The following is a 57671-nucleotide window of genomic DNA, read 5'->3' as shown; positions in this document are numbered from 1 at the left end:
AATGACGATTTTCTGGCAGCAGGGCTATGAGAAGACCTCCATGCAGGACCTTGTAACCGGTATGGGAATTCACAAGCGAAGCATGTATGACACCTTTGGAGACAAGCATACCTTATATATAAAAGCGCTGGAGCGCTTTGCATCCCTTCAAAGCTCCCGGCTGGAGAGCCGGATCGAGGGCTTCACCTCTGCCAAGGCAGCCATCCGCCTATTATTCGAAGCCACAATTCACAGAAGTGAAGCGGAGCCGAAGGGCTGTATGCTGGTGAATACGGCAGTGGAGCTGTCCAATCATGATCCGGAAGCTGCTGAGCGGGCCAATGAGGCTTTTTTGAATACCGAGAGATTAATGGAACAGCTGATCCTGCATGGACAGGAGACCGGAGAACTCTCCTCCCGGCATGCGGCTCCCGCGCTTGCAGCTTATCTGCACAATGCCTTGGTTGGACTGCGGGTTATGGTCAAGGCAACGCAGGATACGGGCAAGCTCCAGACCATTATTGATACTACGCTGGCTGTGCTGGACTAAGCTGCCGTATTAGTATGAACGCGCCTGCCGGTAATTATCCAATATATATTCGTGCTGGCAGCAGGCGTGTAAGTGTGTTCAGGCTTCAATATGAACGCGGTATGCATTACAATAGATTTCTGGATAAGGTTACATCGGCAGGAGGGAGCAACAGGAATGGCTAAGCAGAAATACTACGTTGTATGGGAAGGCAAGCAGCCCGGAGTCTACAATACATGGGCGGAATGCCAGGCGCAGACGGATCATTATACCGGAGCGAAATATAAGTCTTATGAGAGCAAGTCGGCGGCTGAGACAGCCTTCAAGGCAGGCTGGAAGGGCAACTGGGGAACCGGTGCTGCAGCTTCAGGGGCGTCCGGCACAAGCAAATCAGGCAAGTCCTGGAGCCGGAGTGCCGGCGTGGAGACATCTGAGGAGATTGATTATGACAGTATCTCCGTGGATGTAGGCACCCGGGGGAATCCCGGACCGGTCGAATACAAAGGCGTAGATACCCAGACCGGGGATGTGATTTTCTCCTGCGGTCCGATCCGCAAAGGGACTAATAACCTTGGAGAGTTCCTGGCGATTGTGCATGCGCTGGCTCATCTTAAGCAGGAAGGCAGCAGCAAGACGGTCTATAGTGATTCTGTCAATGCAATGAAATGGGTCAAGCAGAAAAAGGTGGCCACGACCTTGCCCCGGGATGCCTCTACAGAGGAGATCTGGCAGCTGATTGACCGGGCGGAGAGCTGGCTGCGCAGCCATACTTATGACAACAAGGTGCTGAAATGGCAGACGAAGTCATGGGGCGAGATCAAGGCGGACTATGGCCGCAAATAAGTTCCTGTTATTCTGGTTAATAACAGGTAATGAAACAATACTAATAGCAGGGTAATTGGGAGGAGAACCGAATGTTTGGCAATGATTGGGATGAAGTGCTGCAGGAAGAGACGCAGAAGCCTTACTTTGAGGAATTGCGCTATGCCCTGGCACGCGAGTACAAGCAGTATACAGTCTATCCCCCGAAGGACAAGCTGTTCTCGGCGCTGAAGCTGACGCCTTACAGCAAGACCCGGGTAGTGATTCTCGGACAGGACCCCTATCACGGCGCAGGACAGGCCCATGGCCTTAGCTTCTCGGTAGAGCCGGGTGTAAGGATTCCGCCGTCGCTGCGCAATATCTACGCTGAGCTGCACAGTGATCTCGGTATAGAGGTGCCGGGCCACGGATCGCTGCTGCACTGGGCGGAAGAGGGCGTGCTGATGCTCAATGCCGTCCTGACAGTACGCGAGGGCCAGCCGAATTCGCATAAGGGGCTGGGCTGGGAGACCTTCACGGATGCTATTATGGAGAAGCTGAACGAGCGTACAGAACCGATGGTGTTCATCCTGTGGGGCAGTCATGCCCAGCTCAAGGGCGCGGTAGTTGACCGCAGCAGGCATAAGGTGATCCAGTCTCCGCATCCGAGCCCGTTCTCTGCACACCGCGGATTTCTCGGCAGCCGCCCGTTCTCTCAGGCCAACCAGTATCTGGAGCAGCATGGGCTTAAGGGCATAGACTGGTCCATACCGAAGGTATAAGTAGTTCAGGCACAGGGAAGGGCGTGGAGCCATGAAGCATTGGGTTGGCAGACCGGTCATTATGTACTGCGGCGAGCAGCCATATACGATCATGAAAGGCGTTCTGCGTAGATGGGATCTTGCAGCTTCGGTAGCCGTCATCGGGCATCAGGAGATTGCCGTCCCTTTCCGCGATATTGTGTACATCAAAGCTCTGGCTCCCAAAGAGAGGGCTTTGCCCCCGGTTCTCCATTCGGTCGGATATATCATGAGAGAACGTCTGCAGTTTGATAATGCCGTCTATTTCAAATCAGCGGTTACTGTCTGGAAAGGGGACCAGCTGGTGGCATTCAATGCGACGATCATCGCACATACCAAAGGCTCCGTGACGCTGCATGGCGGGCAGAACCTGCCTAAGGGCAACCACACTTTCGTGGTCCGCTCGCTGCGGGGCTAAACTCTGGATACATTCAAGCGTGTACATTGAAAAGCCCTCCGGCGCGGAGATCATCAGCGCCGGAGGGCTTTTTATTAAAAGATAAGAATTTATATGTTTTGGGGCCCGCAAAGTACCTGAGTTATCACCTACGCTAAAGCCCCACTTTGTGGGGTTGTTTTACTATACCTTATCGTCCTTGACGATCTCAATCTCAATCCCCGGCGGAGCACTTGGCTCGGGTACGGGTTGATCCACCCGTTCGGCGATAATGATCTCGTAAATGCGCAGGAAGATGATTTTGATAATCATATAGACCGGAAGCGCAATGAGGACGCCGATCAGTCCATAGAAGTCGCCCCCCACGAGTACAAGCAGCACTGTTGTGAGCGGGTGAACATCCAGCGACTTGCCATAGATAACCGGTGACAGCACGTTATCCTGAATCTGCTGCGCGATCAGAATGACGACCGCTGACCAGATAGCCATAGAAGGCGATTCTATGAACCCCACGATAACAACCGGAACCGCCGCCAGCAGCGAGCCCACATAGGGAATGAAATTCAGCGGGATGGAGATCACGGCGAGCAGCAGAGAATAAGGCAGGCCGATCAGCAAAAATCCGATGTATAGCAAGATGCCCAGCACCACATTAAGCAGGACACGTGTAACGATGAAGCCGCTGAGTGCAGAGTCAATATCCTTGAACATCTCCTGGCCTTCCTTGCGGTACTTTCTTGGAATCAGGCCCTGAAGAATCGGGGACAGCTTGTGCCCGTCCTTCAGCATGTAATAGAGAATGATCGGCAGGGTAGCGATAACCACGACAATACTGGAGATCACTGTGATCAGGTTGGACATCGAATTGGTCACCCAGTTAATGGCGCTGTTCACATACTCCGTCAGGCGTGTGGTCACATCCGTGTCACCCTTGAAGAAGCGGGAGAACGACGGATCATTCTGGAGCTTGTTGAACTGATTCTGAATACCCTCGACCAGATAAGGCGTATTGTCAATGAAGTTCTGGATTTGCTCGCGCAGTGTAGGCCAGACCAGCACCCAGAATAAGACGAACAGTCCGGTGAACACAAGATAAATCAGCAGGACGGACAGCCCGCGGTTAACATTTTTGGTCCCCAGATAGTTGACAATCGGCCGCAGAAGATAATACATAAAGCCCGACAGCATCATGGGTACGAGCAGCAGTTGAATGATAGATACCAGCGGTGTGAACAGAAAAATGACCTTCGAGCCCAGGTACAGAATCGTCAAAAAGGCGATAATGGCCAGGCAGGTCCGAAAATACTTGCTTTGAAGCACAGCAGCCCCCCCCTATCTCTTAAGTTATGTTTATGTATACGTATCTTTATAACCCAATTAGAAGAGATTGATTCAGGCCTGACCGGGAGCCGCCGCCACATGCGGGATTCAAGCCACAGGCAGAGTGGTAATATCGCAGTAGCAGAGTGGTAATATTGCAGCAGCATTAATAGGAGGGATGCCGCATGCCAACATTGGTATTGGGGATTTTTGGACACCGGAGTGATGCGGTGCTGGCGATCGAAGAATTGAAGAAGAATGGGATCAAGTCGAAGCATATCTCAGCAGTCACGAAGCAGAAGAACACGCTGGAGATTATCAGTAAGGATGCCGCGATTGGAGATGTGGAGACGGGGCAGGGGAATAATGGCTTGTACGGTACAGCCCGCGGGCTTGGGGTAGGCCTGGATATGGTCGCGGATTCTGCGGTCGCAGCAGGTCCGGCAGCCCGCAAGCTCGCGGGGGCGGATCTGGAGACAGACGGCCTAGCGGTCAGCCTGATCGGAATGGGGATTCCGCAAGATGACGCGGAGGCGTATGCGGAGCATGCTGATCTGGAGCATATTATTGTCATTGTCCTTCTGCCCGAAGAGGAGCTGAGGGAGAAGGTGCAGGTCATATTTGCGAAGCATGAGGTCATATCTTTGAAGTAAGTGATGGGTTCGGAAAATATAAGGGATCAACGCAGCCGGCGGGACTTTCGTCTGGCTGCTTTTTTTTTGCGGTTCTGTACGAACAGCACCGGGTCGATGCCGGCACCTACCTGTCCGCCTGTTTCCTTGGTCACCTGCTTAGCTTTTACCAGAGAGAAAAAAGCAAACAGTTCCCCGAGTACACCGAAGCCGGCGGCAATAATCGCATAATCCTCTGCACTGAGCTCCTCGGTTTCTACTGGGCCGTCACTGCCGCCCCCTCCGTGGCCGTTAATGCCGCTGCTACTGCCATTACCGCCGTTACCGCCCGCGCTGCCATATCCGTTGTTATTGTAATAGGCCATCTCCTGTTCACCCGCTTTTCCCCATATGTAATATAAATATGTCGCTCGCTGCCATTGTGAAATGGGCAATCGGGAGGTAATTTGCCGCACCGGATGATATAGTTACGAGGCTGAAATGAGCATAAATGAGCAGAGCATACGCCAATTCTTACAGCAATAGTGTATCCGGCTGGAAAGTTAGGGTTAAACTCATGATTTTATGGCGAAAAATAAGCAGAGAAAGCCTCTTTACAGTTCATGAAAACGCTGTTACAATCATAAATGAGCACAAATGATCAACATCAGTCACAAGTGATTTGAATCCAGTCATCGTATCATCTTATCTTTCAATTCAGTAGTTACTGTATATATAGGAATCCGGCAGCGGGTAGCTGCACATCCTAAGGAGTGAGCTGCATGTTTGAAGAAGAACGCAAACGGATGATTCTGCTGTTTGTCGAGAAGCATACAAGAGCTTCGGTTCAGGAGCTGGGCCAGGAGCTGTCCGTCTCTGAATCCACCATCCGCAGGGACCTCAAGGAGCTGGAGGAGGCGCGGCTGCTGAAGCGTACGCATGGCGGGGCGGTGTCCCTGCAGAGTGTGAACTTTGAAGCGGCGGTTCCTGACAAGGAAGACCGGTTCCTAGAAGAGAAGCTGCGGATTGCCGGGAAGGCTGTGGAGATGATTGAAGATGGTGATGCCATTCTCCTTGACGGAGGTACCACCACCCTGCAGATTGCCCGGGCGCTGAAATCGTTCCGCAATCTCAAGGTCATTACCAACTCAATCATGGCGCTGAACGAGCTGAAGGACTGCCGCCATATTGAGGTGTCTATTACAGGCGGGATGCTAAGGCCGGACACCATGGCTTTTGTCGGACCGATGACCGAACGCTCGCTGGATATGGTTCGGGTAGATAAGGCCTTCCTCGGCACCAACGGGCTGGATATCCGCGAAGGGATTACGACGCCGAATATGCTGGAAGCGGCCACCAAGCGCAAAATGATCGCGGTAGCGAAGCAGACGATCCTGCTGGCCGACCACAGCAAAATTGGGCAGATCTCCTTCTGTAAGGTCGCAGATCTGCAGGAGATGGACCACTGCATTTTGGATACGGGGATTCCGGATAGCTTCCGTAGGCAGCTTGAGAAGCTGGATGTGGATTATACACTGGTGTGATGGGATGGGAAGACAAACATTATAAATGAGGGATGAATGATGATCTATACGGTGACACTCAATCCTTCCGTCGATTATATCGTGGAGGTAGAAGAGCTAACACTAGGCGGACTCAACAGGATGAAGCGCGATATGAAGCTGCCTGGAGGGAAGGGAATTAACGTATCCCGTGTTCTGAAGCAGCTCGGTGTGGAGAATACGGCCACCGGATTTCTTGGCGGATTCACCGGCGGCTACATTGACACCTGGCTGGGCCAGGAAGGGATATCCGGCGACTTCGTTCATATTGCGGACGATACCCGGATCAATATTAAGCTTAAAGCAGGCCAGGAGACGGAGATTAACGGGGCCGGTCCTGTCATTACGGAGACCGAGACGGCTTCGCTGCTGCACAAGCTGGAAGCCCTGAAGCCGGGTGACATAGTGATTCTGTCAGGCAGCACGCCACCTTCGCTGGGCGGAGATTTCTACAGCAAACTGATTGCAGTAATCAAGCAGAAGGGTGCGGAGTTCGTTATTGATACGACCGGGCAGGCCTTGCAGGACGCCTTATCCCAGAGACCGCTGCTGGTCAAGCCGAATCACCATGAGCTGGCAGAGCTGTTCGGAGTTCAGATCAGCACCCGGGAGGAGATTATCACTTACGGACGCAAGCTGCTTACGGGCGGGGCCAAGCATGTACTGGTCTCCATGGCTGGCGAAGGCGCATTGTTCATTACAGGGCAAGAAGTCTACCATGCCAGCGCTCCTAAGGGCCAGGTTAGGAATTCAGTAGGTGCGGGAGATTCGATGATTGCCGGATTCGTGGGCACCTTGTCGCTGACAGGGAATGTGCTGGAAGCATTCCGTGCCGGTGTGGCATCAGGAAGTGCCACAGCGTTCTCCGATGATCTGGCAGACCGGGCATTAATTGAAGAGCTTCGTCCGCTTATTGCCATATCTCAGCTATGAATAACAGAGGTTAACAGGTTCAAGTACATTCGGGGAGTTGAGAATTGATGAAAATTACAGATTTGATGATACAGGAAACGATGATTATGGAGCTGCAGGCTACAACGAAGGAAGGAGCCATTGACGAGCTGATTGCCAGTCTCGCGGCCAGCGGACGCATCACGGATGCGAAGCTGTTCAAGGAGAAGATTCTGGAGCGTGAAGCCCAGTCCAGCACAGGCATCGGCGGAGGCATTGCTATGCCTCATGCCAAGACCAAGGCTGTCAAGGAGGCAACAGTAGTATTTGCGAAGAGCAGCGCCGGAATTGATTTTGCCTCCCTGGATGAAGCGCCGGCCCACCTATTCTTCATGATCGCGGCGCCGGACGGAGCTGGAAATATGCACCTGCGGACACTCGCTGCACTGTCCAGGTTACTCATTGAAAGCGAATTCATCGAACAAATCATGAGTGCCAAGACCCCTGCCGAGGTGTCCGCCTTATTCGATGCCAAGCAAGCGGAGGCTGAAGCCCAGGCAGAAGCGGAAGCCACAGCAGCGGCAGTGAAGGCTGCTTCTAAGGCAGCCGCACCGCAAGCTGAACCGGCACGAATCATTACCGGGAACCCGGATTCACAGAGCTTCGTTGTTGCTGTAACAGCGTGTCCTACAGGTATTGCCCATACCTACATGGCAGAGGATGCCCTCAAGAAGAAGGCTAAGGAGATGGGGGTCAATATCCGTGTCGAAACGAACGGCTCGGAGGGTGCGCAGAATGTGCTGACCGCAGACGAGATCGCCCGGGCCAGCGGGGTCATTGTTGCCGCCGACAAGAACGTGGAGATGGAGCGCTTCAGCGGCAAGCCTGTGCTTCAGCGTCCGGTTAGCGACGGTATCCGCAAGTCAGAGGAGCTGATCCGGATCGCAGTTGCAGGAGATGCACCTATCTACCGCGGCTCTGGACGCAATGAAGAAGGCTCAGCACCTGTGAAGTCCGGTTCTATTGGAAGCAAAATCTACAAAGACCTGATGAACGGCATCTCACATATGCTGCCGTTCGTAGTCGGCGGAGGCATTCTGCTGGCGATCTCCTTCCTGATTGAACAGGTGGCCAGTCCCGACAATGCGCTGGTCAAGCTGCTGCAGAGCATCGGCGGCGGTGACGGAGCCTTCCACTTCCTGATTCCGATCCTTGCCGGATTTATCGCGATGAGCATCGGTGACCGGCCTGCGCTGATGCCGGGTATGGTCGGCGGTCTGATGGCCCTTAACTCCAATTCTGGCTTCCTCGGCGGTCTGGCTGCCGGGTTCCTGGCTGGTTATGTAGTGGTAATGCTCCGCAAAGCCTTCTCTGGCCTGCCGCGCACACTGGACGGTCTGAAGCCGATTCTGCTCTATCCCGTATTCAGCTTGCTAATTACCGGCGCGGTTATGTTCTTCCTGTTCGATCCGTTATTCAGCTGGATTAACGGAGGACTGACCGATGCGCTTAACAATCTGGGTACCGGCAACAAGATTCTGCTGGGCTTGGTGCTTGGCGGGATGATGGCCATTGATATGGGCGGTCCATTCAACAAGGCAGCCTACACCTTTGCCATCGGCGTGTTTACGTCCAGCGGCAATACAAACGGAATGATGATGGCAGCAGTGATGGCCGGAGGGATGGTGCCTCCGCTGGCGATTGCCCTGGCAACCTCGTTCTTCAAAAATAAATTCACGGAGACCGAACGCAAATCCGGTGTAACCAACTATGTGCTGGGCTTGTCGTTCATCACCGAAGGGGCCATTCCGTTCGCTGCGGCTGATCCGCTGCGGGTGCTCACCTCCTGTATTCTGGGCTCTGCCGTAGCCGGCGGACTTACCCAGTTGTGGAACCTCAATGTTCCCGCACCGCATGGCGGTGTGTTCGTAGCCTTCCTCTCTAACAATGCGGCATTGTTCCTGCTGGCTGTGCTGATCGGCTCCGTGATTTCCGGGCTGACACTCGGACTGTGGAAGAAGCCGATAGAAGCGAAATAACGTATTTTGCCTATACCTGAAACCGCCTGGGAGTAGAGACCATTCTCTACCCCAGGCGGTTTCTTTACCGTTGAACTCTTGGAAAATGGCTGTTTTACGCTTGCCCCTCCATTTTAGTGTCTTATTTCGGTATAATTAAAAATATATATACAGAGAAGGCAAAGGAGAATGCGAAATGATTCTGCACAGAGGTGAGGTCTTATTCCGCCAGGGAGACGGCGGCCAGAACCTGTTCAAGGTGAAGAGCGGACTGTTCAAGGTCACGAGACTGCATGAGAACGGGAACATGGTACTGTTCAACCTGTTATATCCGGGTGAGACTGTTCCGCATCATTCCCTCATTTCGCCGAAGGAGGCGCATGGAACCGCAGTGGCGATGATGAAAAGTGAGGTCGAGCTGATTCCGGCTGCAGAATGGTACCGGGAGCTGAGGGAGAAGCCTGAGAAGGTGATGGAGATCGCCCTGTTGCTTCAGGAGAAGGTGCGGTTCATGCAGACAAGGCTCGATCATCTCACCGTTGGAACGCCGGGGGAGCGGATGGCCCTGCTGACCCGCTGGCTGACCGAATATTCTCATGGCGCACAGCTCACAGATCTGCTGACACAGGAAGAGATCGGACAATTGATCGGCGTCCGCCGCGAGACCGTCAACCGTCTGCTGCGGAATCCGGGCTGATTGCTTATTTTTAATGGAAACTGTTTAGAGTGGCCCCTCCGCGTGGTATAATCTATTCAGAACATATCAAACTAAAGAAAGGATCAGGATACCATGTGTCCCCGAAGGACGATTCCCCAAAGGACGATTTGGAAACGTTATGATCTGTCTTATACTTAGCTTCCCTGTAGAATGTGCGCGAACCGTTGTTCATTGACGAAGCCGCTTCTGCGAAGGGAAGGGAGTATTGTATGCGAAGGAGCAACACCTCCTCCGGTATAACCCCCCGTAGAGGCTGGCACGAACGTCTAGCCGCCATATACGATAAGGGGAGACCGAGTAATGAGGAAACAAGACAGTGGCATGAGTTTGCCGCTCCGGTTAGCTATTATTTTGACCGGAACACTATTGCTTGCATTTACGTATTATCACATTAATTATCAGAACCACTTGACCGAAGGCGGATTCGTAGGATTGTCGCTGCTCGGCAAGTATGTACTGGGGATTTCACCATCACTTAGCATCCTGATATTGGACATTCCGGTACTCATCATCGCAATCATTTTCAAAGGAAAATCATTCGTAGTGAACACCTTCATCTCCGTAGTGGCCTTCACGGTATTCTACGGGCTGATGGAACGCTATTCCGGCTGGGTTATTGACCTGCAGGATAACTTGCCGGTTGCGGCGCTGTTGTCCGGGGTATTGACAGGTCTGGGCGCAGGAATGGTCCTGCTGGGCGGCGGGGCGAGCGGCGGGGACGATATTTTGTCCGTGCTGATCAGTGAATGGAAAGGTATTAAGGTAGGAACCGTATTTATCCTGATGGATGTAATCGTTCTGGCTTTCTCCCTCTTCTATATGCCGTTAAGAGAAACCCTGTACACTGTGATGGCTGTAGTTGTAGCCGGTTATGTAATCACTTTTACAACCTCTCTGGGCAGACGGAAGCTGGTTCAGGCACCTAAGATTCCGTCCGCACTTGCCAAGACTCAGGAAGGCACAGTGAATGTGAATAATGCAATGTGAACTCCGTGAACCACGGGGATGATAAAAGGTCAGCGGACTACCGTCCGGCTGGTCTTTTTTTTGTGGTTTTTAGAAATGAGTTCTGTCTGTTACTGCTTCACCGCCGACAGCAGCAGGAACATCGGACGCCGCGTCTCCTCCTGCCAGGCCGGATTCTTCTCCAGCATCTCAGGGGTCGGCTGCAGCTCAGATAGCTGCTTCAGGACGAAGCCGGAATCGAGCAGCGTACCTAGGTAGGTGGCGGTGGTCCGGTGGTATTTTGCAACCTCGTGTTCGAGAAAATCAGCCAGCCTTAGCCCTTCCACATGGTAGTTGTCCACGGGCCAATGCAGCTTCTCCCCGTCCGGGCTGTAATGCCAATCCTGCGCGGCGAGCGCGGTGAAGATCGGATGCTCTACAGAGAAGACGAAGGCTCCCCCGGGCTTCAGGCAATGCCGGACCTGGCGGCAGAGACTGCCGAAATCTTCAATATAGTGGATCGCCAGCGAGCTGATCACGGTATCAAATTGCTCTGCCCCGAATGCGGCATCCTCAATGGCGAGCTGGAGATACTCAATCTTCGGGTCGTCTGTCATCGTACGGGCACGCTCCAGCATATTGGCGGAGAGATCTATGCCTACGACGGAAGCCGCCCCCTGCTCCCGGGCATACCGGCAGTGCCAGCCGAACCCGCACCCCAGATCAAGCACCCGCTGGCCCGCCAGATCAGGCAGCAGAGTACGGAAGACCTCCCATTCTCCGGCAGCCTCCAGTCCGCCCGTAGAGCGGGGCATCTGGCTGTAATTCGCAAAAAAAACCGCGTCGTCATACTTATTTTGCTTCATTCATTGAACCTCCCACATCCTTTTATTACAGAAAGTATAACGCAGATGGGACGGAGGTGCAGCCTACAGAATTCATTGTTGCCCTTGGGAACGGTAGCGGATAATCAGCAGGACGACCGTTGTTACGACCGCCAGCGACAGGGAATTGGTGATCAGAAAAGCAAGTCCGACCCCCTGCGCCGCCAGATTAACCGCATAAGCCTCCATAAGAAGGATGCCCAGCAGCATCAGCAGGTAAGCTTTCAGACTGAGATCTGCAACCGAACGGGTCCTGATGATCTGCACAATCTGCGGAATCCAGCCTACAGAGAGAATAAGACCGCCAACCAGCTGCATAGCTGTGAATAACATATGCTGCACCCCGCTATTCTTAATTTCTTAATAGTATGGTGTATGCTCAGGGGGAGAGGGAGGTTCAGGCAAAAACCCGCCGCCCCTCGGGAGGGACGGCGGGTTCACCCGGCAGGCAGCTGCCCGGGTCTAGGATTGCTTCAGCTGGATAAGCTGCTCCAGCAGCAGCTGCGTGTCGTCTACAGGAAAGGCTTCCTGCAGCACTTCATGAACGGTCTGCTTCGCCCGGTCAACCTTGTCCTGCCCAATGGCAGTCAGGGACGTATAGATGCTTCTGCGGTCTGCCTCGCAGGACTTGCGCTCCAGCGCTCCGCAGCCCTTGGCTTCGAAGCGGCTGACCAGCCGGGACACAGCACTCTGGCTAAGCCCGACCATCGATTCCAGCTGCTGGAGCTTCAGCTTTTGCTCAGGGGCTTCGGACAGAAACAGCAATACATAGAATTCCTTAAGCGATAGCTCATAGTTCTCGGTCAGCTTCGCTTCAAGGACTGCGGCCACCTTCATCTGTATCAGAGAGAGCGATAACCAGCTGTTAATCAGATCATTTGAAGGGGGGTTAGTCATGTCTTCATCCTCCCGGTGTATACCTCTAATGAATAGTAGTTGTTATACAGTATACCATCACCATAGGCAAGCTGCTGACGAATTGTCCTTAACGCGGGAATCCTAATGCGTACTGCTTAGGTATATCTGCGTCTTTGCGCAGAGTCACACCGGCTTCCAGCGTCCAGTAAGGATTACGGAGCATTCCCCGGCCCACCGCTACCAAGTCAGCTTCTTCATTGCTAATGACGGCGTTGGCAAGAACCGCTTCATCCAACCGGCCAACAGCAATCACAGGCACGTTCAGCTCCTGGCGGATGGTTCTTGCCAGCGGTAACTGATAGGCTGCATGGTTGCCCGGTCCATTCTCTGCGTCAACGGCTCCTTCACCACCTGAACTGATATGGAAAATATCGGCCCCGGCTTCCTTATAGGCTCTGCTGATCTCCAGACCCTCTTGGAGGCCGTAGCCGCCTTTCACATATTCTCTGGCGGAAATCCGCATGATCAGTGGCATATCCTCAGGCATCACGCTCTTGGCGGCAGCGATAACCTCCCGGCCGAACAAGGTCAGATCTTGTCCGTATTCATCAGTCCGCTGGTTGGTCAGCGGCGAGTGGAACTGGTGAATCAGATAGCCGTGGGCGCCGTGCAGCTCAATAGTGTCGAACCCGGCCTGGACCGCACGCTCTACGCCCCGTTTGAATTTCTGTACCATGTCTTTAACTTCTTCTGTTGTCAGGGCATGAGGAGTCTTGGACTTGCCGTCAAAAGGAATTGCGGAAGAAGAGACAGGAACCTTGGCATCCTCCGCCTTGCGTCCGGCATGGGCCACCTGAATTCCGATTTTGGCTCCATGGGCATGACTGGCTTCCACAATCCGCGCCAGCGCAGGAATCTGCTCATCAGACCAGACGCCCAGATCATAATCGGTAATCCGGCCGTCCGGGTCCACATCAGCCATCTCGACAATGATCAGTCCGGTGCCGCCGACAGCGCGGCTTACATAGTGGTTGTAATGCCAGTCGTTAGCGATGCCATCCTTATTGGTAACTGAATATTGGCACATGGGCGGCATTACCACCCGGTTCTTCAGTTTTAAGCTTTTATACTCATAGGGGGTGAACAGATCTTTCGTCATGAATTTCGCTCCTTCGTTCTACATGGGATGGATAAACAATAAATGCATGCGCATGCATATAAATATATGCTGTTGGTATCTGCCTGTCAAGTCAGCGTTATGATTAAAATTTTCCATACTGCAAGCGAGCTGTAAGTTTCAGAAATAGCTGTGCGAGTTTACAATTATTATATTGAAAACAATAAAGGGGGATCGCCATGGAGCTGCTGACCATTGTCAAAGCAATCATTCTGGGAATTGTGGAAGGGCTGACCGAATTCGCTCCGGTATCCTCGACAGGCCATATGATCATCGTAGATGATATGTGGCTTAAATCGCAGGAGTTCCTGGGGAAGTACACGGCCAACTCCTTCAAGGTAGTGATTCAATTAGGCTCCATTCTTGCGGTCGTCATTATTTTCCGTAACCGGTTCATTGACCTGCTGGGCCTCGGGAAGCTCAGCCGCAAGGACTTGGCCGTAGTGCCGGAAGGGCAGCGGCAGGCTCCGGCGGAAGGGCGGCTGAAGCTGACGCATATCCTTGTCGGACTGCTACCGGCCGGAATCTTCGGATTTCTGCTGGAGGATTACATCGATGAGCATCTGTTCTCTACCTTTACTGTGCTGATTGGACTTGTGGTTGGTGCGTTATTCATGATTTGTGCCGACCGTTTTGCGCCTGCGAATGCCCGGACTGAGAGTGTGGATCAAATTACATATAGGCAGGCGCTATCAGTCGGATTGATCCAATGTATCTCCCTGTGGCCGGGCTTCTCGCGGTCCGGCTCGACGATATCCGGCGGGGTTCTGCTGGGCATGAGCCACCGTGCGGCAGCCGATTTCACCTTCATCATGGCGGTGCCAATTATGGCCGGGGCGAGCCTGATTTCACTGCTGAAGAACTGGCAGTATTTTACGCTGGATGCCTTGCCGTTCTTCATTGCCGGGTTCATCAGCGCCTTCGTATTCGCACTGGTATCGATGCGTTTCTTCCTGAAGCTGATTAACCGGATCAAGCTGTTGCCCTTCGCAATCTACCGGATTGTGCTTGCCGGTGTGGTCTATCTGATCTGGTTCTGATTTCGCCGGGTCTCAGAGTCTAAGCTGCTCCTCCTTCATGGGGGTGCAGCTTTTTTTGGCGTTTTGCTATAGGGAATCTGTATAGCCGGATTGCGTGGAATCTGTTGCAGGGCGCGGAAGGCGTGCAGTAAGATGGCATCAGATTAAGGCTTGCAGACATGAGGGCAGACAATTATACAGAGGAGTGGACACCTATGAGTAAAGGAATCAAGACAAGCAGCCTCGGTTATCCGAGAATCGGCAAGAACCGTGAATGGAAGAAATTATTGGAGGCTTATTGGGCCGGGAAAATCGATGAGCAGAGCTTCCGCTCGCAGATGGAGGATATTCAGCTTCAGCATTTGCAGACCCAGCAGCAGGCCGGAATTGATCTGATTCCGGTGGGCGATTTCACCTTCTATGACCATGTGCTGGATACCGCCGCTATGTTCGGGATCGTACCGGCGCGTTACGGATATAAGGGCGGAGAGATTCCGCTTGATCTGTATTTTGCAATGGCGCGCGGCAATGCAGAGGCCCCGGCCTGCGAGATGACGAAATGGTTCAATACGAATTACCATTACATTGTGCCTGAGATCGGCAGCCTGACTCCGGTATTGACAGCGAATAAACCGCTGGTTGCCTACCGCTTCGCCAAGGAGCGGGCAGGCATTGAGGGCAAGCCCGTTATAGTCGGACTGTATACCTTCCTGAAGTTGTCCAAGGGCTTCCCGGCAGCAGACATCGCCGCCGTTGCCGCACGCTTCCTCCCGTTGTACGTACAACTGCTGCAGGAGCTGCAGGCAGAAGGAGTGGCCTGGGTACAGATCGATGAACCGGCGATTGTTACCGGCTTAACGGCTGAGGATACCGCACTGCTCCAGAACATTTACAGTGAGATTGCTGCTGCCGTACCAGGACTGAACCTGATGCTGCAGACGTACTTCGAAGCTGCGGAGCCGCTTGAAGCATTGCTGGCGCTGCCTGTGCAGGGTCTGGGTCTTGACTTCGTCCATGACGGCGGCAAGAATCTGGAGTCGGTTGCACGCCTCGGGTGGCCGCAGGATAAGACACTCGGAGCCGGTATCCTTGACGGACGCAACATCTGGCGCGCCGATACCGATGCCAAGCTGGAGCTGGTAGCGAAGCTGCTGACCTATGTGCCTCAGGAGCAGTTAATTCTCCAGCCAGCGTCAAGTCTGTTGCATGTGCCTGTAACGGTTGAGGGCGAGGTCAAGCTGAAGGCTGCGGTCAAGAATGCCTTGGCGTTTGCCAATGAGAAGCTGGCCGAGCTGGTTCTCATTGCGGCAGCCGCGAACGAGGGAAGAGAGCGTTATGCCGCCGAGCTGGAGCGCAGCCGTGAGGTGCTGGCTGTATTCCGTGCCCTGCCGGAGCGCGGGCGTGAGGATGTAGCCGAGCAGGTGCGTGCCCTTGCCCAGCTGCCGGACCGCCGCAGCCTTCCGTTCGCCGAGCGTGTGAAGGTTCAGCAGGAGAAGTGGCGTCTGCCGCTGCTGCCGACCACGACCATCGGCAGCTTCCCGCAGACGGCTGAAGTCCGCCAGGCCCGTCTGAAATGGCGCAAGGGAGTCTGGAACCAGGAGCGTTATGACTTGTTCATCAAGCGGCAGATCGCTGAAGCGATTACGCTTCAGGAGGAGCTAGGTCTGGATGTGCTGGTACACGGAGAGTTCGAGCGTACGGATATGGTGGAATTCTTCGGGGAGAAGCTGGCCGGCTATCTGTTCACCGCAGGCGGCTGGGTTCAGTCCTACGGATCACGCTGCGTGAAGCCGCCGGTAATCTATGCCGATGTTGCTTTTATCGAGCCGATGACCGTCAAGGAGAGCGTATATGCCCAGTCACTGACGAAGCTGCCTGTTAAGGGAATGCTGACCGGACCGGTTACGATCCTGAACTGGTCCTTTGTCCGCGATGACCTCAGCCGGGAGGCGGTGGCCGGACAAATCGCCCTCGCCCTGCGTCATGAAGTATCCGCACTCGAGGAGGCTGGTATCGAGATGATCCAGGTCGATGAGCCGGCGATCCGCGAGGGCCTGCCGCTGAAGGCGAGAGATCATGAGTATTACCTCAACTGGGCGGTGAAATCCTTCCGGACCGCCACGAACCATGTCAAGGACACCACGCAGGTGCATACGCATATGTGCTACAGTGAATTTAACGACATGATTGGTTCGATCTCGGCGATGGATGCGGATGTCATCTCCATTGAGACCTCGCGCAGCCATGGTGAGCTAATCGTCAGCTTCGAGGAGCAGGAATACGACAAGGGGATTGGACTGGGTGTGTATGATATTCACAGTCCGCGCGTGCCGGTGGTAGAGGAGATGACTTCAGCCATCGAACGTGCGCTGCGCGTGCTGGATGTCCAGCAGTTCTGGATTAATCCCGACTGCGGACTGAAGACACGGGGCTGGGAAGAGACCACAGGCGCACTGCGCAACATGGTGAAGGCCGCTGTCTTGGTGAGAGAGCAGCATGGCGCAGTGACCCGTTAACAGACGGCACTGTTCCGCCTAAGTTGCTTAGATTTGCACAACAAAACCACTGCAAGCGGGAGAGTATAATCTCCGGCTTGCAGTGGTTTGTTTTTTGCAGGAAACACTTGATAATAATTCTCATTCTTGATAGAATGAGAAAAGAAAGAAGGAACCTGTGGAGGGCTCCTTCATATTCTGTAAAGATTCATTATTTGCTTTCAAAGGTTTTGCAATCTGTTTCCTCAGATTGTGTAGGCTGCTTGGAGCTGTGGTAAGCAACGAAGATGGACTCAGCGTTGCATTTGTTCTCTTCAGCCCAGTAGGTGCAAGAATTAACTGCGCACAATACGTCTTTTGCCATGAGGGTTCACCTCCTCTTGTAGTAGTAGGCATCATAAATCGGCAAGAAATGAATTAAAGCTGCCCGGGCAAGGTGGAGCTTGTCCGAATAGCGCCATAACCTTATTCAATTCAATGTGAATAGGGTTTTTGGTGTTTTTTTGCCGTTTTATCATCGTAATTGTAACAAATAAAGAGGCAATACGCAAACAGGACCCCACTCGGCTATTCATGACTGAATGGTCTTATTTGTTATTTTCCGTAAATGACTGCAACCTTCCAGCTTTTGGAACGTCAAGAGGGATAAGCGCGGAACGGACCGATACAGATAACGGCCTTTCGCCGCGGAAGCTGAAGCACCGGAAGCAGTATACAATTACACTTTGTGGAGGAATGAGCATGCGAAAATGGGGTCTGCATTACTTATTGTATCTAGTGGTTGTAGCCGTGGTTCTGACGGGATGCGGCGCGTCGAGTAACAATTCAGATTCGGCAGCGAATTCAGAAAGCACGTTCAGTAATCAAGCAGCATCAGACGGTTCAGCGGAGAGCGCGCCTGCTGCGGTGGAGGTCAAGGAGGATAGTCTAGCTAACACGGCGATGGCTGTCAATGATCAGGCTGCAGTGAAGGGCGGCGGCGGAAATTCAGCAGTCCCTGGGGCGGGGGCTGAGCAAGGGGCAGATGCTTCTGCCGGATTCACCGGCACCGATGTGGTAGCAGGGCTGAACAAGAAGCTGATCTACAAGGCGAACCTCAATATGGAGGTAACCGACTACGGGGCAGCGCAGACTGAAGTGCGGAACATGGTTACTCTGGCCGGGGGCTACATTATTGAATTCTCAGAGAATATGTCTGAATATGAACAGGGTGGAACCTTTATCCTAAAAGTGCCTGCGGCGGGCTTCTCTCCGTTCCTGAACAATCTGGAGAAGATTAAACATGAGAAGCTCCAGAGAAGCATCCAGGGGCAGGATGTGTCGGAGGAATATGTGGACCTGGAGTCACGCCTGAAGGCGAAGCAGATGATGGAGGCGCAGTATATTGATTTTATGAAAAAAGCAACCAAACCGGCCGATCTCGTCCAGTTCGCCAACCAGCTTGGGGAAATTCAGGAGCAAATCGAACAGATCAAGGGCAGAATGCGGTATATCGATCAGAACGTATCGTTCTCTACAGTGGAGCTTCGCCTCTACCAGACGGAGAAGAGTCTTACCCTTACACAGACTAATTCCGAGGGGCCGCTGGGTGAACGGGCTTCGGAAGCGCTCAAGAGCAGCATGAAGGCGTTGTCTGTGATGTTCCAGTGGCTTGTTGTTGTACTGGCGGCTGCTCTCCCCGTCCTGCTGGTAGCTGGAGTGGTGGTTGCGCTGGTGCTCTGGTTACGGAAAAGCTTCAAACGGCGGCAACCTACGCACCTTGAACAGGCACGGCTGGGCGGCAACCGTCTGCCGGGCCGGGAATCGCAGCCTCAACCAGAAGTGGCACCTGTAGTACCGGCCGCACCGGAAGAGGAGAATTCAGATAAGCAGAACAAGTAGAGCGGGCTGTACGAATAAACACAGGATCATTTATGTAAAGAATAAAGCCTCCCTACCCGTGAATCCGGGCTGGAGGCTTTATTCAAAGATAAGAATACATATACTTCGCGCTATAATTATCCTTATCTTTCTCGCTGAAACGGTACCGTCCTCTATAGGGACGGCAATGCCGTTTCCACTTGTTGTTCAGGAATTTATGATTTTCTTCTGTTGTGGATAAAGTATGTGCCCGAATGTATGTGAAAAACAGCATACATTGTGCTGATGTGCAGGCGTGTGCCCTAATGTATGCGGAAAACAGCATACATTCGCTGATACGACGGCGTGTGGCCCGAATGTATGTGGAAAACAGCATACATTGTACAGGTACGCAGGCGTGTGCCCCGAATGTATGCGAAAAACAGCACACATTGAACTGGCGCGAAGGCGTGTGGCCCGAATGTATGTGGAAAACAGCATACATTGTACAGGTACGCAGGCGTGTGGCCTGAATGTATGCGAAAAACAGCATACATTGTGCTGATGCCCAGGCGTGTGGCCCGAATGTATGCGGAAAACAGTATACATTCGAGCCACACGTAAGTTATGCAATTTATGAAGCTATAGCTTGAGGCAAGCCGGGATCTCCAGCCTTAAGCATGCTGGAAGAGCACACGGTACTCGCCATAGCCTTCCTTCTCCAGGTCCTCTTTGGGAACAAAGCGCAGAGCTGCCGAGTTGATACAGTACCGCAGTCCGTTCGCTCCGGGTCCGTCATTGAATACATGGCCCAAGTGGGAATCCGCTGTCTTGCTGCGTACCTCAGTGCGGACCATCAGGTGGCTGAGGTCGGTTTTCTCCTTGACCACATAGTCCCGGATCGGACGCGTGAAGCTCGGCCAGCCGCAGCCGGAATCGAACTTGTCCTCTGAGCTGAACAGTGGCTCCCCGGAGACAATATCCACATAGATCCCGTCTCCGTGGTGATCCCAGAATTCGTTGCGGAATGGAGATTCCGTAGCGCTGTTCTGCGTTACTTCATATTGAAGAGGAGTCAGGCGCTCCTTCAGGCTCTGCGGGTCCTCCTTATGCGTCCAGTGAGCTTCGATGAATGCTTCCCGGCCCGAACCCTTACGGTAACGCTTGTAGTGGCCTGGATTCTTGTGATGATAACCCTGATGATATTCTTCGGCTGGGTAGAAGGGCTTAGCCGGAAGAATAGGTGTCACAATGGGAGCAGAGAAGCGTCCGCTGGCCTGAAGAGCTGCCTTGGAAGCCTCTGCTTGCTCGCGCTGCTCCTCCGAATGGGTGAAGATTGCCGTTCCATAAGAAGTGCCGCGGTCATGGAATTGCCCTCCGGCATCGGTGGGGTCAATCTGCTGCCAGAACAGCTCAAGCAGCTTGCTATATGGGAAAATATCCGGATTGAACGTAATCTGCACCGCCTCAACATGTCCGGTGGTTTCCGAGCATACTTCCTCGTAGGTCGGATTCACGGTATGTCCGCCTGTATAACCGGAGATAATCTTGACAATGCCCGGAAGCTCTTCAAAAGGGGATACCATACACCAGAAGCATCCACCGGCGAAGGTGGCTTGCTCGGTCTTGACATTTATAGAATCAGCTTGAAATTCATTCATTGTTATCCCTCCATCTGTAGAATGCAATTAAATAGATCACAATTTAATTATAAATCAAATAGAGGCTTACTGCCAGCATACCGGAAATTCTTGAAGCGTCAGCGGCCCGCAGAAGGACGGCGGCGCATGGATAATCCGGCTACAGCCAGTACGGCAATATACACGATTATAGCTACAGCTGCACTTCGCGGATGCTGGAACATCTGTCCTCCGAGGAAGGCGTAGAGGGCGATGCCGGGAATTTTGCCAAGTGCGGTGGCTCCAAGATAGCTCCAGAAAGGTAGTCCGGCGGCACCGGCGTAGATATTCACAGCCATCTGCGGAATGAACGGTGCCAGGCGGGCGATCACTACAGATGCAAAAGGACGCTGCTGCACCGCAGACACAAATCTGTCCAGCGCCGAAATATTGCTTAGATAGGCCATAGATTTGCTCCGGAACATGGATGCAACGACTCCATAGACAAGAGCTGCCGCGATTGTGGTAGCACTCCAGCAGATTAACGCTCCTGCAAAGCTTCCATAGGCATACCCGAACAATCCGATAATCAGCTTGTAGGGCAGGACCGGAAATAAGGCCAGCACTGTGGCGGCGAGCATGGACAAATACAAAGGATGATCCTCTCTAAGCCAGGCCAGGAGTTCATACCTGTAGATAAACGCGAGGATTATGCACGAAACATACAGAACAACCGTTAGCCATTTTCTCATTATACTATGCCCCTTCTTCACTCCATCCATTTCATCATACTGAAAAAAAAGCAATTAAAGCAATTATTGAAGCAAAGATCATTGTTCCCGCAGCATGTCACGGTATAATACATCTATAAGGGAATTGAAATTCCCCCAACATGTAAGGGAGATGCTGTTAATGAAACTACCTGTCCGCAAAAGAGTGGCAATGATCGGCATAGGCGATATTGCTCGCAAAGTCTATTTGCCGCTGCTCTCCCGGCATGATCAGGCCGAGGTGGTGGGAGTGCTCAGCCATTCCTCTGCTACGGTCGAGCGGGCAGTCCAGGCGTATCGCCTTCAGCGGGGCACAACCGAGCTTACGGAGCTGCTGTCCTGGGATCTGGATGCTGTGTTCATACATAGTCCTACAACTACGCATTATGAGCTGGTGACCTCTTGCCTGGAGCATGGGGTGTCCGTGTATGTGGACAAGCCGCTCTCCTATGATCTGGAGGAATCCCGCCGGATGGCAGAGCTTGCTGAGAACAAGGGGCTGCTGCTGGGAGTGGGCTTCAACCGCCGCTATGCCCCGATGTATGCCGCCGCCAAATCCTGGCTGCATAAGGCCGGAGGCATCAGCCAATCCACCGCAGTCAAACACCGGACGAAGCTGCAGCAGGGCAGCAGCCATGAGACGATCCATGATGACCTGATTCATATGCTGGATCTGCTGCTCTGGCTGTCCGGCGGGGATTATGAGCTGCTGCACACCAGCCTGAGGGCGGATGCGGAGGGGCGGCTTCTGCACGCCTCGGGAATGCTGGGCTGGGAGAACGGGACCACCGGCCATTACAGCATGGTCCGGGATGCAGGGGCCGATCTGGAGAAACTGGAGCTGCACGGCCATGGCAGGTCGGTTGAGGTGACAGACATGGAACGGGTTATATTATATGAGCAGGGCTCGTTGCCGCGCACGCAGAACTTCGGCAGCTGGGATACCGTGCTGGAGCGAAGAGGCTTCAGCGGAGCGGTCAGCCATTATCTCAGTAATATAGCGACACCGGAGCAATGCGGTATTTCCGCTTCGGCCGTATTGCCGAGCCATGAATTAGCAGCAAGATTAAGCCGCTGAGCGGTCAGCATCGCAGCAGAGAGGAGAACAACATGGAGGATTATGACAACAAGTCGATGGAAGAGAGGATTATCGAGAGCTACAAGCGGGACGAGGAAATGATGATTCTCGTATTTGCCCAATGGTGTGTGAATAATAAGCTGGACCCGCATGCCCTGTATCTGCAGGCTTATCCGCAGCAGGAGGGCAATCAGGCGCTGGCCAATGCGCTGGCCCTGACGGTATCCGCGGAGGAGGCCGGCTTCATCTCCGATGATACAGTGCTGGGAGTACTCTCCCTGTACAGTAACGATGATCTCGCCTATGTAGTTACAGAGGCCATCCAGCTAAGACGCAAGGCAGAAGACACCAAGGATTGAGAGCGTAAATATAATAATAGGGGTTAATGAACTTTTTTTTGGCAAACGATGTTCATTCCAGAATAAATGTGGTAAAATTATATATACTAACTAATTGTAAGCTTCATAAGTGAGAGGTGATAACCATGGAAGAACATCAACTGACGATGTGCCCGAGATTTGAGACGGCTTTTTCGTTTCTGGGCAAGCGTTGGAACGGACTCATTATTCAGACCTTGATGAGCGGCCCCAAGCGGTTCAAGGATATTTCCGGACTGATTCCGTCAATGAGCGATAAGATGCTGTCCGAGCGCATGAAGGATCTGGAATGCGAGGGCATTCTGGTACGTCATGTGTACCCGGAGACACCGGTGCGCATTGAGTATGAATTAACAGTGAAGGGCCGTGCGCTTGAGCCGGTCATGCAGCAAATCCAGTCCTGGGCCGAGAGCTGGGTGGAGTAGCAGTACCGTAATATATTTTTGATGACAGCCTCTTGCCGGGTATCCGGGTAAGGGGCTTTTCATATGCTGTTCTGCTTGAAATATAAGAATTTATAGGTTTCACACGATAACTTATCCTTCTATTTCTCGCTGAAACGGTACCGTCCTTTATAAGGACGGTACCGTTTCCGCTTGTTTATGCAAATTTTGCCCAAATAAACCTTGCACTTAGGCCCTACCTGTGTAATATAATAGAACATACTAAATATTACGGATGTGTGGAAGCGTTAACAAAAGTAGGAAAAGCCTAGGGTTATAAGGCAGACGGATGCTTACGGGATGTGTTTTGGACGATGCTGATGGAAGGAAGCGGAGGGCTCACACAACTTTTAGGAGGCGAGGACCATGACCATCACCTTGTTTTCCCGGGAAATAACCTATGGAAAAAAGGATGTCGCCGAACTGGAGACTGCTTCGATTAAAGTACAGCTGATCTATGACAAGGTGTTGTTCATGCTTCATAGCTATCTCCCGGATTCTCTGTGGGATGCGTGGATCGGTGTGCCGTATGAGATCATTTCTTCTCTATATAAAGGGGATAATGACAGCGGGAGCGTTTTTCAGAAATGGATTCAAGGCCCGTCCGGCTGGAAATGTATCGGTTGTGAACGGCATTGCCTGGAGCCGGTAACGGCTAAGGGAGGGAGTGGCTCAAATGCTCAGCGCCGTTTTACTTTTCATAATGGAATTAGCCAGAGCATGGTACTTCAAGCTGTAATCTGGTCTATGTATGAGAACACGCGGCTGCTCCAGCCTTACTTGGGGGAGGAGGCTTTTCTGAGTGAGGAGGATATGGAGCTGATCTCTGTATATTTCGTGCCCACCTACCTTACCCCGGCACCGCTGAGCGAATTGAACAAACCGGCCAAAGAATATAAGGATAAGAACATCAGAGTGTATCAGGAATGGATCTCTGCCCCCGATCTGGTGCTGCAGTGGAACGGCGGCCTGACCGAAGGCAGATGGATGACGGGTGTATATGTGGATCATTCGCGGTTTGCCGGACTTGGCCCCTACCTGAAGGATGCGCAGGGCAAGCGGACTTACATGCAGGCGACGGTTCGATAGAAAAGGTGAAGCTCGAAAAAAGAGTTGAACTTGAAGCCAGGTCGTCGCTGCGGTGAACATTTGGACTTCCGGCCGCTATTGTGTTTGGATTTCCTGATACAAACCGCTCTTCGCGGTAGAAGTCCAAACACAAAGGCGATCGCTCCGCTCCTCCTTTATTTCTACTTCTAGTCACTCACAGCAGCACAAGCCACTCTACTCCGCCCGGTTATTCCTCCGCCGGATCAAGTACACGGTGCTTAAGATGACCAGTCCTGCTGTAACGGAAATGACCAGAATCACCTTCCCGTTCGCACCGCTGTTTGCTGCTGATTGGGCGGCTGGATTCACGAAAGTAACAATAAGGATGCAGGCTGCCACCACGATCCCCAGCAGTGCACCCAGAACGTTTTTCCCTTTTGCTCCGCCCTGTGCTCCGCCCGGTCCCACATATGCACCGCTCCAGATCAGCCGTACGAGATAGGAACCCACACCCAGCATGAAAATTGCGTAATTACTAAGCGGATATTCCAGCCACTTTATTCCGTAGTTTTGCAGCCCCATGTCTGCCAGCAATAAGAATGCCATCAAAAGAAATGCCTGATTCCCCGCCTTGTGCCGCTGCTGCAATTGTCTCTCATCCAGGTTCGTTCTGCTCATCCTTCGTTCCCTCCCAAAATAATTGATCCAGCGTCTTCCCAAGGGTTACACAAATGTCAATGCACAACCTCAGGGTGGGGTTGTAATCACCATTCTCAATCGCGATAATTGTCTGTCTTGTGACCCCCACGGCATCCGCCAGCTGCTTTTGCGACATGTCTTTTGCCGCTCTGGAGGCTTTGAGCCTCAGATTCTTCCCCATTCCCTCACCTCACGCATATTGTAAAATATATAAAACAAAATGTCTAGTATATTTTACATAAAAATATCAAAAGTTCGCGTTCATTAAAATTTGTTATATTCAGTGCGTACAATCACAAGTTCCGCCTAAGGCCAGTGATAAGGTGTAGAAGTGAAAAGAAGCACAAACCTACATCTAACCTGAGGAGGGGCCAACATGGCGTCCAATCAATTAAACGATACTACAATTCATCCCGGGTTCACCCCGGAAGCAATGGTCAGAGATATTGTCCTGCAGTTCCCCAAAGCAGCAGATTATTTCAAGGCACAACGGATCGATTTCTGCTGCGGAGGTGCCAAGCCGCTGGCTGAAGCCGCTGCCGAGAAGGGTCTTGATCCGGCAGCAATGGTGCAGGAGCTGAACAAGCTGCAAGAGCAGCACCCGGTTCTGGAAGAGGATACCGCCTGGAACGAGGCTTCTTCGGAGGAGCTGGTGGATTATATTGTGAACAAGCATCATCGTTACCTGCGTGAAGAGCTTCCGCTAATCAGTCAAAATGTAACCAAGGTGTTCCGCGTTCACGGTGAGGATTCACCGCACCTCGGAGAGATGCACCGTCTGTTCAATATGCTGCGTGAAGAGCTGCTGCAGCACACAGCGAAGGAAGAAGAGAGCGAATTCCCTAAGATGCTGGCCTACACTCAGAACCCAACCGAAGAAGGACTTGCGGAGCTGCGCGGACTGCTGCATAATTTGGAAGCTGAGCATGACGGGGCCGGAGAGATTCTGCGCGAGCTGCGCAGAGTTACTAATGATTACACGCCGCCCGCCCATGCCTGCACGACCTATCGCTTAACCTATGCCCGTCTTGAAGAACTGGAAGGCATGACCTTCGAGCATGTGCATCTGGAGAACAATATTTTGTTCCTGCGGTATCAATAGGGTTACAAAGTTCAACTAGTTAACCCAGTTAACCGGGTTAACTGGGTTAACTTTCATCAATGTATGTGGTATACTCGATTCAGAAACAGCGAACAATGCAAAGAGAGCCGTGCTACCAACACGACTCTCCGTTTGCAACAGCCGCTTTTAAGGGCGGAGGCTTGGAATATGGTTTAGCAGAAATAGACCGCTACCTTTGACCAGGGCGGTCTATTTCTTATTGAGGTAGTTCAGCAGAGCAATAATGAACATGCCGAACATGAACATCAGTGACAACGCTTGATAAACCTCCATTGGCCTCACCTCCCTTCCGGGAGATTAGCCGACCGCCCTTGTAAGCCTTATATTGCTTCTGCGATTATAGCATGAGACCTAATAATTTGGAAGATTATGCCGATGAAAAATGATTTGAGAACCCTTCCTCTATGCGTTATCCTTAAAGAGTCTGGGAAAATACATATGAAGGCGGTGCCGTGGGATGTCCACGAAATGGATGCGCTTCATGCTGTGCCTTCTCTTGCTAGCCGCGGCAAGCGGTTGTGGCTTGGGATCAGAGAATGGCGGCAGCAGTAACGGAGGCCAAGGATTAACCTTTTCAGTCAAGGTGGGTGACAGTGAAATGGCCGGAAGCTCGGCCAGATTGCTTAACGAAGCTTACGTGCCTGGGAATTCAATAATAGAGCTGTTCAGAAAGAGCGGCGTTGTTACATTTTCAGCGGATGGAACCAGTATTCTTGAGGTGAATAAGGTCTCCCTGGGTCCGGATATGAGCTGGGAGGTTCAGGTGAACGGCAAGAAGGTTCAAGAGCTGAATACGACGCTGGAACCGGGTTCGGCCATTACGATGTCAGCAGGGCCTGCCGGAACCGGAAAGATGTTTCAGCCTGTCATCATCACGGTGAACGGGGGGAGCGAGCAGCCGGAGCTGACACATTCGCATGTGCTTTCTTTTATGCAGGATATGTCCGTCAAGGGACTGCTCAAGAACAGCGGTATGGTCCGGCTTGCCGAGGATAACCGGACGGTGCTTACTGTTATGGATTATACACCGCTCAGCAGCGAGGAATGGAGACTGAAGGTCAACGATAAAGGTCTGCTCGGTAATGGAGTGGACATGAAGCTCAGTCCGCAGGACAAGCTGGAGATCTCTCTGGTACTGAAATAAGTGAATGAAGTATATGAGTGAGATCATGTACCCGATGAATGGATATCTGTGCGAAACTGCATGGGTATCCGTTTTTTTTGGACAGGAGAAGTCATCTTCACTTGTGTGAAAAAATTCACATACCGTGTGACTGTGGTCACACTTGTCATGGAATTGGGGACAGTATAATTTCTCTATCAGGTAAAGTTATTGAAGAAATCAGAGTTTCTGAAGGAGGGTCTACCAGTGGCAGCGGAAAGAGAAAAGTTAGTGCTGATTGGGAATGGCATGGCGGGAGTAGGCACTATTGAACAGATTCTGAAGCTGGGCGGCGCTTATGATATTACTGTCTTCGGCAGTGAGCCGCATCCCAACTATAACCGGATTATGTTGTCCTATGTACTTGAAGGCAGCAAAACAATTGAAGACATCATTCTCAACGATCTCGGGTGGTATGAAGATAATCATATTACACTGCATACCGGCACAACTGTTACCCGGATCGATGAACAGAACAAACTAATATTGACCGATAATGGACTGGCGGTTCCTTACGATAAAGCAATTATTGCAACAGGCTCGAATTCTTTCATTCTACCCGTACCCGGCAGCACCAAGTATGGGGTAGTCGGGTTCCGCGATATCGCGGACTGCGATGCGATGCTGGCAGCGGCGAAGCAGTACCGCACGGCGGCTGTGATCGGTGGAGGACTGCTAGGTCTTGAAGCTGCGAAAGGCCTGGTCAACCTGGGTATGGATGTTACCGTTGTGCATCTGCTGGAGGATCTGATGGAGCGCCAGCTGGACCGTACCGCTTCTTCAATGCTGCAGGCAGAGCTTACACGTCAAGGTGTGAAATTCGCCATGGGCAAGCAGACGGTAGAGCTGACAGGCGAAGAACGGGTTACCGGTCTGCGCTTCAGTGACGGCAGTGAGCTGCCGGCAGAGTTTGTAGTGATGGCTGTTGGAATCAAGCCGAATGTCCAGCTTGCGAAGGACAGCGGAATCACCGTTAACCGCGGGATCGTAGTTGACGATTATATGCAGACTTCTATGGCAGATGTGTATTCTGTCGGCGAATGTACAGAACACCGGGGAACCTGCTACGGACTCGTTGCACCGCTATTCGAGCAAGGGATGGTTCTTGCCAAGCATTTGTCTGGTGTACAGACTCCGGGCTATGAAGGCTCAGTTGTAGCAACCAAGCTCAAAATTTCCGGGGTAGATGTATTCTCCGCTGGTGAATTCACCGAAACACCGGAGCATACCGTCATTTCTGCCAAGGATGAATGGAAGCGAACCTACAAGAAGATTTTGCTTAAGGATAATGTGATTGTCGGTGCCGTCTTGTTCGGTGATGTAACGGAATCTGCCAACCTGCAGAAGCTTGTGAAAAACAGCACAGAGATGACCAATGAAATCTATGATGAAGTTATGGGCACAAGCTGCTGCGGCGGAGGCGGAGCCAAGAAAGGCATGTCCGTCGAAGCGATGGCCGATGAAGAAATCGTCTGCGGCTGCAACGGCGTAACCAAAAAAGCCATTGTAGATGCTGTTACGGAGAACGGCTTCACTACGGTGGATGAGATCAAAGCCTGCACGGGTGCAACCCGCTCATGCGGCGGCTGTAAGCCAGTGGTGGAGCAGATTCTGCAATTCGTTCTCGGAGACAACTTCCAGCAGAGCGCCAAGCAGGGGATTTGCAGCTGCACCTCGCTTAGCCGGGATGAGATCGTAGCCGAGATTACGGCTAAAGGGCTCCGGACCACCAAGGAAGTCATGCATGTCCTGGACTGGAAGCAGGCAGAAGGCTGTTCGAAATGCCGCCCTGCCGTGAACTATTATCTGGGGATGATCTACCCTGACACTCATGAGGATGAGAAAGAATCCCGGTTCGTCAATGAACGGATGAGCGCCAATATTCAGAAGGACGGAACCTATACAGTTATACCGCGGATGTATGGCGGGGTGACCACTCCTGAGGATTTGAAGCGGATTGCCGATGTGTCCCTGAAGTATGATGTGAAGGTTGTGAAGGTAACGGGCGGACAACGTCTTGACCTGATCGGTGTCAAAAAAGAAGATGTACCTAAGGTGTGGGAGGAGCTGGATATGCCGTCCGGCTATGGTTATGCGAAGTCGCTGCGTACGGTAAAAACTTGCGTGGGTTCGCAGTTCTGCCGCTTCGGCACACAGGATTCCATGGGCATGGGCGCTATGCTTGAGCGTAAATATGAGCGGCTGGATATGCCGGCCAAGTTCAAGATGGCGGTTAACGGCTGTCCGCGTAACTGTGCCGAGTCCTGCACGAAGGATATCGGGATTGTCGGCAATGACGGCGGCTGGGAGGTATTCATCGGCGGCAACGGCGGGATTAAACCACGGATCGCAGATGCCTTCTGCAAGGTGAAGACCGACGAGGAACTGGTTGAGGTCTGCTCCGCTGTAATCCAGTACTACCGTGAGACCGGTAATTACCTGGAGAGAACCTCCGAATGGGTAGAGCGCATGGGTCTTGAGCATATCCAGACAGTGGTTATGGGCAATGACGACAACCGTAAAGAGCTGGCGGCACGTATTGACTTTGCACTGGCCCAGGTGAGTGATCCTTGGCGGAAAATGCTGGATGACAAAAACACCCGTACTGCGCTGTTCGAAGAGACACAGGTATAGTCTAAAGGGAGAGGGAGAGAGCATAATGGAACGGAGCAATCGGGAATATACGATAGGTGTAGTGGAAGATTTCATGCCGCAGATCGGCCGGGTAGTTCATGCAGGAGAGGTGGAATTAGCCATATTCCGCACATCGGACGGCGCAGTCTATGCGGTTCGCAACCACAGTCCCCACCCGAAGGGCGGTCCGCTCGCGGAAGGTATCGTATCAGGCTATTATTTATATGATCCGCTGCATGACTGGAAGATCGACCTTCGTACCGGAGAGGTTCAGGCACCGGACCGGGGGCAGGCAGAAGTCTATCCGGTTACAGTAGAGGGCGGAGTTGTTAAGGTCACTCTGCCTGCGGCAGTAACAACCCTAAATTAAAGGAAGAGCAGGTGCGGATATGTTTACGCAGAGCGTAGAGAATATCGTTGAGACAGCCGTAGGGAAACGCGACAAAATGAATGAGAGCTTGCCCAAATATTTTTTGGCGGCCCTCCTGGCAGGAGCATATGTGGGGATTGGTATTATTCTGATCTTCTCACTGGGGGCACCGCTGGCAGCGATTAAGTCACCGTTCCAGCCGCTGATTATGGGAGCATCCTTCGGGATTGCCTTGACCTTGGTTGTATTCGCAGGCTCAGAGCTGTTTACAGGTAATAATATGTTCTTCACAGTGAGCACGCTTGCCGGGAGAACTACAGTCTGGGACACGGTGAAGAACTGGGTCCTGGTATTCCTCGGCAATGTAGCTGGTGCAGTGGTGCTGGCGCTGCTGATTCAGGGATCGGGCCTCTTCAAGGCAGCGCCTGCCGAGCATCTGATCTTCGCAGCCGCCGCCAAAAAGATGAACCTTCCGTTCTCGGAGCTGTTCTTCCGCGGCATTCTCTGTAACTGGCTGGTCTGCCTGGCACTGTGGATGTCCTCCCGCGCCAAGAGTGAAGCGGCGAAGCTGGTCCTGATCTGGTGGTGTCTGTTCGCCTTCATCGCGAGCGGCTATGAACACAGTGTAGCGAACATGACGCTCCTGAGCGTAGCCGTGCTGCTGCCGAATCATCCAGAGACAGTGAGCATCGCCGGCTGGTTCCACAACATGATTCCTGTTACGCTTGGCAATATCATCGGCGGCGGTGTCTTTGTCGGAATGGCCTACTGGCTAATCTCGCCAGTACGGACTCCGCGTAACGTATCAGCTCCTCCTCAGACGAAGAAAGCAAGCTAGATCCAATATCAAGCTCCGCAGCTGCCACATGGCTGCGGGGCTTTTTTGCCGCTCTATCCCTGCTATAATAGGGATAATTCTTACCAGGAGGTTATTTTCATATGAATATATTGATTCTAGGTGCCACCGGCCGGGTGGGGAGCCACATTGTTACCCATGCTCTTCAGGATGGACATCATGTTACAGTACTGGTCCGTAACCCGGAGAAGGTTCAGCCTCTCCATGCCAACCTGACGATCCTCCAAGGTAATGTTCTTAATCAAGAAGATGTCGCCCGGGCAGTGCAGGAGAATGATGTAGTGATTAGTGCATTGAACACCGATGGGACAACCACGCTTACAGACAGTATGCCTTTTATCATCGGAGCCATGTATGAGGAAGGGATAGAGCGTATTATAACCGTAGGAACTGCGGGTATTCTCCAAAGTGAGCTTTCGCCTGAACTCCTGCGTTACCAATCCAGCGAATCTAAACGCAGGTCAACCCGTGCTGCAGAAGAACATGAACAAGCCTATCGCTTGTTGGAGCGATCGACTCTGAAATGGACCATTGTGTGCCCAACCGCTCTGCTGGAAGGAGAACGTATGGGGACCTATCGTGTGAGACGAGATATTTTGCCCGGAGGCGGTTCTGAAATATCTGTAGCGGATACAGCGGAATTCACTTATAGTCAAATTGATGCTGGCGATTTCATAAGATCCCGTGTCGGTATAGCTTACTGATAAAGGTGATCTATTTAGAAAATGAACGGAGGCGAGGGCTTCGATGGCAAGTTTTAACCATTTTGGCGTATATGGAATTTGTCAGCGTGACGGCAGGCTGCTGGTGATCCATAAAGGAAGAGGCCCTTATAGCGGAAGATACGATCTGCCTGGGGGAAGACTGGAGGCTGGTGAATCCCTGGTTGATGGCTTGGTCAGAGAGTTTATTGAAGAGACTGGTTATAGAGTAAAGGTACAACAAAACCTGGGCACCTACGATTTCTTTATCCGGCATAACGAAGATCACTTTACACAAATGCATCATCTGGCAGCCTTGTATCAGGTTGAAATGACCGGGGAAGAAGAGCCTGTTGCCATTTCAATGTTCGAAGAACAGGATTCCCGCGGGGCGGAATGGGTGGATATCACTAGAATAACCCTCGATTCAGCTTCTCCGTTAGCCGTACATGCTGCTAAGTTCTTTAGGGGGGAGGAGCTGCCTGTAACACCAGAATATTATGATGATTGGGAAGTAAAAGGTACATAGGATGTTCCGCCAGTGCGGTAAATTCATCGCCAGACAAGAAAAAAAGACGCCGGACAGGGCGCCTTGACCACTCTATTAAATTTATTGGGTCAGATATGTTTCAATGAGGTGAATAGAGGGTATTATTGATAGGAAATTAAATTCGGCAAATTTCATTAGGACATAATTCGCAGTGGCAGATTTCCTGAAGCATCGCCAGATCCTTGATGACGATCATGCCATTCTCATACTCCACTGCATCTTTTTTGCGCAGATCACTAAGCATCCGGTTAACGCTCTCACGGGTAGCGCCAATCATGTTGGACAGATCTGTATGCGTGATTTTTTTGTTGATCAGAATGCTGTCGCCTGTCTTCTCACCATAGGTGTTGCCAAGACGGATCAGTGTGGAGCAGAGGGCGCCCGGTTTGCCGTACATCATCAGATCGCGGAATTTCGTCTGGGTGAGACGGTGATGAATGCCCATCCATTTCATGAAGTCGATGGCGAAGTCGCAGTGCTGGCAGATCAGAATCTCCAGATCCTTCTGCTCGATTACGCCAACTTCACTCTCTTCAATGACTTCGGCAGTGAAACTATGCTTCGTGCTGAAGAACGGGTCAGCCTGACCCACCATATCGCCAGCCTGATACATATACAGAATCAGTTCCTTGCCTTCGTCTGTAGATTTGGTCAATTTCACACGTCCACGCTTGATATAAAACAGTTTATCCGAGAAATCGCCTTCCCAGAACAGGTGTGATCCTTCAGGGACTACACGTTCCTTCATGGTGACCAACAGGCGGTTAAAATTCTGCTCGGAGAAACAGTTTGTATTGCCGCGGGCTTCGATAACATTATAATGTTCCTTTATCATAATCGACATCCCCTTTATTCCCTCAGTTTTTCAGTAAATTTTAAATTAATTATACCTTGAAATTCCTCTTTATGGGTAAGTATTTTCGTATAAAAGTGTCGAATTTTTAACATTGTGATAAATTTCACTTCATTTGTGTGAGAAAGCTTATGTTTTTGGGCGTATGATAGGCTTCTTTACATGATTCAAAGGATATTATATCAGTTGCCACCTGTTCTGGATAGATGCAGAGGGGGGCGGCTTTTTTGCGTTTGTCGTCCGTATTCCATATGATCCGTACAAATGCACATAACTCGCTTACGAGCTGACCTTGGTCACGGGCGGGCTTAGCGATACTCTGGAACTAAAGTGTCCGTTGTTACCACTGTGAGCGGAGGAGCGGACCAAGCCTCACTTAGCGAAGGAGAGTTTCAATTATGGCAAAAGTAGCAGATCCCTATCTGAAGGTCGATCCCTGGGCAATTATTGAGGAAGGCTTTGATCCGGAACGCAACCGGACTTCGGAATCGATTTTTTCACTGGGCAATGAGTATATGGGGGTACGGGGGTATGCGGACGAGGGCTACAGCGGCGATTCCTTGCCGGGCAGCTATTTCAACGGGCTGAATGAGCAGATGGAGGTTGGTAATCATTATAAAGGCATTATCCGGTCGCTGCGCTACATGGTTAATGCCGTGGACTGGCTGCATACCCGGATCTCGGTGGACGGTGAAACCCTGGATCTGGCGCACTCCCGCATAGAGGCGTATACCCGCAGACTGGATTTCCAGACGGGGACCTATACACGGGAGTTCATCTGGCTGCTGGCGGACGGGAAAAAGCTGAAGCTCTGCTTCACACGCCTGGTCAGCATGACTCTGTCTCATCTGGGGCTGCAGCAAATCACCTTCACGCCGCTCAATTTCTCGGGAAAGGTGGATATTCGTACTGGCCTTGACTTCGGCATGGTTCATGAGGAACACGGCCAGAGCATGTGGAAAGAGCAGCAGCGCGGCGGGGAAGGAGCAATAACTGCCATTATGGCCCGTACGCTGACAACCGGAAATCAGCTGTTCTCGGGCTTTATCCTGAAGTCTTCACAGGCGCTGCATACGGAGCTTGTGGAAGATAACCGGTATATCGGGCGGCAATTCTCACTTATGCTGGCTGAAGGGGAGCCTGCTTCCTTCACGAAGCTTGTGGTCAATGTGACGGGAACGGATGCTGCCCCAGCTACAGACCATCTCTGGACAAAAGGCATGGAGCTTGCAGCAGCGGCGGACCGGCTGGTGGAGGAAGAGGTGCTTGCTGACCAGGCCTCCTATTGGAGCGGTATTTGGGCTACAAGCGATATCCGGATTGAGGGCGACCCGGAGAATCAGCAGGGCATCCGTTTTTGTATTTTTCAGCTGTATCAGACATATCACGGGGACCATCCCGGGTATAACATCGGTGCCAAAGGGTTAACCGGCGAAGCTTACCGGGGGCTTGCCTTCTGGGATACCGAGTCCTACTGTCTGCCGTTCTATCTGTTCAATAACCCGAAGGCGGCCCGCAGTCTGCTGGAATTCCGCTACAAGACGCTACCTCAGGCGCTCCAGCGCGCGAAGGATGTGGATTGCGCGGGCGCATTCTATCCGATTGCCACGATTGACGGGACAGAGAGCTGTGACCTGTGGCAGCATTCCAATCTGCAGCTTCATGTCGGGACAGCAGTCGCCTACGGCATCTGGCATTATGTGAAGAACACCGGCGATCTGGAATTCCTCTACAGCAAAGGCGCCGAAATGCTGATTCAGATCAGCCGTTTCTACGCATCCCGCGGCCAGTGGGGTCAACGCACCGGGGAATACGGATATTTCGGCGTGATGGGGCCGGATGAATTCCAGCTTATGGTTAACAATAACTGCTACATCAATCTGTTGGCTCAGAAGTTATTCGAATATACGCTCGAAACAGTAGCCCTCATGAAGGCGGAGGCGCCTGAAGAATATGCGGCGGTTATAGCGGTTACTGCACTCCGCGAGGAGGAATTGGCTGACTGGGACCACAAGCGTGTCCATATGAAAATCCCGTTCGATCCCGGCAGCGGCATCTACGAGGAGCATGACGGATTTTTTGATATGCCGCATATCGACATTCACTCCATTCCGGTGACTGAGTTCCCGCTGTACTCGAATTGGTCGTATGACCGTCTGTACCGTTACGATATGATCAAGCAGCCGGATGTGCTGATGTTCATGTTCCTGTACAACGGGCAGTTCTCCCGCGAGGCCAAGCTGGCGAATTATGAATATTATGAACCGAGATGTATTCACGAGTCCTCACTCTCGCCGTCGATTCACTCGATTCTGGCCAGTGAGCTGGGCAAATCTGAGGAAGCGTACCGGTTCTTCGAGTTCGCCACGCGCCTGGATCTGGACAACTATAACCGCAATACCCGGGAAGGGCTGCACACCACATCGATCGCCGCAGCGTGGATGAACATCGTCTACGGCTTCGGGGGGATGCGCTCGGATGGAGATTGTCTGTCCTTCCGGCCGGTGCTGCCGCAGAAGTGGACCGCTTACAGCTTCCAGGTGATGTGCAGGGGCGTACTGCTGGGTATTACGGTAAAGGCAGAGTCGGTTTTCTTCAGAGCAGTCAATGGCGGAAGCACAGAGGTGCTGATCTATGATCAGCGGGTGACCGTAGATGAAGCAGGAATCGAGCTTCCTCTCGCTGAAGGGATGACTGTGTAATGGACTGGACGGTAACTGAGCGCAGCTTCGAGCCTGGGCGGATTACGGCGAACGGCAACAAATTTATGACCGGCAATGGCTATATGGGCTTCCGGGGAGTCCTTGAGGAGTTCGGGAAGGAGCAGCTTGCGGCGGTTACATTGGCCGGAGTGTATGACCGGGCGGGCGACAAATGGCGTGAGCCGGTGAACGCCCCGAACGGGCTGTATACGGTAGTCAGCGCCAACGGCTGCAAGCTAAATGTGTTGGATACCGAACCATTGGCTCATACTCAGAGCCTGGACCTCCGCTCAGCTATCCACTGGCGGGAGACAACGTTCAGCATCCCGGGAGGCGGGAAGCTGACCCTGACCGCCGAGCGGTTCGTCAGCATGGATCAGCTCCATCTGCTCGCTGCCAGATGGACCCTTCACTGCACCGCCGATTGCCGGATAGAGATTACTACAGGAATCGACGGTGAGGTGTGGGATATCAACGGCCCCCATCTGCTGGAGCAACAGAGCCGCTCGGCCGGCGGGGCGCTGCTGTCAACAGCAGTTACCGGGGAGCTGGGGCTGCCGTTGGCGGTGGCGGAGCTTACAGTGTTCGGCTTGGCAGAACAGGAGAAGCGGGTAGATGCTGTTATCGAGCTGGATAGGGGAACCGCGCTGCGCCATATTTCTGTAGAAGCCAAGGCTGGTGAGTCTTATGCATGGTGCAAATATGCAGCCGTGTACACGGGCCTGGATATAGAAGGCGCTCCTGCGGAAGGCAGCCCTGATGAGCAGGCGGTGCGGGCCGTCCAGGAGGCCGCCGCTACAGGGTATCCCGGCCTGCTGGAGGCGCACCGGCGCAAGTGGGCGGAGCGATGGTCACGCAGCGATTGTGTCATTGAAGGCGATGAGGAGGCGCAGTTTGCGCTGCGGTACAGTATGTATCAGCTGCTGATCATTGCACCGACGAAGTCGGAGAAGGTCTCGATTCCGGCGCGCGGCTTGTCCGGGCAGGTCTATAAGGGGGCCGTATTCTGGGATACGGAGATGTTCATGCTGCCCTTTTTCCTGCACAGTGATCCTGGGATTGCCCGCAATCTGATGATGTACCGCATCCACACGCTGGACGGAGCACGGCGGAAGGCGGGGGAATACGGATATTTAGGCGCCTTCTACGCATGGGAGAGTCAGGACTCCGGGGACGATGCCTGCACCCTGTTCAATGTGAACGATGTATTTACCGGGCGACCCATGCGGACCTATTTCCGCGATAAGCAGATTCATATCAGTGCAGATGTCGTGCACGGACTCTGGCAATACGTGACCTTCACGGGAGATGACAGCATCCTGGCGGACGGCGGGGCGGAGGTGATCTGGGAATGTGCGCGTTTCTTCTATTCCTATGCTTATTATAATCCCGTGAAGCAGCGGTATGAGCTGCTGGATGTTACCGGACCGGATGAATATCATGAGCGGGTGAATAATAACGCATTTACGAGTGCCATGGTTCAGGAGACACTGAAGATTGCCTTGCAGACAGCAGAAAGGTTGCAGGACAAATATCCGGCTGTGTATAACGGTCTTGCTGAATCGTATGCAGACGGGCCGTTCCTGGATGAATTCACAGCAATGCTGGCACAGCTCTATGTTGCGCAGCCGGACCCGGATACGCTGGTGATTGAACAATTCGACCGTTATCTGCAACTGGAGGATGTGTCTCTGGCTGAGCTGAAGGCACGGGTCATTCACCCGAATGAGTACTGGGGCGGAGGCAACGGGCTGGCAACAACCACAAGAATCCTGAAGCAGGCCGATGTGGTGCTCATGCTTCATCTGTTCCGGGACAGATTCAGCAGGGAAGTGAAGCAGGCCAACTGGAAATTCTATGAGCCGCGAACCGAGCATGGCTCCAGCCTCAGCGCGTGTATCTATGCGCTGGCTGCAGCGCATATCGGCTTGCCGGATTGGGGATATCCGTATTTCATGCGCACTGCCACCGTAGATCTAACCGGTGAATCGAAGCAGTATGTCGGTGACCTCTATATTGGCGGGACGCATCCGGCGGCGAACGGGGGCGCGTGGATGGCTGCGGTTCTTGGCTATGCTGGCCTGAGCTTTGACGGAGAGACCGCCCGGCTCCAGCCTGCCCTGCCGCAAGGCTGGAGCGCAGTCGAGCTGCCGGTGGTCCTGCGCGGAAGCAGCTTCCGGCTGCGGATCGGCCGCGAAGAGATCACGGTTACGGCAGCGGCGGGCAACAGCGAAGCGGTAAGCTTCGCCGGGTTCGGCGGTGAGACTGTGCTGTGCCCGCCCGGTGCGATTCTGGAGTTAGCATTCCAATCCAATCAGAGAGGAGCATGACAACGATGCTGGAGCATATGAAGGGCGCTATCTTCGATCTGGATGGCGTGATTGTGGACACAGCGAAGTATCACTACCTGGCCTGGCGCTCGCTCGCCGGGGAGCTGGGCTTCCCGTTCACGGAACAGGACAATGAGCGGCTCAAGGGCGTCAGCCGGATGAGATCCCTGGATATTCTTCTTGAGATTGGCGGCCTTGAATACAGCGAAGCAGAGAAGCTGGCGATGTCGGAGAAGAAGAACCGACTCTATGTGGAATATATCTCCGGTCTGGATGAATCAGAGTTGCTGCCCGGAGTCAGAGCCTATTTGAATGCGCTCAGAGCACGCGGCGTGGGTATTGCCCTTGGCTCTGCGAGTAAGAATGCGGAATTCATACTGGATAAGCTGAATATTGCGGGGCTGTTCGACGTTGTTATTGACGGCAATAAGGTAGCCCGGGCCAAGCCGGACCCTGAGGTGTTCCAGTCTGCCTGCCGGGAGCTGGGGCTGCAGCCGCAGGACTGTGTGGTATTCGAGGATGCCGAGGCCGGAGTAGCCGCCGGCAAGGCGGCAGGAATGCAGGTGGTCGGCATCGGGAAGCCTGAAGTGCTGAAGGCAGCGGATCTGGTGATATCCGGATTGCATGAATTGTAAGGGCTTGATAGAATGGATCTTGAGGAACTTTTTTCCTCTATTATCTATTCTATTATAGAAGGAAAGCTTGAGGGATGATGATGGAAACGTTGTTGCTATGGCCTGAAGGTGCGCCTGGAGCGCTGGGAGCCAGTGAAGAGGATCAGCCTGCGATCACACCTTATTTAGTTGAAGGCAAAGGGAATGCCGCTGTTCTGGTCTGTCCGGGAGGCGGGTATGCGATGCGTGCCGACCATGAAGGCGGTCCGGTTGCGGAGTGGCTGAATACACTCGGAATCTCAGCATTCGTGCTGCGTTACCGTGTTGCGCCTTACCAATACCCAAGTGCGCTACTGGATGCGCAGCGGGCGCTGCGTACGATCCGCTTCCGCGCGGACGAATTCGGCATTGACCCGGCTCGGCTCGGCATTCTGGGCTTCTCGGCAGGCGGACATCTCGCTTCTACCGCAGGGGTATCTTATGATCTCGGTAATCCTGATCACCCGGAGCCATTGGAGCGGCTGTCCAGCCGTCCTGACCGCCTGATTCTATGCTACCCGGTCATCTCGATGACCGAAGGGGTCACACATCAAGGCTCGAAGGAGAATCTGCTGGGAGACATTCCTGATGCGGAGCTGTCGCTTAAGCTCAGCAGCGAGTTCCAGGTAACCCCGGACACGCCGCCAACGTTCCTCTGGCATACCTCTGATGATGATTATGTCCCGGTGGAGAACAGCCTGTTGTTCGCCGCAGGACTTAGCCGTCATAAGGTTCCATTCGATCTGCATATCTATGAGCATGGTGTACACGGTCTGGGCTTAGCCCCTGAAGAGCCGCACACCAAGACCTGGACGGATGCCTGTGCCTCGTGGCTGCAATTGAACGGGTATACCAGAACGTGAACTTCTGCTTCAATGTCCGTGTCCAAGGATAGGGTGATACGAGAGACTCAGGGAAGGCAGGTACATATTATGGAGCTTAGATTTTCACAAGTGAATACAGCGGAAGAAACTGCTGAGGTTGCCCGGTTGGCAGCAGAAATATGGCACGAACATTATGTTTCCATTATTACCGTCGCGCAGATTGATTACATGATTGAAAAGTTCCAATCGGTTCCCGCGATAACGGATCAAATCCATCATCAGGGCTACGAATATTACTTGATCCATAACGGCGAAGGCTCCACAGCCGGATATATGTCGGCCAGAGAAGAGGAAGGGAAGCTCTTTTTGAGCAAGTTTTATATCGGCAAGGAGTACAGGGGGCGCAGCTATGCCAGCCAAGCGTTGGCCTTCCTGGAGAAGCTGTGTCAGGACCGTAATCTGACTCATATCTGGCTGACAGTCAATCGTGATAACGAAACCAGTATTGCAGTATATAAGAAAAAAGGCTTCCGGACCCTACGGGGACAAATGGCGGATATCGGCAATGGATTTGTTATGGATGATTTTATAATGGAAAAAGAAATTCCTGTCCCCTAAGCGAGGAAGCGTGGAAAGAAACTACATATTCATGAACAAGGGTCCGGGTTCATCCTATAACCAATCGGTGACTTATTGGAAACAATATCAAAAATTTTTTTCTAAGGAAATGCAGATCGATGCGGAACATATGCCAACTGAGGAATGGATGATCTGGAAGGATGCCCATATTCATCTGGATCGTATGACGGTCCCGCAGGCGAAATTAAAGATCATATTCATTCATGGCGCTGGAGGCAATGGAAGATTGCTCGCTCCTTATGCGCGGATGCTGCAAACCTACGGTTACGAAGTAGTGTCACCGGATTTGCCGCCTTATGGTTTAAGCTACACCCATTCAGTGAACTCAGTGGATTATCAGCTGTGGATTGACATACTGGTTGAACTGATCGAACAGGAGCTGAGCCGGGACGGCAAGCCTGTTATTTTGCTGGGCTCCAGTATTGGAGGCATGTTAGCTTATCATACTGCTGTACAAAGTAAGCGGGTCAAAGGGTTAATAGCAACGACATTTGTAGATACGAGTGATTCGAAGGTTCGTGATCAGCTAGCTCCTAACAAACTCATTAGCCGGTTAGGCGGATGGTGTATGAATCAATTCCCTGCCCTAACAGATACCCTGCAGATCTCTGTGAATAAAGTATCCCGGATGAAATGGATCACGAACAACGCTGAACTGACCAGACTCATTATGAATGATCCTCATGCGGCAGGAACAAAAATCCCTTTACGCTTATTAAGAACCTTTCTAAATATGAAACCGGTCCTGAAACCTCAGCATTTTGACCTTTGTCCGGTATTACTTGTTCATCCTCAATTAGACCCTATGACTCCTTACCGCTTCAGCAGACCATTTTATGACCATCTTAAAAGCAGAAAAGAATCTGTGATTTTAGAGGGTGCAGGTCATTTTCCGATTGAACAACAGGGGCTGGAGCAGATGATTGCTGCTGTGCTTGCTTTTTTGAGAACAGTAGAGGAAGAATTACAGCTAGCATAAGCCGTCCGGCTCAATGTGCTCAGGATGAAGCACTATAAAACCAGTCCAACGCGGGATGTTCGTGTGAGGGCTGGTTTTTACTTGGGTAAGAAACTCCATACAAATGGACATAAAGAACTTTGAAATAAACCTGTGTAAGCGCTTATACGTTTGTTATATTATTAAAACTGGAGGTGAATCCAGATGTTGTCCATGCTTGTGAAACCCATTGTCAGGCTCAGTGTTAAGCAGCAGTTGATTCTGCTGTTCCTGATTATGATTACGCCTATTCTGATTCTGAACAGCTACGGCAACTACAAGGCAGAGGAGATTCTGAAGCACCATGTGACCAATGCCTATGTGGAGCTGAACAAGCAGAATTTCGCCATTATTAACAGAGACATCGATACAGTGAACAAAATAACGACCACCGTCATCCAGAATCCGGTCCTGCAGCAGCTCAATATGAGCGGGAATGATACGGTGCTGGAGCGTGTGGAACGTTATGAGACCATCGAGAAGCTGCTCGGCAGCTATTCGCAGGGAGCGGAGCGGGGGGACGGCATTTACTACTCGCTGTACGTATATGATCCAGATAACTACTACTTTTTCGCTCCCAATTTTCCGCAGGTGAAGAAGGCGGGGGTTTATTTTTTCTCCAAGGAGGAACGGCCGTACTGGTTCGAACAGGTGGTGCAGCAGAAAGGCCGCGGTACCCTGATGTTCACCGAGAAGCTGAGTCCGCAGGCCGAAGATCTGAAGACGCTTACGTATGTCAGGGCTGTCAATAATATTTACCGCGGGGAAGGAACGCTCGGCGTGCTGGTGGTGACCAAGATGGAATCAAAGATCGGTGAATCGCTAAGGTCCATCTCACTGCCGGACGGGGAAATCTATCTGACGGACATGAGCAACCGTGTGCTGGCCTCCACCACGAATTCAACCGGAGAGGTGATCGTTCTGCCGGACGGCTCGGAGGCGGGAGATCCGGAGGGAACCGAGGATATTATCACCGATGACTTCATCTATGTGGTGAACAACAATCATGCCTTTGAGCAAAAGCTGGTCTACAAGGTACCCGTCAAATCCCTGCTCCAGCAGCAAAACGAAATGAAACGCGTCATTCAATACATAACAGTGGCCTATGCGCTGTTCGGACTGATCATCATTACCTACTTCTGGCGTTCGCTGATGACCCCTTTGCAGAAGCTGGCTTTTTTTGTGCGCAAGTATGAGCCGGGCAACCGTGTGCCCGAGACTCCCCGCAGAGGAAGCAACGATGAGGTCAGTGTTCTAATTAACGCCACGTATGATATGGCCCGCAGGCTCAACAGCCTGATTATGTACAAATACCAGATGGAGCTGAAGCAGAAGGAATCGCAGCTGCAGCTGCTCTATCAGCAGATCAACCCGCATCTACTGTACAACACCCTGGAGAGTATATATTGGAAAAGCTCGCTCGAAGGCAACGTGGAATCCGCGGAAATGATCAAGGAATTATCCAAGCTGATGAAGATCAGCTTAAGCCGGGGCCGGGAGCTGATCACGCTCGAAGAGGAGCTTGAACATGCCGGTGCCTACATCAAGCTCCAGCAGCACCGGCATGATTATGTGTTCGCCGTTATCTGGAATATTGCTCCCGGGACCACCAGGAATCTGATTCCCAAGATCACCCTTCAGCCCCTGATCGAGAATGCCATTATCCACGGGGTTAAGCATATGGAAGAGGACGGTGAAATCATCATTACCTCTATGCTGGAGGATGGCCGGATTCGGATTACCATTGAGGATAACGGCTATAAGCAGGTCGATTATAAGGCTATCGAGCAGATTCTCAATGACGACAGCCTGAACCCGGTGAACGGCTACGGTATCCGCAATATCCATCAGCGTGTGCAACTGCACTTCGGCGGGGATTACGGGATCAGCTATGGACCGCGCGAGTGCGGAGGCACGATAGTAAGTGTGATCCTTCCGAAGTCAGAGACTATAGAGTAGAGGAGAGAATACGGTGTTCAATATACTGGTTGTTGATGATGAGCCGCTCATTTGCAAAGGACTGAGCAGTCTGCTGGCTGCTTCCGGGCTGGATATTGACCATATCTATACGGCAGGCAGCGGGTATGAGGCACTGGATTGTATCCGTATGGAGGAGATTGATCTACTTGTGACCGATATCCAGATGGGGGCTATGAGCGGGATCGAACTGATGCAGCATGCCAAAATGACCAGGCCCTGGATGCAGACGATCGTTATCTCTGCGCATGAGACCTTTCAGTATGCCCAGATGGCCGTCCGGCTGGGGGCGAGAGACTATCTGATCAAGCCGCTGAACAGTGAGCAGTTCCTGGATTCGGTACGCAGTGTCGTTCTGAAGATGAATAGACCGTCGCCGGAGCTGGCCACTTATATGGATGGGAATGCAGACCGCTTCCGCCTGGAGGAGCCGCTTCCCGAGTACAGCGAGCTGCTGAACAGTCTGCTTACGGAGACTGCGGCGGTGCTGGGGGCAGAGGAGAAGCGGCGCAAGCTGGATGAGCTGAGGCTGCAGGGGCCGTTTTTTGCGGTGATCAAAATCAAGCTTCCCCTGCCGCAAGACCGGCCGGAGCAGAGGTACACTACCCACGATCATAGCCTGCTGCGTTACGCTGCCTTGAATATTGCCAAGGAGCTGCTCGACCAGGAATGGAATTCTACCGCGTTCTATTCGCCGGACGGGGAGATTACCGTGTTGATTCAGTGGGATGAGCAGAGCTACGAGGAGCCATCCACCGGCCAGCTGAGCCGCCTGGAGGTGCTGGGCCGCAGCCTCCATTACAATATTAACCGCTATTTGCAGCTCCGGGCTGTCATCGGCATCAGCCAGATTCTGAAGGGGCTGAGCTTCATGGATGTGCTGAACCGGCAGGCCTCGAAGGCGATCCTCTGGAACAACGAGCATGCCGATCATTATGTGTTCTATTATGGGGATTTCAACTGGAACAACTATGCTGCTGATCCGTCACCCGAGGAGCTGCATACGCATAGCAATCTGATCGTGCAGAAGGCGAAGGAATACATTGACGGGAATTACGCCCAGAAGGGTCTGACGATCCATGAAGTAGCGAAGAAGAATCATGTCAGCCCTAATTACCTGAGCTATCTGTTCAAGAAGAATACAGGCTATAACCTCTGGGAATATGTCATTAAGCTGCGGATGGAGGACAGCCGGGAGATGATTCTGAACACCGATCTGCGCCGGTATGAGATTGCGGAGCGGGTGGGGTACGAGTCGCCGGAGCATTTTAGCAAAATTTTCAAAAAATACTTTGGGCTCAGCCCCAGCGAACTGAAGAAGTAAGAACGCTTACGATTGCCATAGATATAGACATGTTAAGTCTCTCCCTCATTTCCTACAATGAAGACAGGAGGCGCTTTCCCATAAAGTGCTGAAAGACGACAGGAATGAGGGAGCCGGAATGAATCAGTCTGCTGCGTTACATGATCACCTTCCAGCGGAGCTGGAGAGCAAGCCGTACAAGCAGAACCGCTGGAAAAAGAATTATTGGGGCGTGATGTTTCTTGTCCCCGCATTGATTATCTTCATTATGTTTATGTGGGTGCCTATCTTCAAAGGGTTCCTGTACAGCTTCTACACCGTTGATTTCGTCAAAGGGAATACCTTCGTCGGCCTGGACAATTATGCCAGGGCACTTACTGACCCCGATGTACTGATTGCTGTCAAAAACACCTTATACTATATGCTGCTCTGCCTGGTGATCGGCTTCTGGGTTCCGATTGCCTTTGCCATTGCCATCTCCGAGCTGCGGAAATTCGGCGGATTCGTGCGCGTTGCTGCGTATTTGCCATATGTCATGCCTGCTGTAGTCCTATACGGGCTGTGGCGTTGGCTGTATGATCCCGTTGGACCGATAAATGCGGTAATCGGCAGCACCGGAGCGGAGCAGATCGCCTTCCTGACCGATACCCGGTGGTCGATGATCTCGCTGGTCTTCATGGAGACCTGGCAGCAGTTCGGCTCGGGGATGCTGATCTATCTTGCTGCGGTGCTTAGTATTCCCCGGGACTGGTATGAAGCCGCCGAGATTGACGGAGCCGGAGTCTGGGCCCGTATCCGCCACATCACACTGCCTTCGCTGCGCAATCTGATTCTGCTGATGCTGATTCTTCAGGTGATTGCCACCTCTCAGGGCTACCAGTCACAGCTGGCCTTGCTGGACGGGGGGCCGAACAATGCTACCCTGACGTATGCGCTGCTTATTGTGAAGTATGCTTTTACCAGACTGGATTATGGTACGGCGACTGCGCTGGGGATGCTGATGTTTGTTGTTCTGGGCGGTTTGGGCATTCTTCAGTTCAAGCTTAACAAGGAGGACAACTAGGATGAAGAGCGCAGACAGAGGTATTCTCTCGGAGCATGACCTGAAAAAGACCAGCAACAGGGTGGTCTACGGAATTATGGTGCTGTTCATTGTCCTGATGATATTCAGCATGCTGTATCCCATCCTCATGACGATGTTCAACGGGCTAAAGTCGAATATCGAGGTCAATTCCTTTCCGCCGCATTTTTTTCCGCAGGAATGGCATTTCGGTAATCTGAAGGATGCGCTGGATTATATCGATCTGGCTATGTTTCTGCGGAACACCCTGTATATTTTTGCAGGGAATATGGTCGCCACGCTAATTGTACTGGGACTCGCGTCCTTCAGTATCTCACGGATGAATGTGCCTTACCGCAAGGCCTTCTATTTCTTCTTCCTGATGACACTGTTCATTCCGGCTACGAGCTATATGATTCCGAACTTTGTCAATCTGAAGGAGCTGGGCCTGCTCAATCAATATGCGGCCTTCTGGCTGCCGGCAGGCGCGAACACGTTCTTCTTCCTGCTGCTTAAGAATTTCTTCGACGGGATTCATCCTGAGATTCTGGAAGCCGCGCGGATGGACGGGGCCTCGGAGCCGAGAAGCTTCTTCACCATCGCGGTGCCGCTGTCGATTCCTATTTTTGCAACACTGGCGATCTTCATCTTCTCCACAGCCTGGAATGACTGGTTCTGGCCGTCGCTGGTCATGCACAGTGAGGAGAAGTATACGCTCGCTACCGCTATCTATAAGTACGTTATCAATGTAAAAGCGCTGAATACGAACATCAAATTCGCAATTCTGTTCATTGTCTCTCTGCCGCCGATCCTGGTATTCCTGGTCTTCCAGAAGTTCATTATGCGCGGAGTTTCATTGTCTGCGGTCAAAGGCTGAGCAGGAAGGATGAGGTCCGGTAGAGATCGTACTCCTGCACATGAAGGGAATATAAATACACCTCGTTTGTAAACGGTTTCTCTTTTAAGATGAATTTGTAAGCTCATTATGATATGGAAAAGGGGAGTTACCATGCGTAAAGTTTCCAGCGTATTCGCCTGTCTCCTGGTCACGGGGACCTTATTGTCTGCTTGCGGCGGCAATAATAACGGCAACAAGCCGGCGGCTGACGGGGGAGAAGCGACACCTGCACCAGCAGCGACCCAGGCGGCGGAAGAGTCAGCCACTCCGTCTGCAGCACCGGCTGACGATATCACCCAGAAAAAGGTGACAATCAAAATCCACTATCCTACGCCGGACCTGACCGAGGTGAGAGCGCAGGAGGATGACAAAATCAAGCGGTTCCAGGAAGTCTATCCGAACGTGGAGATCGTCAAGGACGACTGGCAGTATAATGTAAGCGAGATCGGGGTGAAGATGGCAGCGAATGAAGCGCCGACCTTCTTCAACACGTATGCCACCGAAGCTAAATTCCTGATTGAGAAGGGCTGGGTAGCCGACATCACCGATCTGTGGAATAACTATGAGTTCAAGGATCAGATCAATCCTGTGCTGCAGAACCAGTTCATCATTGACGGCAAGGTGTATGGGGTTACACAAAAGGGTTACGTCACTACAACAATGATCAACAAGAAGATGCTGGATGACAAAGGTGTAGCCGTACCTCCAATGGATTGGACCTGGGACGACATGCTGAACACAGCCAAAGGAGTGGCTGATCCCAAGAAAGGTATCTCCGGGATTGCCCCGATGGGCAAAGGCAACGAAGCCGGCTGGAACTGGACCAACTTCCTGTTCGAAGCAGGCGGGGAGATTCAGAAGATTGAGGGCGGAAAGGTGGTGGCCACCTTCAATTCCGAAGCTGGTGTTAAAGCGCTGGACTTCTATAAAAAGCTGAGATGGGAAGCCAAAGCGGTTCCCCAGGATTGGGCGCTCGGCTGGGGCGATGCTGTAGGTGCCTTCCAGCAGGGCCGTACCGCGATGGTAATGGCCGGCTCCGATGGCGTCATTGAACAGGCGCTCAATCAGGGAGGCTTCAAACCGGAGGATGTGCTGACCTATCCAATGCCTGCGGCTGAGAAGGGCGGCAAGCATACCGGTGTTCTCGGCGGCGACTATCTGGTCATCAACCCTAATGCCAGCAAGGATGAGCAGGAGATGGCCTTCCGTTATATTACCTTCGACTATTTCTCGGATAAAGGCCTGGATGCGCTCGATGCCATTCTGCAGCAGCGCAAGGCGGACGGCAAATACTTCATTCCGCCGCTTCTGGATTACTATGCTGCCGATTCCGACTTCGGCAAGAAGACCAAAGCAGTGTATGACAAATACTCTGATATTGTATATCAATACAATACAGATATTATGGCTCTGCTCGACGGCAAGCCTGAGGCGCAGTACAATACCCAGGACTACTATGCAACCATGTCCAATGTCATTCAGGAGCTGTTCGCCAAGGAAGGCACGGACTCGAAGGCCCAGCTTGATGCAGCAGCCGCAACCGTACAGAAGAAATTTTTCGATACCATTAAGGTGGAGTAGCCTGGGATGTCTCTTTCTAGACTTAGGGGAAGAGATGAATAAGGGGGGCAGCAGAGATGCTGTCTCTTTTTTTTCCTTTCAGGAAATTATGCCAATAACATTTTAAGAGGAATCCTGCCAAAAGTGCAACATTACTGCCCCAAAGAAGCGTTCTATGCTGAAATCCTGCACGAACTGCAACAAATTCAGCGCTAACGTGCTCTAAACACCGAAATTTGTGCAAATAATGCAACATTGTACTTGCAACCCGTAAAAGTTATAGAGAAATCCTGCAAAAACTGCAACATTACCATTACTGCTCCTTAAAAGCGGCGGGTGAGAGAGGCATTAGCATCGTTCACCCGCAGGGTAATTTACCGTCCTTTAAAAGGACGGCAAAGCCGTTTCCACTTGGCAGAGATTTATATTTATATTCACCGTCAGAGTGAGTCTGTAGAAGAGCGACGGATGAACCGAAGTGGAGGCTTGGCATTCATGAGCAAAATTCCCGAAGCCCAACCGGCATTGCAAGGCAAGATGGGCCATCAACGCTGCAGACTATCGTATTGCGTTCGCAGAATAGACAAATATTAATTAAATATTACATATAATGTGGAAAAAATACCGGTAAATGATCGAATGAAAGCGCTTTGAAAACAACTCAAAAAAAACTTTAAACTTTGTGAAAGATTTCACTATACAAGGTGAAAAGGATGTGCTAAGATAAATGTATAGAAAGAAACAACCTAAAAATTGACAGGAGGACGAGGGAGATGGCAGTTAAAAACGAAGTCGCCGCCCAAGTGAAACAAACCACCGCTGAAGAGTATATTCAGGTTTTGGTGGATAAAGCAAAGAAAGCCCACGAAGCGTTCATGGGCCTGGATCAAGAGCAGACAAACACAATCGTTCATGCAATGGCGCTGGCCGGACTCGACAAGCATATGTACCTGGCAAAACTGGCTGTTGAAGAAACAGGACGCGGAGTATACGAAGACAAAATTACAAAGAACATCTTCTCCACTGAATATATCTGGCACGGTATTAAGTACGACAAGACTGTAGGCGTTATTGAGGATAACGCTTATGACAGCTTCCAGAAGATTGCTGAACCAGTCGGAATCATTATGGGTATCACACCGGTAACCAATCCAACATCCACCACGATGTTTAAAGCTTTGATTTCCGCTAAGACACGTAACCCTATTATATTCGGTTTCCACCCGTCAGCGCAAGAGTGCAGTGCGGCAGCAGCCAAAATTCTGCATGATGCAGGCGTAGCAGCAGGCGCACCTGAGAACTTCATCCAATGGATTGAGCTTCCTACGATGGACAAAACAAACGCACTGATGAACAATCCGGATGTTGCACTGATTCTGGCAACCGGCGGATCGGCAATGGTCAAGGCAGCTTACAGCTGCGGCAAACCGGCACTCGGCGTAGGTCCTGGTAACGTGCCTGCCTTCATTGAGAAGAGTGCTGATATTGATCAGGCTGTAACAGACCTTATCCTGTCGAAGACTTTTGATAATGGTATGATCTGTGCTTCCGAGCAGGCAGTTATCATTGAAGAAGCCATCTTCGATCAAGTGAAAAAGAAAATGATTGCAAACGGCTGTTACTTTGTGAACAAAGAAGAAGCAGCTAAGCTGACCAGTGGCGCAATGAACGTAGAGAAATGCGCAGTTAACCCGGCTATCGTTGGCCAATCCGCTGTGAAGATCGCTGAAATGTGCGGCATTCAGGTTCCTGCCGGAACGAAGATCCTGGTAGCTGAGCTTGAAGGTGTAGGTACTAAATATCCATTGTCCGCTGAGAAGCTGAGCCCGGTTCTGGCTTGCTACAAAGTGAAGAATGCTGACCAGGGTATCGAACGCGCAGCTCAAATCGTTGAATTTGGCGGCATGGGCCACAGCTCGGCTATCCATTCCAACAACGAAGAAGTAATCATGAAGTTCTCCAACCGTCTGCAGACCGGACGTATTCTCGTCAACTCGCCATCGACTCACGGCGCAATCGGCGACATTTACAACACTAATATCCCTTCATTGACACTGGGCTGCGGATCTTACGGACGCAACTCGGTATCGCAGAACGTCACTGCAATCAATCTGATCAACGTGAAAAGGGTGAATCGTCGTACCGTGAATATGCAATGGTTTAAAGTACCTGACAAGATTTACTTCGAAAAGGGAGCCACTCAGTACCTGGCCAAAATGCCTGATATCACACGCGTTGCTATCATCACTGACCCTGTAATGGTTAAACTGGGATATGTTGAAAGAGTTGAGCACTATCTGCGTCAGCGCCAGACTCCTGTAGCGATCGAAGTGTTCTCGGAAGTTGAACCGGATCCATCGACTACTACTGTAGAAAAAGGTACAGCTATGATGAACAGATTCCAGCCGGACTGCATCATCGCACTCGGCGGTGGTTCCCCAATGGATGCTGCCAAGGGCATGTGGCTGTTCTACGAACATCCGGATGCAGACTTCAACGGCCTGAAACAGAAGTTCATGGATATCCGCAAACGGGTATACAAATTCCCTAAGCTCGGCAACAAAGCGAAATTCGTTGCCATTCCAACCACTTCGGGTACAGGTTCTGAAGTAACATCGTTCGCAGTTATCACAGACAAGACAACAGGCAATAATACCAAGTATCCGCTCGCTGACTATGAGCTGACTCCAGACGTAGCAATTATTGACCCTGAGTTTGTCTACAGCTTGCCTAAGACTGCAGTTGCCGATACAGGAATGGACGTATTGACACATGCTATCGAAGCTTATGTATCTGTAATGGCCAGTGACTATACCGATGGTCTGGCAATCAAAGCCATCCAACTGGTGTTCCAGTGGCTGGAGAAATCCGCACTGCAAGGTGACAAGCTGGCCCGTGAGAAAATGCACAATGCTTCGACGCTTGCCGGTATGGCCTTTGCCAACGCATTCCTGGGGATTAACCACAGCTTGGCACACAAATGGGGCGGACAGTATCACACCGCACACGGCCGTACCAATGCGATCCTGATGCCGCATGTTATCCGTTACAATGCCAAGAAACCTACGAAGTTCGCTTCGTTCCCTAAATATTCGCACTTTGTAGCTGACGAACGGTACGCAGAAATCGCCCGTATTCTGGGATTGCCTGCACGCACTACCGAAGAAGGCGTAACGAGCCTGATCAATGCAATCCGCGACATGAACAAAAAACTTGGTATCGAAGAATCCTTCTCGGCTCTTGGTTTCGATCCTAAGGACTTCGAATCCCGTGTTGACTATCTGGCTGACCGTGCATTTGAAGACCAATGTACTACTGCCAATCCTAAAATGCCGCTGGTATCCGAGCTTGCTGATGTATACCGCAACGCATTCTACGGCAAATTCGATAACTAATTAACGGTTGCCTGGCAAAGAATAAGGTTAAAGGTTAATATGGGACTGGATGGAAGTGACAAATATCACCGAAAGAGTGATATTTGTCACAGTCCTTTTTCAGAAAATAAACTAAAATGTTTATATAGACAACGATCCCCGTTATGAAGATGTGATTGTGAATTTTATAACAACTATTAGCCTCGGGATCACGAGACACGGGATTAACCTTCAAGCCCGCGATCTCTACAAATATAATAAATATAAATGGAGGGATTTAGCATGTCGGTGATTGAAAAAGAAGTATTAGAAGCAAAATCGGGTTGGAGAAATTTCACAAAAGGTGTCTGGGCCAAGAAAGTTGACGTTAACAACTTTATTGCAAAGAACATCAAGCCTTATGAAGGAACTGAAGATTTCCTGGTTGGACCTACCAGCAATACAACTGAACTGTGGAAGATTATCTCCCAGCTGAGCAAGGAAGAAAGAGAAAGAGGCGGCGTATGGGACGTTTCCCTCGATACTGTCTCCACCATCACTTCCCACGCTCCTGGCTACATTGACAAGGATAAGGAACAGATTGTCGGCGTTCAGACTGACGCGCCTTTCAGACGTTCCATTCAGCCGTTCGGCGGTATCAAGATGATGATCGATGCTACTAAGGCTTATGGCTTCGAGCTTCCGCAGAATATCGTTGACATGTTCACGAACATCCGCAAAACGCATAATCAAGGCGTATTTGATGCATATACACCAGATATGAGAGCTGTGCGTAAATCCGGCGTAATCACAGGCCTTCCTGATGCTTATGGCCGCGGACGTATCATCGGCGACTATCGCCGTATTGCTCTGTATGGTATTGATTTCCTGATTAAAGACAAGAAGCAGCAACTGGCTGAGCTTGAAGTTGACTCCATGACAGAAGATGTTATCCGTCTGCGTGAAGAGCTGTCCGAGCAAATGCGTGCTCTTGGCGAACTGAAACAAATGGCTGCAGCTCATGGTATGGACATCTCCAAACCGGCTACGAACTTCAAAGAAGCTACACAATGGGTATACTTCGGTTATCTGGCAGCTGTTAAAGAACAGAATGGTGCGGCAATGTCCCTTGGACGCGTATCTTCCTTCCTTGATATCTATGTTCAACGCGACGTTGAAGAAGGTACTCTGACTGAAGAGCAAGCTCAAGAAATCGTTGACCATTTCGTAATGAAGCTGCGTATCGTGAAATTCCTGCGTACGCCTGACTATAACGACCTGTTCTCCGGCGACCCAACTTGGGTTACAGAATCCATCGGTGGTATGGCTGAAGACGGCACAACCCGCGTAACCAAGAACAGCTTCCGCTTCCTGCATACCCTGTACAATCTGGGACCTGCTCCAGAACCAAACCTGACTGTACTGTGGTCTGAGAAGCTTCCTGAAGGCTTCAAAAAATATTGTGCCAAAGTATCTATTGAGACCAGCGCTATCCAATATGAGAACGATGATGTAATGCGTCCATACTGGGGTGAAGATTATGCGATTGCCTGCTGCGTATCCCCAATGCGTATCGGTAAGCAAATGCAGTTCTTCGGTGCCCGTGCCAACCTGGCTAAGGCTCTGCTGTATGCGATCAATGGCGGTAAAGATGAGAAATCCGGTGCACAGGTAGGTCCTGAATATCCTGCGATCACTTCTGAATACCTGGATTATGATGAAGTAATGAAACGCTTCAAACCAATGATGGAATGGCTGGCTAAGACTTATGTCAATACGCTGAACATCATTCACTATATGCATGACAAATATTCCTACGAACGTATCGAAATGGCGCTGCATGACCGCGACATTCTGCGTACTATGGCTTGCGGTATTGCCGGACTGTCCGTTGCTGCTGACTCCCTGAGCGCAATCAAATACGCTAAGGTTAAGCCAATCCGCAACGAAGAAGGCATTGCTATCGACTTTGAAACTGAGGGTGAATTCCCTTGCTACGGTAACAACGACGACGCTGTTGACGGCATTGCTGTTGAGCTGGTTGAAACCTTCATGTCGATGATCCGCAAAAACAAAACGTATCGTGATGCTGTGCCGACTCAATCGGTACTGACTATCACTTCAAACGTTGTTTATGGTAAAAAGACTGGTACTACTCCTGACGGACGTAAAAAAGGTGAACCATTCGCTCCTGGTGCTAACCCAATGCACGGACGCGACAAGAAGGGCGCCCTGGCATCCCTGAACTCTGTTGCCAAACTTCCTTACTCCGATGCACAGGATGGTATCTCGAATACCTTCTCCATCGTTCCTAAGGCGCTGGGTAAAGACGAAGATTCCCGTAAGTCCAACCTGGTCTTCATGATGGACGGATATTTCCACAATAACGCTCAGCACTTGAACGTTAACGTATTTAACCGTGAACAGCTGCTCGATGCTATGGATCATCCGGAGAACTATCCACAGTTGACGATTCGCGTATCCGGCTATGCTGTTAACTTCATCAAGCTGACCCGTGAACAACAGATGGATGTTATCAACCGTACATTCCACGATTCCATGTAAGAAGCATTCTTGTTCTACAAGAACTGAAATCAATCAAAGAGCTGCCGCCCTTGCAAGAGGGCGGTACACTCTTGTCTGAAAGTGGTTAAAATTTTAAGTTTTTTTTCGAAAGGATGACATCTCATGCTTAAAGGACATATCCACTCTTTGGAGACGTTTGGAACGGTGGATGGCCCGGGTATCCGCTTCGTGCTTTTTATGCAGGGCTGCCTGCTCAAGTGTCAATACTGCCACAACCCGGATACATGGGAACTCAATGAAGGCAAGGAAATGACCGTCGAGCAAGTACTGGCGGAAATTGAGCCTTACCTGAATTATTATAAAACGTCCGGCGGCGGCCTGACCGTATCCGGCGGTGAACCAACCCTCCAGGCGCATTTCGTGAAGCAACTGTTCACCGAGGTGAAGAAACGCTGGAATCTGCATACCACGCTTGATACCAACGGCTATAATGATGGATCGAAAATCAGCGACCTGCTGGATGTTACTGACTTGGTGCTCTTGGACCTGAAGCATATTGATGATGAAGCGCATATCAAGCTGACCGGTAAGTCCAACGACCGTACCTTGAAGCTGGCCCGCTGGTTATCCGATAATAACCGTAAAATGTGGATTCGCCATGTCTATGTTCCAGGCATTCACAACAAGGAAGAGGATCTACAGAATCTTGGACGGTTCATTGGCACACTTAATGGAGTAGAGAAGTTCGAAATCCTGCCTTATCACGTAATGGGCATCTACAAATGGAAGGAGCTTGGCCGTCCCTATGAGCTTGAAGGGGTAGAGTCACCTTCCGATGAAGAAGTGCAGCGTGCGTACCGGCTGATTGAAGAAGGCCGTATGCAGACCGCATTGGTCTAATTGCATATAATAATTTCGAAAGCGGAGCTTCTATTCTGAGGAGTTTCGCTTTTTTCTATGTCAGGAAACCTGACTGAATCCGCTTCCATTAGAGGATTTTATCCCTATTGAAGATAAATCTTAACCTTACGATTACAAATGTGATTTTCTATAATTAGAGTTGTAAGGGAAATCATGAAATAGGGAGGGTCACCCGTAATGAGAAAAAGTCTAACACTGCTGTTGTCCCTGATGTTCGTTAGCTCGGCGCTGCTGGCTGGCTGTGGAGGCAACAAGAATAATGCGTCTCCGACGACAGAGCCTGCTGCAACGAATGAGGCTGCTGCTACCAATGCTGCCGCAACGGAAGAACCGGCTAATGCTGAGCCTTTTGAAATGACGATCCGTCATACCCAGGTTGGAGCGGACAAACAGAAACGACTGGCTATTCTGGAGGATGTGGTGGGCAAGGTGCAGGCGGATGTGCCTGGACTGACCTTCAAGCTTGATGGAGTAGATTCGGATGTGAACCGTAAGGAGAAGCTGCGCGGTGAAATGGCGGCCGGTAACCCTCCGGAGATCTTCGACCTGTTCGGCAGCCCGGACTCCAAGATCTATGCCAAAGAAGGCAAGCTGCTGGACCTGACCCCGATCCTTGATGAATTAGGCATCAAAGACAAATTCTCTAATCTGGACCCGTTCACCTATGAAGGTAAGATTTACGGTCTGCCGATCGGCGGCTCCGGAGAGGGGTTCTTCTATAATAAAGAATACTATACCAGCAAGGGCTGGAAGGCTCCGACAACCTTCGCCGAACTGGAGAAGCAACTGGCTGATATTAAAGCAGATGGTAAAGTGCCGATGGCCGGTGCCTCCAAAGCAGGCTGGGTACCGCTGATGCTGGCCAACCATCTCTGGTCCCGTTATGCCGGACCGGATGTGACCGCGAAGTTCGCTACCGGTGAAGCGAAGTGGAATGATCCGAATGTTATCAAGGGCTTGGCGAAATATAAGGAATGGGTGGATAAAGGCTACTTCAAGAAGGGAGAGCTGGGCTTCGAATATGCTGAATATACGACCCAGTTCACCAGCGGTGAAGCCATCCTGATGTATGACGGGACCTGGAAGTCTTCCGTGTTCAAAGCCGGCCAATCCGGCGAAGGTCTAATCGGCAAGGTCGGCTTCTTCAATATTCCGGCTGTTGAAGGCGGAGTGGGGGATCAGACGGCGCTGATGCGCGATGTGAACAATGGTTATGGCTTCTCCGCTTCGGCGGGTGAAGATGAGCGGCAGCTTGCAGCAGTGAAATCCTTCATTAAGAATATGTTCAATGAAGAGATGCAGCTGCGCGGTCTGGTAGAGGACGGAGTCCTGCCAGCCATGAAGATCGATCAGGCTGTGCTGAACAAGAACATTACGGATGATCTGATGAGTGAGATTGTCGCGGTATTGAACAGCTCCCAGTCCTCCTTCCCGGCCTTTGACTCACTGGTGCAGGCGGATGTCACCACTGAAATCAGTAATATCCAGATTCAGAGCCTGATCGGCGGGCAGACGACTCCTGAGAAGATGGGCGAAGCGCTTCAGAAGATACAGGAAGAGGCTAATGCAGCGGTGGAATAAGAGACGGTGAACTGTATGTGCCCTGGTGCTTGCTCCAGGGTGCATTTTTCAAAAGAAAGCAATATGGAGGTAGCTATGAATAAGGCACTGAGAAATCCTCTGGTGTTCATTCTGTTCGTTATTCCGGCACTGGTGCTGTTCGTAATGTTCTTCATCTATCCCATCTTCAGCTCCATCTACTATAGCTTCACCAGCTGGAACGGTGTATCCGAGACGGTCAAATACGCCGGAGTGGATAACTTCAAGAAAGCGCTGGGAGATGAACGCTTCTGGATTTCTGTGAAAAATAACGGGTGGTTCATTCTCTTCTCCGTAGGCATACAGGTGCCGCTGATTGTGTTCTTCTCCTTACTGATTGCGAATGTGAAGAAGCTGAAGGGACTGTACAAGACGGCGGTATTCATGCCATCCATTATGTCTACCGCGGTTATCGGGATTCTCTGGGGCTTCATCTATGAGCCGAATATTGGCTTATTCAACAAAGTGCTTGGCCTTGTCGGCATTGAGCCGGTCTACTGGCTGTCGGATGAGCGCTTCGCCATGCTGTCAATTCTGATTACGAACGCCTGGCAGTGGACCGGATTCTACATTGTAATGGTACTGGCGGCGATTCTCTCCATTCCCGGTGAGCTGGATGAAGCAGCGGCCATCGATGGCGCTACAGGGTTCCAGCGGGCTACACGCATCACTCTGCCGCTGATCGTACCGATCATCTCGGTGGTGATTATGCTCTCCATTGCCGGAGCGATGAAGGCTGCCGATATCGTCATTGTTATGACCAAGGGCGGTCCTGCGGGTTCAACCGAGGTGATGGCCACCTATATGATTAAGTATGCGATTACCAACTTCAAATACGGGTACGGCAATACGATCGCTGTTCTGATCTTCTTGTTCACACTCGTGGTAACCGCCCTCTACCAGCTGGTGTTTGCCCGCCGTACGGAAAGGATTGAATACTGATGCCGCGCCCGCTGAAAAAAAGTCTGCCGCACATCGCCCTGCTGGGGTATCTGGTGATTGTGCTGTTTCCGTTCCTCTTTGTCCTTTTCTCTTCGGTAAAGAAGGATAATAATGCGATTGCCCTCAACCCCTTCGGCATTCCGAAGAGCTTCGAATGGTCCAACTATGTGGAAGCGTGGGTAAATGCCAAGATCAGCACTTATTTTTTCAATAGCTTATATATTTCGGTTCTGGCCTCTGTAGTGTCTATTCTGCTGGC

General features: G+C 51.6%; 54 protein-coding genes (2 of these 54 cut by a window edge). 41 read left to right on the top strand and 13 right to left on the bottom strand.

Annotated features, from left to right (window positions below; all coding sequences use genetic code 11):
* From MKY12_RS20570 to MKY12_RS20555, 4 genes are all read left to right on the top strand, one after another.
* Positions 1 to 529, top strand: the 3' portion of a protein-coding gene (locus tag MKY12_RS20570; protein WP_339310544.1) for a TetR/AcrR family transcriptional regulator. 47 nt of this gene lie to the left of the window's left edge; only the last 529 of its 576 coding nucleotides appear in the window; its start codon lies off the left edge, out of view; its stop codon occupies positions 527 to 529.
* Positions 530 to 685: 156 nt separating this feature from the next.
* Positions 686 to 1351 carry a ribonuclease H family protein gene (locus tag MKY12_RS20565; protein ID WP_036731783.1) on the top strand — a complete coding sequence of 222 codons (666 nt, stop codon included), beginning with the start codon at positions 686 to 688 and terminating at the stop codon, positions 1349 to 1351.
* 71 nt (positions 1352 to 1422) lie between these two features.
* Complete coding sequence (ung, locus tag MKY12_RS20560) at positions 1423 to 2091, top strand: uracil-DNA glycosylase (RefSeq protein ID WP_036731786.1); 669 nt, start codon at positions 1423 to 1425, stop codon at positions 2089 to 2091.
* 31 nt (positions 2092 to 2122) lie between these two features.
* Positions 2123 to 2527 carry a hypothetical protein gene (locus tag MKY12_RS20555; RefSeq protein WP_036731789.1) on the top strand — a complete coding sequence of 135 codons (405 nt, stop codon included), beginning with the start codon at positions 2123 to 2125 and terminating at the stop codon, positions 2525 to 2527.
* Positions 2528 to 2689: 162 nt separating this feature from the next.
* On the opposite strand, the gene MKY12_RS20550 is transcribed toward MKY12_RS20555, so the two are convergent.
* Positions 2690 to 3826, bottom strand: coding sequence for an AI-2E family transporter (locus MKY12_RS20550; protein ID WP_051478588.1), 1137 nt, complete (start codon positions 3824 to 3826; stop codon positions 2690 to 2692).
* A gap of 185 nt (positions 3827 to 4011) precedes the next feature.
* Between MKY12_RS20550 and MKY12_RS20545 the strand changes: the two genes are divergently transcribed.
* Positions 4012 to 4479, top strand: a complete 468-nt coding sequence (locus tag MKY12_RS20545) for a hypothetical protein (RefSeq protein ID WP_339310542.1) — start codon at positions 4012 to 4014, stop codon at positions 4477 to 4479.
* Between the two features lie 26 nt (positions 4480 to 4505).
* Here MKY12_RS20545 and MKY12_RS20540 read toward each other — a convergent pair whose 3' ends face one another.
* Complete coding sequence (locus tag MKY12_RS20540) at positions 4506 to 4823, bottom strand: hypothetical protein (RefSeq protein ID WP_036731795.1); 318 nt, start codon at positions 4821 to 4823, stop codon at positions 4506 to 4508.
* Positions 4824 to 5219: 396 nt separating this feature from the next.
* Between MKY12_RS20540 and MKY12_RS20535 the strand changes: the two genes are divergently transcribed.
* The 5 genes from MKY12_RS20535 (at position 5220) to MKY12_RS20515 (ending at position 10613) form a co-directional block, all read left to right on the top strand.
* A complete protein-coding gene (locus tag MKY12_RS20535; RefSeq protein ID WP_036731798.1) occupies positions 5220 to 5981 on the top strand; it encodes a DeoR/GlpR family DNA-binding transcription regulator in 762 nt (253 codons plus the stop codon).
* A gap of 39 nt (positions 5982 to 6020) precedes the next feature.
* Positions 6021 to 6932, top strand: coding sequence for a 1-phosphofructokinase (pfkB, locus tag MKY12_RS20530; protein ID WP_339314923.1), 912 nt, complete (start codon positions 6021 to 6023; stop codon positions 6930 to 6932).
* A gap of 47 nt (positions 6933 to 6979) precedes the next feature.
* On the top strand, positions 6980 to 8929 hold the full coding sequence (locus MKY12_RS20525) for a fructose-specific PTS transporter subunit EIIC (protein WP_339310540.1): 1950 nt from the start codon (positions 6980 to 6982) through the stop codon (positions 8927 to 8929).
* Between the two features lie 175 nt (positions 8930 to 9104).
* Positions 9105 to 9605 (top strand): Crp/Fnr family transcriptional regulator, encoded by a 501-nt coding sequence (locus MKY12_RS20520; protein WP_036731809.1) that lies wholly within the window; start codon positions 9105 to 9107, stop codon positions 9603 to 9605.
* Positions 9606 to 9926: 321 nt separating this feature from the next.
* A complete protein-coding gene (locus tag MKY12_RS20515; protein WP_036698508.1) occupies positions 9927 to 10613 on the top strand; it encodes a YitT family protein in 687 nt (228 codons plus the stop codon).
* Between the two features lie 89 nt (positions 10614 to 10702).
* Here MKY12_RS20515 and MKY12_RS20510 read toward each other — a convergent pair whose 3' ends face one another.
* The 4 genes from MKY12_RS20510 to MKY12_RS20495 form a co-directional block, all read right to left on the bottom strand.
* Positions 10703 to 11437, bottom strand: coding sequence for a class I SAM-dependent methyltransferase (locus MKY12_RS20510; protein WP_339310539.1), 735 nt, complete (start codon positions 11435 to 11437; stop codon positions 10703 to 10705).
* 72 nt (positions 11438 to 11509) lie between these two features.
* The gene (locus MKY12_RS20505) at positions 11510 to 11788 is read right to left on the bottom strand and encodes a PQ-loop domain-containing transporter (RefSeq protein ID WP_339310537.1); all 279 of its coding nucleotides are present in this window, start codon (positions 11786 to 11788) and stop codon (positions 11510 to 11512) included.
* A 129-nt stretch (positions 11789 to 11917) separates the two neighbouring features.
* Entirely contained in the window at positions 11918 to 12352 is a 435-nt protein-coding gene (locus MKY12_RS20500) for a MarR family transcriptional regulator (RefSeq protein WP_036731817.1), read from the bottom strand.
* Positions 12353 to 12440: 88 nt separating this feature from the next.
* On the bottom strand, positions 12441 to 13472 hold the full coding sequence (locus tag MKY12_RS20495) for an NADH:flavin oxidoreductase/NADH oxidase (protein ID WP_339310534.1): 1032 nt from the start codon (positions 13470 to 13472) through the stop codon (positions 12441 to 12443).
* A 197-nt stretch (positions 13473 to 13669) separates the two neighbouring features.
* Between MKY12_RS20495 and MKY12_RS20490 the strand changes: the two genes are divergently transcribed.
* Both MKY12_RS20490 and metE read left to right on the top strand, forming a co-directional pair.
* A complete protein-coding gene (locus MKY12_RS20490) occupies positions 13670 to 14530 on the top strand; it encodes an undecaprenyl-diphosphate phosphatase (RefSeq protein ID WP_209871277.1) in 861 nt (286 codons plus the stop codon).
* A 194-nt stretch (positions 14531 to 14724) separates the two neighbouring features.
* A complete protein-coding gene (gene metE, locus MKY12_RS20485; RefSeq protein WP_339310532.1) occupies positions 14725 to 17025 on the top strand; it encodes a 5-methyltetrahydropteroyltriglutamate--homocysteine S-methyltransferase in 2301 nt (766 codons plus the stop codon).
* A gap of 190 nt (positions 17026 to 17215) precedes the next feature.
* Here the strand turns inward: metE and MKY12_RS20480 are convergent, their stop codons facing one another.
* A complete protein-coding gene (locus MKY12_RS20480) occupies positions 17216 to 17368 on the bottom strand; it encodes a DUF1540 domain-containing protein (RefSeq protein ID WP_076079942.1) in 153 nt (50 codons plus the stop codon).
* A 377-nt stretch (positions 17369 to 17745) separates the two neighbouring features.
* On the opposite strand from MKY12_RS20480, the gene MKY12_RS20475 reads away from it, so the two are divergent.
* On the top strand, positions 17746 to 18885 hold the full coding sequence (locus tag MKY12_RS20475; RefSeq protein WP_339310530.1) for a DUF4349 domain-containing protein: 1140 nt from the start codon (positions 17746 to 17748) through the stop codon (positions 18883 to 18885).
* Between the two features lie 632 nt (positions 18886 to 19517).
* Here the strand turns inward: MKY12_RS20475 and msrA are convergent.
* Positions 19518 to 20504: a peptide-methionine (S)-S-oxide reductase MsrA gene (msrA, locus tag MKY12_RS20470; protein ID WP_339310528.1), complete on the bottom strand. Its 987-nt coding sequence runs from the start codon at positions 20502 to 20504 to the stop codon at positions 19518 to 19520.
* A 98-nt stretch (positions 20505 to 20602) separates the two neighbouring features.
* Positions 20603 to 21214: a VTT domain-containing protein gene (locus MKY12_RS20465; protein WP_339310527.1), complete on the bottom strand. Its 612-nt coding sequence runs from the start codon at positions 21212 to 21214 to the stop codon at positions 20603 to 20605.
* Between the two features lie 160 nt (positions 21215 to 21374).
* Between MKY12_RS20465 and MKY12_RS20460 the strand changes: the two genes are divergently transcribed.
* From MKY12_RS20460 to MKY12_RS20445, 4 genes are all read left to right on the top strand, one after another.
* On the top strand, positions 21375 to 22310 hold the full coding sequence (locus tag MKY12_RS20460) for a Gfo/Idh/MocA family oxidoreductase (RefSeq protein WP_339310526.1): 936 nt from the start codon (positions 21375 to 21377) through the stop codon (positions 22308 to 22310).
* 32 nt (positions 22311 to 22342) lie between these two features.
* Positions 22343 to 22669 (top strand): hypothetical protein, encoded by a 327-nt coding sequence (locus MKY12_RS20455; protein WP_036698498.1) that lies wholly within the window; start codon positions 22343 to 22345, stop codon positions 22667 to 22669.
* Positions 22670 to 22794: 125 nt separating this feature from the next.
* Positions 22795 to 23112: a helix-turn-helix domain-containing protein gene (locus tag MKY12_RS20450; RefSeq protein WP_036698497.1), complete on the top strand. Its 318-nt coding sequence runs from the start codon at positions 22795 to 22797 to the stop codon at positions 23110 to 23112.
* A 384-nt stretch (positions 23113 to 23496) separates the two neighbouring features.
* Positions 23497 to 24219, top strand: coding sequence for a hypothetical protein (locus MKY12_RS20445; RefSeq protein ID WP_339249604.1), 723 nt, complete (start codon positions 23497 to 23499; stop codon positions 24217 to 24219).
* Positions 24220 to 24414: 195 nt separating this feature from the next.
* On the opposite strand, the gene MKY12_RS20440 is transcribed toward MKY12_RS20445, so the two are convergent.
* Positions 24415 to 24858: a DUF6773 family protein gene (locus MKY12_RS20440; RefSeq protein ID WP_339310525.1), complete on the bottom strand. Its 444-nt coding sequence runs from the start codon at positions 24856 to 24858 to the stop codon at positions 24415 to 24417.
* Complete coding sequence (locus MKY12_RS20435) at positions 24836 to 25060, bottom strand: helix-turn-helix transcriptional regulator (protein ID WP_036698494.1); 225 nt, start codon at positions 25058 to 25060, stop codon at positions 24836 to 24838. Before MKY12_RS20435 ends, MKY12_RS20440 begins: the two co-directional genes overlap by 23 nt.
* Before the next feature lie 225 nt (positions 25061 to 25285).
* Here MKY12_RS20435 and ric point away from each other — a divergent pair, with 225 nt between their 5' ends.
* Positions 25286 to 25981, top strand: a complete 696-nt coding sequence (gene ric, locus MKY12_RS20430; protein WP_155991686.1) for an iron-sulfur cluster repair di-iron protein — start codon at positions 25286 to 25288, stop codon at positions 25979 to 25981.
* Positions 25982 to 26191: 210 nt separating this feature from the next.
* Here ric and MKY12_RS20425 read toward each other — a convergent pair whose 3' ends face one another.
* Positions 26192 to 26242 carry a putative holin-like toxin gene (locus tag MKY12_RS20425; RefSeq protein ID WP_233277556.1) on the bottom strand — a complete coding sequence of 17 codons (51 nt, stop codon included), beginning with the start codon at positions 26240 to 26242 and terminating at the stop codon, positions 26192 to 26194.
* A 217-nt stretch (positions 26243 to 26459) separates the two neighbouring features.
* Between MKY12_RS20425 and MKY12_RS20420 the strand changes: the two genes are divergently transcribed.
* The 6 genes from MKY12_RS20420 (at position 26460) to MKY12_RS20395 (ending at position 32254) form a co-directional block, all read left to right on the top strand.
* Positions 26460 to 27146 carry a hypothetical protein gene (locus tag MKY12_RS20420; protein WP_339310524.1) on the top strand — a complete coding sequence of 229 codons (687 nt, stop codon included), beginning with the start codon at positions 26460 to 26462 and terminating at the stop codon, positions 27144 to 27146.
* 225 nt (positions 27147 to 27371) lie between these two features.
* Positions 27372 to 29798, top strand: coding sequence for a nitrite reductase large subunit NirB (gene nirB / locus MKY12_RS20415; protein ID WP_339310522.1), 2427 nt, complete (start codon positions 27372 to 27374; stop codon positions 29796 to 29798).
* Positions 29799 to 29823: 25 nt separating this feature from the next.
* Positions 29824 to 30168 carry a nitrite reductase small subunit NirD gene (gene nirD / locus MKY12_RS20410; protein ID WP_339310521.1) on the top strand — a complete coding sequence of 115 codons (345 nt, stop codon included), beginning with the start codon at positions 29824 to 29826 and terminating at the stop codon, positions 30166 to 30168.
* A 19-nt stretch (positions 30169 to 30187) separates the two neighbouring features.
* Entirely contained in the window at positions 30188 to 31006 is an 819-nt protein-coding gene (locus tag MKY12_RS20405; protein ID WP_339310519.1) for a formate/nitrite transporter family protein, read from the top strand.
* Positions 31007 to 31107: 101 nt separating this feature from the next.
* Positions 31108 to 31728 carry an SDR family oxidoreductase gene (locus MKY12_RS20400; RefSeq protein WP_339310517.1) on the top strand — a complete coding sequence of 207 codons (621 nt, stop codon included), beginning with the start codon at positions 31108 to 31110 and terminating at the stop codon, positions 31726 to 31728.
* A gap of 43 nt (positions 31729 to 31771) precedes the next feature.
* Complete coding sequence (locus MKY12_RS20395; RefSeq protein WP_339310516.1) at positions 31772 to 32254, top strand: NUDIX hydrolase; 483 nt, start codon at positions 31772 to 31774, stop codon at positions 32252 to 32254.
* Positions 32255 to 32390: 136 nt separating this feature from the next.
* Here the strand turns inward: MKY12_RS20395 and MKY12_RS20390 are convergent, their stop codons facing one another.
* Positions 32391 to 33107, bottom strand: coding sequence for a Crp/Fnr family transcriptional regulator (locus MKY12_RS20390; protein ID WP_339314919.1), 717 nt, complete (start codon positions 33105 to 33107; stop codon positions 32391 to 32393).
* Positions 33108 to 33526: 419 nt separating this feature from the next.
* Here MKY12_RS20390 and MKY12_RS20385 point away from each other — a divergent pair, with 419 nt between their 5' ends.
* The 17 genes from MKY12_RS20385 to MKY12_RS20305 form a co-directional block, all read left to right on the top strand.
* Positions 33527 to 35830 (top strand): glycosyl hydrolase family 65 protein, encoded by a 2304-nt coding sequence (locus tag MKY12_RS20385; protein WP_339310515.1) that lies wholly within the window; start codon positions 33527 to 33529, stop codon positions 35828 to 35830.
* Entirely contained in the window at positions 35830 to 38160 is a 2331-nt protein-coding gene (locus tag MKY12_RS20380; protein ID WP_339310513.1) for a glycosyl hydrolase family 65 protein, read from the top strand. Before MKY12_RS20385 ends, MKY12_RS20380 begins: the two co-directional genes overlap by 1 nt.
* Positions 38161 to 38165: 5 nt before the next feature.
* Positions 38166 to 38795, top strand: coding sequence for a beta-phosphoglucomutase (gene pgmB / locus MKY12_RS20375; protein WP_339314917.1), 630 nt, complete (start codon positions 38166 to 38168; stop codon positions 38793 to 38795).
* Between the two features lie 80 nt (positions 38796 to 38875).
* Positions 38876 to 39676: an alpha/beta hydrolase gene (locus tag MKY12_RS20370; RefSeq protein ID WP_339314915.1), complete on the top strand. Its 801-nt coding sequence runs from the start codon at positions 38876 to 38878 to the stop codon at positions 39674 to 39676.
* Positions 39677 to 39745: 69 nt separating this feature from the next.
* A complete protein-coding gene (locus MKY12_RS20365; protein ID WP_339310511.1) occupies positions 39746 to 40255 on the top strand; it encodes a GNAT family N-acetyltransferase in 510 nt (169 codons plus the stop codon).
* Positions 40256 to 40286: 31 nt separating this feature from the next.
* Positions 40287 to 41255 (top strand): alpha/beta hydrolase, encoded by a 969-nt coding sequence (locus MKY12_RS20360; RefSeq protein ID WP_339310509.1) that lies wholly within the window; start codon positions 40287 to 40289, stop codon positions 41253 to 41255.
* A 183-nt stretch (positions 41256 to 41438) separates the two neighbouring features.
* Positions 41439 to 43232, top strand: a complete 1794-nt coding sequence (locus tag MKY12_RS20355; RefSeq protein ID WP_339310508.1) for a histidine kinase — start codon at positions 41439 to 41441, stop codon at positions 43230 to 43232.
* Positions 43233 to 43245: 13 nt separating this feature from the next.
* Positions 43246 to 44574 carry a response regulator gene (locus tag MKY12_RS20350; protein ID WP_339310506.1) on the top strand — a complete coding sequence of 443 codons (1329 nt, stop codon included), beginning with the start codon at positions 43246 to 43248 and terminating at the stop codon, positions 44572 to 44574.
* A gap of 214 nt (positions 44575 to 44788) precedes the next feature.
* The gene (locus tag MKY12_RS20345) at positions 44789 to 45616 is read left to right on the top strand and encodes a sugar ABC transporter permease (protein WP_155991687.1); all 828 of its coding nucleotides are present in this window, start codon (positions 44789 to 44791) and stop codon (positions 45614 to 45616) included.
* 1 nt (position 45617) lies between these two features.
* Positions 45618 to 46490, top strand: coding sequence for a carbohydrate ABC transporter permease (locus MKY12_RS20340; protein ID WP_209871219.1), 873 nt, complete (start codon positions 45618 to 45620; stop codon positions 46488 to 46490).
* A gap of 132 nt (positions 46491 to 46622) precedes the next feature.
* Positions 46623 to 48092, top strand: a complete 1470-nt coding sequence (locus tag MKY12_RS20335; RefSeq protein WP_339310504.1) for an extracellular solute-binding protein — start codon at positions 46623 to 46625, stop codon at positions 48090 to 48092.
* A 752-nt stretch (positions 48093 to 48844) separates the two neighbouring features.
* Entirely contained in the window at positions 48845 to 51466 is a 2622-nt protein-coding gene (gene adhE, locus MKY12_RS20330; protein ID WP_036731873.1) for a bifunctional acetaldehyde-CoA/alcohol dehydrogenase, read from the top strand.
* 261 nt (positions 51467 to 51727) lie between these two features.
* Positions 51728 to 53989, top strand: coding sequence for a formate C-acetyltransferase (gene pflB / locus MKY12_RS20325; protein ID WP_076079923.1), 2262 nt, complete (start codon positions 51728 to 51730; stop codon positions 53987 to 53989).
* Between the two features lie 123 nt (positions 53990 to 54112).
* Positions 54113 to 54850: a pyruvate formate-lyase-activating protein gene (pflA, locus tag MKY12_RS20320; protein WP_339310502.1), complete on the top strand. Its 738-nt coding sequence runs from the start codon at positions 54113 to 54115 to the stop codon at positions 54848 to 54850.
* 198 nt (positions 54851 to 55048) lie between these two features.
* Positions 55049 to 56452 carry an extracellular solute-binding protein gene (locus MKY12_RS20315; protein ID WP_339310501.1) on the top strand — a complete coding sequence of 468 codons (1404 nt, stop codon included), beginning with the start codon at positions 55049 to 55051 and terminating at the stop codon, positions 56450 to 56452.
* A 75-nt stretch (positions 56453 to 56527) separates the two neighbouring features.
* On the top strand, positions 56528 to 57412 hold the full coding sequence (locus MKY12_RS20310) for a sugar ABC transporter permease (RefSeq protein WP_036731879.1): 885 nt from the start codon (positions 56528 to 56530) through the stop codon (positions 57410 to 57412).
* On the top strand, positions 57412 to 57671 hold the beginning of the coding sequence (locus MKY12_RS20305; RefSeq protein ID WP_209871210.1) for a carbohydrate ABC transporter permease. The gene runs 571 nt beyond the window's last position; the window shows 260 of its 831 coding nt (coding positions 1-260); the start codon lies at positions 57412 to 57414; the stop codon falls past the right edge of the window. Before MKY12_RS20310 ends, MKY12_RS20305 begins: the two co-directional genes overlap by 1 nt.

This window comes from Paenibacillus sp. FSL M7-0896, from assembly GCF_037975415.1.
Lineage (GTDB): Bacteria > Bacillota > Bacilli > Paenibacillales > Paenibacillaceae > Paenibacillus_AQ > Paenibacillus_AQ silagei.
The sequence above is the reverse complement of the archived record's forward strand: the minus strand, read 5'-3'. Positions and strand labels throughout refer to the sequence as shown.

Bases quoted from the DNA above. Each gene is read 5' to 3' on its own strand.
- MKY12_RS20385 (WP_339310515.1), top strand. From the start codon at position 33,527: ATGGCAAAAGTAGCAGATCCCTATCTGAAGGTCGATCCCTGGGCAATT.
- MKY12_RS20310 (WP_036731879.1), top strand. From the start codon at position 56,528: ATGAATAAGGCACTGAGAAATCCTCTGGTGTTCATTCTGTTCGTTATT.
- MKY12_RS20525 (WP_339310540.1), top strand. From the start codon at position 6,980: ATGAAAATTACAGATTTGATGATACAGGAAACGATGATTATGGAGCTG.
- MKY12_RS20510 (WP_339310539.1), bottom strand. From the start codon at position 11,437: ATGAAGCAAAATAAGTATGACGACGCGGTTTTTTTTGCGAATTACAGC.
- pgmB (WP_339314917.1), top strand. From the start codon at position 38,166: ATGCTGGAGCATATGAAGGGCGCTATCTTCGATCTGGATGGCGTGATT.
- MKY12_RS20380 (WP_339310513.1), top strand. From the start codon at position 35,830: ATGGACTGGACGGTAACTGAGCGCAGCTTCGAGCCTGGGCGGATTACG.
- MKY12_RS20500 (WP_036731817.1), bottom strand. From the start codon at position 12,352: ATGACTAACCCCCCTTCAAATGATCTGATTAACAGCTGGTTATCGCTC.
- MKY12_RS20315 (WP_339310501.1), top strand. From the start codon at position 55,049: ATGAGAAAAAGTCTAACACTGCTGTTGTCCCTGATGTTCGTTAGCTCG.
- MKY12_RS20450 (WP_036698497.1), top strand. From the start codon at position 22,795: ATGGAAGAACATCAACTGACGATGTGCCCGAGATTTGAGACGGCTTTT.
- MKY12_RS20555 (WP_036731789.1), top strand. From the start codon at position 2,123: ATGAAGCATTGGGTTGGCAGACCGGTCATTATGTACTGCGGCGAGCAG.
- MKY12_RS20400 (WP_339310517.1), top strand. From the start codon at position 31,108: ATGAATATATTGATTCTAGGTGCCACCGGCCGGGTGGGGAGCCACATT.
- MKY12_RS20480 (WP_076079942.1), bottom strand. From the start codon at position 17,368: ATGGCAAAAGACGTATTGTGCGCAGTTAATTCTTGCACCTACTGGGCT.
- nirD (WP_339310521.1), top strand. From the start codon at position 29,824: ATGGAACGGAGCAATCGGGAATATACGATAGGTGTAGTGGAAGATTTC.
- MKY12_RS20355 (WP_339310508.1), top strand. From the start codon at position 41,439: ATGTTGTCCATGCTTGTGAAACCCATTGTCAGGCTCAGTGTTAAGCAG.
- pfkB (WP_339314923.1), top strand. From the start codon at position 6,021: ATGATCTATACGGTGACACTCAATCCTTCCGTCGATTATATCGTGGAG.
- MKY12_RS20565 (WP_036731783.1), top strand. From the start codon at position 686: ATGGCTAAGCAGAAATACTACGTTGTATGGGAAGGCAAGCAGCCCGGA.
- MKY12_RS20505 (WP_339310537.1), bottom strand. From the start codon at position 11,788: ATGTTATTCACAGCTATGCAGCTGGTTGGCGGTCTTATTCTCTCTGTA.
- pflB (WP_076079923.1), top strand. From the start codon at position 51,728: ATGTCGGTGATTGAAAAAGAAGTATTAGAAGCAAAATCGGGTTGGAGA.
- MKY12_RS20545 (WP_339310542.1), top strand. From the start codon at position 4,012: ATGCCAACATTGGTATTGGGGATTTTTGGACACCGGAGTGATGCGGTG.
- MKY12_RS20365 (WP_339310511.1), top strand. From the start codon at position 39,746: ATGGAGCTTAGATTTTCACAAGTGAATACAGCGGAAGAAACTGCTGAG.
- MKY12_RS20535 (WP_036731798.1), top strand. From the start codon at position 5,220: ATGTTTGAAGAAGAACGCAAACGGATGATTCTGCTGTTTGTCGAGAAG.
- pflA (WP_339310502.1), top strand. From the start codon at position 54,113: ATGCTTAAAGGACATATCCACTCTTTGGAGACGTTTGGAACGGTGGAT.
- MKY12_RS20490 (WP_209871277.1), top strand. From the start codon at position 13,670: ATGGAGCTGCTGACCATTGTCAAAGCAATCATTCTGGGAATTGTGGAA.
- MKY12_RS20455 (WP_036698498.1), top strand. From the start codon at position 22,343: ATGGAGGATTATGACAACAAGTCGATGGAAGAGAGGATTATCGAGAGC.
- MKY12_RS20515 (WP_036698508.1), top strand. From the start codon at position 9,927: ATGAGGAAACAAGACAGTGGCATGAGTTTGCCGCTCCGGTTAGCTATT.
- MKY12_RS20360 (WP_339310509.1), top strand. From the start codon at position 40,287: ATGAACAAGGGTCCGGGTTCATCCTATAACCAATCGGTGACTTATTGG.
- msrA (WP_339310528.1), bottom strand. From the start codon at position 20,504: ATGAATGAATTTCAAGCTGATTCTATAAATGTCAAGACCGAGCAAGCC.
- adhE (WP_036731873.1), top strand. From the start codon at position 48,845: ATGGCAGTTAAAAACGAAGTCGCCGCCCAAGTGAAACAAACCACCGCT.
- MKY12_RS20475 (WP_339310530.1), top strand. From the start codon at position 17,746: ATGCGAAAATGGGGTCTGCATTACTTATTGTATCTAGTGGTTGTAGCC.
- MKY12_RS20445 (WP_339249604.1), top strand. From the start codon at position 23,497: ATGACCATCACCTTGTTTTCCCGGGAAATAACCTATGGAAAAAAGGAT.
- ung (WP_036731786.1), top strand. From the start codon at position 1,423: ATGTTTGGCAATGATTGGGATGAAGTGCTGCAGGAAGAGACGCAGAAG.
- MKY12_RS20405 (WP_339310519.1), top strand. From the start codon at position 30,188: ATGTTTACGCAGAGCGTAGAGAATATCGTTGAGACAGCCGTAGGGAAA.
- MKY12_RS20435 (WP_036698494.1), bottom strand. From the start codon at position 25,060: ATGGGGAAGAATCTGAGGCTCAAAGCCTCCAGAGCGGCAAAAGACATG.
- MKY12_RS20420 (WP_339310524.1), top strand. From the start codon at position 26,460: ATGTCCACGAAATGGATGCGCTTCATGCTGTGCCTTCTCTTGCTAGCC.
- MKY12_RS20540 (WP_036731795.1), bottom strand. From the start codon at position 4,823: ATGGCCTATTACAATAACAACGGATATGGCAGCGCGGGCGGTAACGGC.
- MKY12_RS20440 (WP_339310525.1), bottom strand. From the start codon at position 24,858: ATGAGCAGAACGAACCTGGATGAGAGACAATTGCAGCAGCGGCACAAG.
- MKY12_RS20340 (WP_209871219.1), top strand. From the start codon at position 45,618: ATGAAGAGCGCAGACAGAGGTATTCTCTCGGAGCATGACCTGAAAAAG.
- MKY12_RS20345 (WP_155991687.1), top strand. From the start codon at position 44,789: ATGTTTCTTGTCCCCGCATTGATTATCTTCATTATGTTTATGTGGGTG.
- MKY12_RS20335 (WP_339310504.1), top strand. From the start codon at position 46,623: ATGCGTAAAGTTTCCAGCGTATTCGCCTGTCTCCTGGTCACGGGGACC.
- MKY12_RS20370 (WP_339314915.1), top strand. From the start codon at position 38,876: ATGGAAACGTTGTTGCTATGGCCTGAAGGTGCGCCTGGAGCGCTGGGA.
- metE (WP_339310532.1), top strand. From the start codon at position 14,725: ATGAGTAAAGGAATCAAGACAAGCAGCCTCGGTTATCCGAGAATCGGC.
- MKY12_RS20465 (WP_339310527.1), bottom strand. From the start codon at position 21,214: ATGAGAAAATGGCTAACGGTTGTTCTGTATGTTTCGTGCATAATCCTC.
- MKY12_RS20395 (WP_339310516.1), top strand. From the start codon at position 31,772: ATGGCAAGTTTTAACCATTTTGGCGTATATGGAATTTGTCAGCGTGAC.
- MKY12_RS20460 (WP_339310526.1), top strand. From the start codon at position 21,375: ATGAAACTACCTGTCCGCAAAAGAGTGGCAATGATCGGCATAGGCGAT.
- MKY12_RS20520 (WP_036731809.1), top strand. From the start codon at position 9,105: ATGATTCTGCACAGAGGTGAGGTCTTATTCCGCCAGGGAGACGGCGGC.
- MKY12_RS20495 (WP_339310534.1), bottom strand. From the start codon at position 13,472: ATGACGAAAGATCTGTTCACCCCCTATGAGTATAAAAGCTTAAAACTG.